Here is a 56,100-nt window from a genome sequence, read left to right on the forward strand (position 1 = left end):
CACGGGCAGCGTTGACATCTCGCGGAGGATGTCGCGCAGCGGCCGGTTCAGATCGAGTCGAACGGTCTGCGCCCCGTTTTCGATACGCTGAGAATCAGGAATAAACTTGTCCGGATTATGCTCCAGCTTCTCCAGCCAGATGCCGTGTTTGTTGATTTTGGCTTTGATGTTCCGGTCGGCGGAGCAGGAAAGCGCCATTGCGATAGGGCAGGAGCCGCCGTGCCGCGGCAGGCGAATCACGCGAATGTCGTGGGCGAAGTATTTGCCGCCAAACTGTGCGCCGATGCCGAACTCGCGGCTGGCTTTGAGCAGCGCTGCTTCCAGCGACGTATCGCGAAACGCCTGGCCCAGTTCGTTTCCGCTGGTGGGCAGATTGTCGTAATATTTTGTCGAAGCCAGCTTCGCCACCTTCAACGCCTGGTCCGCCGACAGGCCCCCCACGACAAAGGCGATGTGGTACGGCGGGCAGGCGGCGGTGCCCAGCGCCTTCATTTTTTCAATCAGAAAGGCGGTGAGTTTTTCCGGCTGCAGAATAGATTTTGTTTCCTGAAATAGCGCGGCTTTGTTCGCCGAGCCGCCGCCTTTATTAACGATGAGGAATCGGTATTCACTGCCCGGCACCGCGCTGATATCAATCTGCGCGGGCAGGTTGGTCTGGGTGTTGACCTCGGTATACATATCAAGGGGAGCATTTTGCGAATAGCGTAAATTGTTTTCCTGAAAGGTGGTGTAGATGCCCTGACTCAGAGCTTCCGCGTCGTTACCGCCGGTCCAGACGTTCTGGCCTTTGCTCGCGACGATGGTGGCGGTCCCGGTATCCTGGCAGTTTGGCAGCACGCCTTTTGCTGAGACTTCGGCGTTGCGCAGCAGCTGTAGCGCAACGTATTTATCGTTGCCGCTGGCCTGCGGGTCGTGCAGGATGCTGGCGATCTGCTTTAAATGCCCGGCGCGCAGGAAAAATGAAGCCTCATAAAATGCCTGCTGAGCCAGCAATGTTAACGCCTCCGGCGCAACCTTGATAACCTCTTCCCCATCTAACTCTGTCACTTTAACATGTTGATTCGTTAGTAATTCATATTCGGTATTATCGTTACTCTGAACAAAAAGTTCCTGCCAGACAAAGGGTTTCGACATTTTACTTCTCACTATTTCGCTATAAAGAGATTGGCCTGCGTCGCATGCGCGACATACTCGATGGTCTGCTGGGCGCGGACGCTGTTACCGGCTGCATCCAGCGGAGGGGAGTAGACGGCGATAGCGTATTGCCCGGGAACGACGGCGACCATTCCGCCGGCAACCCCCGATTTCGCCGGGATACCGACGGTGTAGAGCCATTTGCCGCTGCCGTCGTACAGTCCGGCAATCGCCATTTCCGCCAGCACTTGCGGGACGTAACGCTCATTAAGCAACTGCTTGCCGTTGAACGGCGATTTGCCCTTATTGGCGAGTACGACCCCCATTTTGGCGAGCTGCTCGACGGTGATATCCACTGAACACTGGCGGGTATAGATTTCAACGGCTTCCTGAGGGTCGCCATAAAAGCTGTGGTATGAATTCATCAGCATCGCCAGCGCCTGGTTATGCTGGTTGGTCTCCATTTCGGATTGAAATACCGGCTCATTAACGTGCAGCGAACTATCGGCCCAGGCGTTGAGGTTGTTGAGAATGTTGTTCCAGCGTTCGGTTTTGTCTTTCGCCGCAATCAGGCTCACGGTACTCATGGCGCCGGCGTTGACTAACGGGTTCTCTGGCGCGCCTTGCGTGAGCTCCACGGCTAAACCGGAGTTGAAGGGCAGGCCGGTGGCATTGGCGCCAAGTTTATCCAGCACCTCCTGCGGCCCGCGCTGTTCCATCGCCAGCGCCAGGGTGAAGACTTTGCTCAGGGATTCCATCGGAAAGGCTTTTTTCACGTCGCCGGTCTGGTAAATTTTGCCTTCGACCGTGGCGAGCGTAATGGCGAAATTATCCGGGCTATAGCTCGCCAGAGCAGGGATATAGTCGGCGACTTTACCATCGTGGTTGCTCTTATATTTCTGATGCGCCTGCTCGATAATACTGGCGTAGTCCGGCCCGCTTTGCGCCTGCGCGGCGGCGCCAAACAGCAAACTGGCGGTTAAGATGCAGGCACCGAAAAATTTTACGTTCATGGTGTGTCCTGTTGGGATGATTGGAGGGAACCGGGCCGGACGTATCCGGCCTGGGGCTCATAGCCATTTTGCTGTCAGGACATCGCCACTTCGGACGTTTCGCTGGCAGGGCGCTCCTGTTCCGGTTTTTTGACCGGGGCGGTACCGCGGCAGCCTTCACCGTAATGCTCGCCTTCCCAGCGGCCAACGATGGCGGCGCCCATGGCGTTACTCATTACGTTGGTGGCGGAGCGACCCATATCGAGGAACGGATCGACGCCCATCAGCAGAATCAGGCCCGCTTCCGGAATGTTGAACTGGTTCAGCGTCGCGGCGATAACCACCATTGACGCGCGCGGTACGCCTGCCATCCCTTTGGAGGTCAGCATCAGGATCAGCAGCATGGTGATCTGCTCGCCCATGCTGAGATGGACGTTGCAGGCCTGGGCGATAAATACCGTGGCGAACGAGCAGTAGGCCATGGAACCCACCAGGTTAAAGGAGTAACCGATGGGCAGGACGAAGCTGGCGATTTTTGAAGAGACGCCGAATTTTTCCAGCTTATCGAGGGTGCCAGGGAAAGCGGCTTCTGAGCTGGATGTGGTGAAAGCCAGCAGCGCGGGCTCGAGGATCGCTTTGGTCAGACGGCTGATGCACGGTCCGACAATCACCGTCGACAGGCCAATGAGGATCGCCCATAGCATGCCCAGCGTCAGGTAGAACTCGCCCATAAAGATCCCGGCGCTGACCATCACGCCCAGACCGCGTTCGGCAATCAGTCCGGAGATGGCGGCGAAAACGGTCAGCGGTGCGAACAGCATCACGTATCCCGTTAGCTTCAGCATCACGTGGACCAGCGAATCGAGCACCTTCACAATGGGCTCGGCTTTTTCGCCGATCGCCGCCAGGCTGCAGCCGAGGAAAATGGAGAACACCACGATTTGCAGAATTTCGTTGCGCGCCATGGCATCAACGATGCTGGTTGGCACCGCGTGCGAGATAAACACTTTCAGCGTGAAGGGTTCGGACTGAACGGCGGCCACGGCTCCGGCATCGTGGGGGACAAAGTTGATCCCCGCGCCTGGCTGGAACAGATTGACGATCACCAGGCCCAGCGCAATCGACAGCAGCGAGGCGCAAATAAACAGGAAAAAGGTTTTAGAGAATATACGCCCGAGCGTTTTCGCATCGCCCATTTTGGCGATGCCGACTACTAGCGTGGATATTACCAGCGGGGCGATAATCATTTTTACCAGGCGTAAAAATATAGTGGTAAAAATGGAGATATCCTGCGCATAGGATTTTGCTGTATCTACTGATGCCATATTATTAATGATCACCCCGGCAATCATGCCGAGTATCAGGCCTAATATGATCATTTTGGTTAAACTTATTTTTTTCATATTTACTCCATCGGAACAGGGTTAGTCGGTGAAGGGGTGTAGGGCGGCGTACGCCTGCGCCAGCTAACAGCGCAGACGTACGCCTGTGGTGACCAACCGCATAAATTGTCTGGAATACAGTGATACAGCGAAATCCTGTACCCCAATGGATGTTGTTGTATTTTTATATCCGTTGTCTTTCAAGCTGCATTTTTGTTGGCTGCTTTTGCTCATCCCAGTCACGTAAGGATGTACGCTCCTGGGGATGAATGAGGGACATCCATGTCCCTCACCGAAGGCAGCCTCCGGCTGTTCAAATTCGTTCCTGACGAATTTGTCTCTCAGTTGCCGCCTCAACTCAACTCGAAATCTATTGGATATAGAATTAGAAATCGAACTCAATACTTAATAGCGGCGCATGCTGCTGAGCGCCATAAACATCATTGTCTCCGACGTTGCCGGAAATAATATGCCGCGGCATGACAATTTTTACCGCGTTGGCCGGATCGAACCAGACAATACGATGAATAAAATCAGGCTTCACGTTGTATAAACCAGCAATGAGCTGCGGGGTTAATAGTTCAGAACGTTTTACCCGCTGATAATCCTCCCGGGTTTTAAATAAAATATCTAAAACCAGTTCGTACGGTCCGGCGTTTTTGGAACGGATCACCTGCGCCAGTGAGCATAGGGATTGTTTCATGCCTGAACTCCTTCTGGCGTCACCTGTTCGATATGGAAGTCAAAGCGCAGCGCGTCGCTGGCTTCAATCAGGTGATAAATTGAGAACTCATATACCGGGCCGCTCTGAATATCGGACGGCGAGAACGGGAAGGCGAGGTTGCCCGCGGTGGCAATGCGGTTTTCATAGCCGTAGTGCAGCAGGGTAGAGCGCACCAGCGAGCAGACGCTGTTGGCGATATCCTGGGTCGGCGCAACCACATCGAGCAAAATGCCCAGTTCATGCCCGGCGGTTTTCATCGGCTCGTGATTGCCCATCACGCCGTTTTTTCCATACAGATGGAAGGTCATGCGGATGCTGTCATCGTTCAGGGAGAGGTTGCGTGCGACGCTGGTCTGTACCTCTTCAAGAATATTATCGATTCCGGCAATCATGATCGGGTCGCGCGTTCCGGCAATGGTCAGGCAGCGGAAGCCGACCCGCCGCGCGCCTTCCAGCTTCAGCGCGTACGGTGTCGTTTCATGACGAGAACCGCTGACGTAAACCTCGCCCTCGTTGACGGCTTTAAAGGTGCATCCTTTCAGGTTCAGCACCCCGCCCGGACCGGGCAGGAAGTAGGGATCGGACTTCTCGTACAGCGTATGCGCCGCCGCGGACGTTTCGGTAAACTTACGCTTTGGATTGAACGCCTTCAGCGTAAAGCCGTTGTCGTCGATGATCCCCATCGCGCAGTCGGAGCCGGAGCCCGGCGTGGCGGCAATGGCCGCGCATTCGAGGATCTTGCCGCAGTGCAGAGCAAGTCCTTCATCAAAGCCCTGCATGATAGGCAGCGCCGCGAAGCAGGCCGGATCGTACGCCCGCCCGCCCAGTACCACCTGGGCGCCGGCCTTCAGCGCCCGCTGGAAGGGTTCGATCCCCATCTGGGCGACGATATAGGTGCTCTCTTCGATGGCCTCGTGGGTCAGCTCCGGCACAAAGTCCAGGGCGGTGATTTTGCCGTTATCCAGCGCCTGATGAACGATCGCTTTATCGACATCAGACGGGATCAGCGCCATGGAGAACGACAGATGTTCTTCCTGCGCAATCTCATGGATTATCTGCCGGCACCACTCCAGATGCGGCGCGGCGCCGGATCCTCCGGCGGTGCCGATCACCACCGGGATATTGTTTTTCACGCCGGCCACGATCATATAGCGCAGATCGCGTTTCACCCCGGCCCGGTCGGTAAAGGGTTTGCCTGCCCCCAGGTAGTGGGGGCCGGGATCGGATGAACCGGCGTCAACGGCAATCAGATCCGGCGACTCCTCCATGGCTTTACGAAAGCTCTCTTCCGGGAAGCCGTAGCCGAGGATTGCCGTCGGCGATAAGATTTTAAAGGTACGAGCCATCTCTTAATCCTTAGCCTGCAACAGCGCGATGGTGCGGTTCATTTCGTTAAACACGATGTTGAGACCTTCGTCGAAGCCCATCCCCGGCTTGATCAGCATGCGCATCGGACGCGCGGCCAGCGCGACGTGAACGCAGGTGCGGGCGCTGATCTCGGTTTCGTTACAGGTACCGCCCTGATAGGCTTCCATCGCGTGTTTGTTGCAGTACAGCACCGCGTCCACGATGTTATGAATGCCGCCGAGATCCGGAGTTTTGATCTGCACCATGTGGCAGCTGCCGGCATCGGTAAAGTCAACAATATCCTGGTAGGTGTTACACCACTCGTCGGCGACAATTTTTACGCCGGAACCGAGGCGGGTCAGCTCTTTGGTAATGGCGGTCAGCATGCGGATCTGGTCCGGTTTGTTACCCGCATCCACCGGGCCCTCTATATAGAGCGGCAGACCCTGCGCCTCTTTCTCCAGGCTGGCGATATAGTCGGCGCAGCGAACCGGGTCCATATCGAAAATCAGGCCGATGGTGCCGTATACGTCGATATGCAGCGTTGGGCGATAGCGGGGGCTGGCGCGCAGGCTCAGGATGCGATCGGACAGCCAGCGCACGTACTCACGCAGCTTTTCGCCTTTCAGGCCCAGCTTCTCTTCGACGTTGTTGATCAACGCATGCGGCAGGACGTCAACGCCCTTGAGGATCATTTTGTCCACGGCGATGTAGCGATCGTCGCCGCTCTGACCAAATAACGGAATCGCTTCCGGGATGCAGGGCAGCTGCCATTCGTCGCAAACCACCTCCGCCTTCAGGCGACCGCTGGCCAGCGCGGTCGCATCAAGCAGCGCCTGGGAAAGACCGTAGCGGACGGCGGTATGCAGCAGATGGCCGTCGATGCGCAGCTTGTCGAAGAAGCGGGCGTTCGGCAGGAACGTATCGACATCGCGACCTTCCAGCAGCGGTTTAATATGATCGTTGAGGAACGGGATAAAGTTCTCCGCCAGGAACAGCGGGTCGCGGCCGCCCGCGCCCGAGTACTGTACGGCGGCACAGTCGCCGACCGCCACCGCGCCGTTTTCCAGAATCAGCTGGACGGACACGCATTCACCCGCCTGGCGTACCGAGGTGAAGCCTGGCGTTACCGGAGCACCGGTATAAATGAATCCATCATGACCCGCGCCGTTTTTAATCGCCTGCTGATCGTCAAAATAGAATGAAGAGTAGCCAGCGGTGAAAAGGGCCTGTTTAATTTTCATTATGGTCTTCCTATTAATTTACTGTGGGATACCGCGTTAATGTCATCAACAACCATCTGGAATGAGGGTTTACGTCCTTCAAATTGCGCGCGCTCGGCGACGTAATCATGGTGCAGGGCGAGGATGTCTTTCGGCAGCGGTACCGCGCCGGCTTCAAGCACGCGGATAGCGCCGGAATTGTCGCGAACTGGCAGAATTTTGCCCGCGTTGCAGGAGGCCGGCGCGAAAGGCACGTCCAGAACGCCCGCCTCGAAGGCCAGCACCGTACCGCGGGCGATATCGCCGTTGCCCAGCTCGAATACTTTCTTCAGTACCGCGCGGACTTCGCTTTTAATCAGTTCCACTTCTTGATCAACGGCGGCGCAGGGCGGGAATTTCTGATCGCTGACCATATTGAGCATCTGGCGGGATGCCCTCAGCCCTTGCGCGTTGGCCGCCGCGGTGGGAATACCGAACGCTTCGTGCGGGCTCTTGGTGATCACTTTGGTGGCGCCGGACATCCCGGCCACCGCCGCGCCCCAGGAGATAATGGCGAATGCTTTCGATTCATCTTCCGGAAAGCCGCCCATCCACTGGTGGAAGACGGTACTCAGCTCATAATCGTCGAAACCGTAATTGCCGAAATACTCGTGGGAGAGCTCGCGAAGAGATCGAATGGCTGCGATGTCCTGGGTCAGGCTGCCGACCTGGCCGTAGCCGACGGTGATCGACTTGACGCCCTGTTCCAGCGCCAGCAGGCCTTCGATAATCGCCACCGCGTGGGACATAAACGGCGGGATCAGGGTTCCGGTCAGCGGGCCGAACGGTTCGCGGTTAATGCGGATACCGTGTTCTTCATACAGGCCCATCAGGCGGTCGCAGTACTGCCAGTCGCGAATCGACTTTTCCAGGGTGACGCGCTTGGCATAGGGAATGTTGTAGGAGATACCGCCGCCTTCGTAGCTGGTAAAGCCGCTGGCCATGGAGATTTCCGCCAGCAAACGCGCGTCCGGCGTACCGTGGCGTACCTGGACCGGTTTTTCCAGCGCTTCAGTCATCCGCCGGCAGGCCGCGACGCCGTGGTTAACCACCGGCAAACCGTTCAGTTTGGAGGTTCCCGCTTCGATAGATTTCTGGATCCCGACCGCCGCTTCTTCATAACGGTTGAGGCGGGTATAGGCATCGATGGTGCTCGGCAGCAGATCGCACTCTTCCTGCAGGGTTTTGAGCAGCGCAATGTGTTCATCCATCAGCGCCACGCCCGCGCGCGGCTGGCTCAGGGTTTTACCTTCCTGGTCGGCCTTCAGCAGAGCGTGAGAAAAGCGTTTTTTCTCAGGAATGGTTTGCTGGTACTTCACACCATCTTCGAAGTGCTCAACGTCCTTGCCGGTATGCCAGGTCTGTAATACCTGATGCCGCTCGGTCATGAATTCGTCATGGGTTAATTTTTTATTTCGAAGTTCCATTCGTAGCTGCCTTCATTTATAGGGTTAAACAGTGAATGCTGGTGCGAGCGGCGAGCTCGGGGTAGAGCCTGGCAACGTTTGCCAGCAGCGGAAGCAGGCCTTTTGCATCGCGGTAATAGTCAAACCGGGTCGGTAAGAGAATGCGTCGGCCGTCGTCATCCAGTTCGCGATATTTTAGCCAGCTCTGGATGTCGAAGCGGCTGGCGCGGGAGAGCCATCCGCCGGAACCCACGACTTTGCGCACCGTGGTCAGATCGCGGCCCATCTGTAAATCGACGTTGCCCACGCAGGTGCACACCTGCTTTTTGGTGCCCGCGTGGCGTTCGCTGGCGTAGCCAACGCACAGCCCGGCCAGCACGGTGTCGAAATATTTTTCTTCCTCGTTGGCCGGCAGGTAATCCGGCTGCGCGACCAGATGGCGTAAATAGCCGTAAAAGGCTTCCAGACGCTGGGGCTGGTGGGTAAACACCGCGTTCACCAGCTCCCGGGTACTTTCACCGACCACGACCGCCGAAACGCGCATGCCGAGATCGCCTTCCACCGTCCGTTTCACAAATGGTTCCGGCACCCCGTGCAGAACGGTATCCGGGGAGAGCGTGTTGGCGCAGGCTGAGTAGACGTCGGTGGTTGCCCCGCCCATGTCAATCAGCATGAACTCTTTCCACGCGCTGTCGTAATGGCTGATGGTTTTCACCAGCTCGTAGACGGTCCACGGCGTCGGCATCGGTTCTTCGCCGGTTTCAGCGACGATAACGTCCAGCCCTTTGCCTTTGACGATGCGGGATAAGAAGACATCGCAAATCGCCTTGCGGGCAGCGTACGGATTCGGGTGATCGAGGTCGGGCAGAATATTGTCTACCGTAGTCAAATCTTTGTGGCCGAGGATGGCCTGAACCTCGTCCTGAATATCGCGGTTTCCGGCATAGATAATGGCGCAGTCAAGCTTTGACTCCGCCAGCGCGTGGGCGTTGGCCAGGCCGTAGCTCTCCTCGCCGCCGTCGGTTCCGCCGGTAAACAGCAGGATATCCGGCGGTGTGGCTTCCAGCTCCTGGATATCATGACGGTTGAGTTTGTAGGCGTAGTATTGGGCTATTTTGGCCCCCGCTGAATGGGCGGTGACTTTCGCTGATTCCAGGGTAATAGACGGCACCAGCCCCATCGCCGCGACGGCAAGGCCGCCTTTTGCCGATGAAGAGTATTTCAGCGTCACGTCACCGCGGTTCAGCAGCAGGCGCGCATCGGCAACGTTAAGCACCTGGTTCAGGCTGGCAAAAAAACCTTCCGCCAGGTGATGGGTAGTGGTCGGGGTCAGAACGTGGTTTACCAGCGTCAGCTCATCCCCCTCCTGTGCGAAGAGGGCCGCTTTGGTCCACGTCGAGCCGATATCGACAGAGACGGTTTGCATCAGATAGCCTCTTCCAGACACTGCTGCTCAACGCCGTGGCGCAGGTTAATGTCGTTCGCCATCAGCTGGCAGACGTCTTCCAGATCGTGGCTTGGGGCAAAGACGCGATTGAAACCCATCTCTTTGAATTTGGCCTCGACGTCGGCAAAATCATGTTTACCCACCACCAGGTTGCCGCCAACGTACAGGAGGATGTCGCCGATACCGCGCTCGATGCAGCGTTCGCGCAGCCCCAGGCAGTCGATGTCGCCGTGGCCGTAAATAGACGACACGACGATGGCATCCGCACCGGTTTCGATAGCGGCATCAATATATTCATCCTGACTGACCATCACGCCCAGATTGATTACGCGAAAATCATGGGCAGTAAAAACGCGGTCCAGGACTTTGTTGCCTACTGCATGGCAGTCAGCACCAATGACGCCAATAACAAGTGTTGATTTCTTCATGGGTAATCCTCTGTAAGGCTGATGGTATAAAAATAAAAACGACTTTCTAATATTTGCAGCGTTGAAGATGGCCGCCTGTTAATAGGGCTGGAGTGTCTGTGGTTCGCCCAGGGGAAGCAATTGATCTATTTTCAGAATATCTTTCAAAAAACTCTCGTTTTTGATTTTTCTTGAAAAATTTCTTTTATATCAAATGGTTAATTTTTAATTCACTGTCTGGGTTTATTTCCGTTTGAATCCTGATAATAAATATATTGCGATGTTTGTGAGCAAGGTCTTATTTTATATTTCGCCTTGATTTTTCTTTCGCTAATAAGCGATGAATACACTTCTTTAAATTTTTCTGTGAGCGTAGTAACGGAATTTATGTGCTGGTTTTTATATGTGGCGCGGGCGATTTGTTAGATTAAAGATATAAAATAGTGATTTGTGCGTTTTATATTTCATTTTTGTTGAGGAAAGAGGGGCCGGCAAGCGCCTCATGGCGAGGGTAAAAGCGCGATGTAAGTGATGCCGCGAAACAGGAGGGCGCTTTGCATCACCAAAAGAAAAAAGAGGAGCAGCGCTGCATTTACTTGATAATGAGATAGTTGCGCAGTTGTGTTAATCGAAAGTAAACGCAATGATAAATCTAATAAGGAAAAAATTTATGACATTAACTTGATAAAAAAAATCTGTGAGCTACGCGGCATTATCGACTGATAGCCACATTTACGTGGTCAGCGTTAATCTCATTAAATTCCTCTTAGCGACGAAATAAATGGACTATCATTTTCAGTAACCGATGATACTGTTGAAAAACATGTTGTTAACCTAACGTTTACCTGTGAGGTACACGGTATACATAATTAACATTTAAAATGAAAATTGATTTAAATCAATGTTTAAAACTTGGAAAAGAACGCGAAAAGGAGTTAAATTGTCGCGGATCAAATTGACCGAAATCTGGTATTTTCGCTATAAATTGATCGCTGTCGAAAACTGCAAATTTATCACAATAAAAACCTATTTATTGTAAGGGTTTTGCAGCGTAATATAATCACGGGATCAATTTGGGTGTTTTGTTAACATGTTTGTAACTTTTCAGTGCTTCCGTTTTCTTGAAAGAGAACACGGGCGTAGCGAGAAGAAGCAAATAAATTTGTATTGGGGCATGCGTGTGACCCTTTCTAACGGGGTTCACTCTCGGAGTCTTCATGCGATGAGCAAGGAGTCATGATGTTAGATATAGTCGAACTGTCGCGCTTACAGTTTGCCTTGACCGCGATGTACCACTTCCTTTTTGTGCCACTGACGCTAGGTATGGCGTTCCTGCTGGCCATCATGGAAACGGTCTACGTCCTTTCCGGCAAACAGATTTATAAAGATATGACCAAGTTCTGGGGCAAGTTGTTTGGTATCAACTTTGCTCTGGGTGTGGCAACCGGTCTGACCATGGAGTTCCAGTTCGGGACTAACTGGTCTTACTACTCTCACTACGTGGGCGATATCTTCGGTGCGCCGCTGGCCATTGAAGGTTTGATGGCCTTCTTCCTCGAATCTACCTTTGTAGGTCTGTTCTTCTTCGGTTGGGATCGTCTGGGCAAAGTTCAGCACATGGCTGTCACCTGGCTGGTGGCGCTGGGCTCCAACCTGTCGGCGCTGTGGATCCTTGTCGCTAACGGCTGGATGCAGAACCCGATTGCGTCGGACTTCAACTTTGAAACCATGCGTATGGAGATGGTCAGCTTCTCCGAGCTGGTTCTGAACCCGGTCGCTCAGGTTAAGTTCGTTCATACCGTGGCGTCAGGCTACGTGACTGGCGCGATGTTCATTCTTGCCATCAGCTCCTGGTATATGCTCAAAGGCCGCGACTTCGCTTTTGCCAAGCGCTCCTTCGCTATCGCAGCCAGCTTCGGTATGGCGGCGATTCTCTCCGTTATCGTTCTCGGTGATGAATCCGGCTACGAAATGGGAGACGTCCAGAAGACCAAACTGGCGGCTATCGAAGCAGAATGGGAAACTCAGCCTGCTCCGGCGGCCTTTACCCTGTTTGGTATTCCTGACCAGAAGGCGCAGGAGAACCGCTTCGCGATTCAAATCCCTTACGCGCTGGGCATCATTGCGACCCGCTCCGTGGATAAACAGGTTACCGGCCTGAAAGACCTGATGGTTCAGCACGAAGAGCGTATCCGTAACGGGATGAAAGCGTACGCGCTGCTGGAGCAATTGCGTGCCGGTTCAACCGACCAGGCCGTGCGCGATCGGTTTAACGACGTGAAGAAAGATCTTGGCTACGGTCTGCTGCTCAAGCGCTATACCGACAACGTCTCTGACGCGACGGAAGAGCAGATTGCGTTGGCGACCAAGGATTCTATTCCTGCCGTTGCGCCGCTATATTTCGCCTTCCGTATCATGGTGGCGTGCGGCGTACTGATGCTGTTGATTATCGGTGCCTCCTTCTGGAGCGTGATTCGCAACCGCATTGGTGAGAAAAAATGGCTGCTGCGTGCCGCGTTTTATGGTCTGCCGCTGCCGTGGATTGCCGTTGAATCAGGCTGGTTTGTTGCCGAGTATGGTCGCCAGCCTTGGGCTATCGGTGAGGTGCTGCCAACGGCTGTCGCGAACTCGTCGCTGACCGCAGGCGACCTGATCTTCTCAATGGTGCTGATTTGTGGCCTGTACACGCTGTTCCTGGTGGCTGAATTGTTCCTCATGTTCAAGTTTGCCCGTAAAGGACCAAGCAGCCTGAAAACCGGTCGCTATCACTTTGAACAGTCCTCTGCGGCTATTCAGTCGGCACGCTAAGACAGGAGTCGTCAAATGATCGATTATGAAGTATTGCGTTTTATCTGGTGGCTGCTGATTGGCATTCTGCTCATTGGTTTTGCTGTCGCCGATGGCTTCGACATGGGGGTGGGGATGCTCACCCGTTTCCTCGGTCGTAACGACACCGAGCGTCGAATTATGATCAACGCCATTGCCCCGCACTGGGATGGAAACCAGGTGTGGCTGATTACCGCCGGCGGCGCGCTGTTTGCCGCCTGGCCGATGGTCTACGCCGCCGCGTTTTCCGGCTTCTATGTAGCCATGATCCTGGTGCTGGCGTCTTTATTCTTCCGCCCGGTGGGTTTCGACTACCGCTCGAAGATTGAGGACAACCGCTGGCGCAACATGTGGGACTGGGGCATCTTCGTCGGCAGCTTCGTGCCGCCGCTGGTGATTGGCGTGGCGTTCGGCAACCTGCTGCAGGGCGTTCCGTTCCACGTTGATGAATATCTCCGCCTGTACTACACCGGTAACTTCTTCCAGCTGCTGAATCCGTTTGGCCTGCTGGCCGGTATTGTCAGCGTGGCGATGATCCTGACGCAGGGCGCGACCTACCTGCAGATGCGTACCGTGGGTGAACTGCACCTGCGCACCCGCTCCGTTTCTACGGTAGCGGCGCTGGTGACGCTGGTCTGCTTCGCGCTGGCGGGCGTTTGGGTCTACTACGGCATCGACGGTTATGTGGTGAAATCGGTGATGGATCATACCGGCCCGTCTAACCCGCTGACCAAAGAAGTCGCGCGTGAAGCCGGTGCGTGGATGGTGAACTTTAATAACATGCCGGCGCTGTGGGCGATTCCTGCTCTGGGCGTGGCGCTGCCGCTGCTGACCGTCATCTCGACCAAAGCGGACAAAGGCGCGTGGGCGTTTCTGTTCTCCTCATTGACGCTGGCGTGCATCATTCTGACTGCCGGTATCGCCATGTTCCCGTTCATTATGCCGTCAAGCACGGCGATGAACGCGAGCCTGACCATGTGGGACGCGACCTCCAGTCAGCTGACGCTGAACGTGATGACTTACGTAGCGATTGTCTTCGTACCGATTATTCTGGCCTACACCACCTGGTGTTACTGGAAAATGTTCGGTCGCATTACGCGCGAAGACATCGAAAAGAACACCCATTCGCTGTACTAAGGTAAGGAGCTATATATGTGGTATTTCGCATGGATTTTGGGAACGCTTCTTGCCTGTGCCTTTGGGGTGATTACCGCGCTGGCGCTCGAACACGTGGAAGCGACCAAAGCAGGTAAAGAAGAACACTGATGAGTATTATCGTGATGCGATATACGAAATCATTCGGGTTGCATCGTGGCGGCAAGTCTGTGAATCCCCAGGAGCTTACGCAAGTAAGTGACTGGGGTAAGCAGGCGTAGCCAACAAAGAGGCGACGTGAATGATAAAGTATATGTATGCGATAATGGACAAGCGCCCGTTAAGGGCGCTTTCCTTATTGATGGCGCTGGCTTTGGCGGGCTGCATCTTCTGGGATCCGTCGCGCTTTGCGGCCAAAACCAGCGAGCTGGAAATTTGGCACGGTTTCCTGCTGATGTGGGCGGTTTGTACCGGCGTTATCCACGGCGTGGGCTTCCGTCCGCGCGCCATTCACTGGCAGGGAATTTTTTGTCCGCTTATCGCTGATATTGTGCTCGTTTTGGGCCTGTTCTTTTTCTTCTTTTGAATAAGAAATCTCTGTTAACCATATGGGCTTGCATAAGCCCATAAAAATTTACTCCTCGTTTACTTTCCCCCATTCCAAACCACGATTCCCGCGCGTATAGTAGCGAAGTTTGAAAGCACTAACCTTTTGTTGCATTACCGGGATGTAAAGTGAATACAACGCTGTTTCGATGGCCGGTTCGGGTCTATTATGAAGACACCGACGCCGGTGGTGTGGTTTACCACGCCAGCTACGTCGCTTTCTATGAAAGAGCACGCACAGAGATGCTGCGCCATCATCACTTCAGCCAACAGGTTTTGCTGGCTGAACGAGTTGCCTTTGTGGTTCGCAAAATGACTCTCGAGTATTTTGCGCCCGCCAGACTCGACGACATGCTCGAAATTCAGACGGAGATAACCGCAATGCGCGGTGCTACTCTGGTTTTCACGCAGCGAATCGTCAACGCCGAGAACGTCGTTTTGAATGAAGCCGAGGTTCTTATCGTGTGCGTTGATCCACTCTTAATGAAGCCTCGTGCGCTTCCCAAGTCTATTGTCGCGGAGTTTAAGCAGTGACTGAGATGAATATCCTTGATTTGTTCCTGAAGGCGAGCCTTCTGGTTAAACTTATCATGTTGATTTTAGTTTGTTTTTCCATCGCCTCCTGGGCCATCATTATTCAGAGAACGCGTATCCTTAACTCGGCGTCACGTGAAGCCGAAGCGTTTGAAGATAAGTTCTGGTCCGGTATCGAGCTTTCTCGCCTGTATCAGGAAAGCCAGGGCCGTCGCGATAATCTGACCGGTTCGGAACAAATTTTCTACAGCGGTTTCAAAGAGTTTGCCCGTTTGCATCGTGCGAACAGCCATGCGCCGGAAGCGATTGTCGAAGGGGCATCGCGCGCGATGCGTATTTCGATGAACCGCGAGCTGGAATCCCTGGAGACCCACATCCCGTTCCTCGGTACGGTCGGCTCTATCAGTCCGTATATTGGTCTGTTCGGCACCGTTTGGGGGATCATGCACGCCTTTATCGCGCTGGGCGCGGTAAAACAAGCGACGCTGCAAATGGTGGCGCCGGGTATCGCAGAAGCGCTTATCGCAACGGCAATTGGTCTTTTTGCCGCTATTCCGGCAGTTATGGCCTATAACCGTCTGAACCAGCGCGTGAACAAACTTGAGCTGAACTACGACAACTTTATGGAAGAGTTCACCGCTATTCTGCACCGTCAGGCGTTTACCAGCAGCGAAAGCAATAAGGGGTAAGCCATGGCCAGAGCACGTGGACGCGGGCGTCGCGAACTGAAGTCCGAGATCAACATCGTTCCGCTGCTGGATGTCCTGTTGGTGCTGCTGCTGATCTTTATGGCGACAGCGCCGATCATTACGCAGAGCGTAGAGGTCGATCTACCGGACGCAACGGAATCGCAGGCGGTGAAAAGCAATGATGAGCCGCCGGTGATCGTTGAAGTTTCCGGTGTCGGACAGTACAGCGTGAAAGTTGGCCCGGAAACGCTATCGCAGCTGCCGCCGGAACAGGTTATTGCGGAAGCCAGGCGTCGACTTGAGGCGAATGAGAAAACGGTGTTCCTGATCGGCGGCGCTAAAGAGGTGCCATACGATGAGATTATTAAAGCGCTTAACCTGTTGCATAGCGCAGGGGTTAAATCGGTTGGCTTGATGACCAAGCCGATCTAATCGCTCGCAATATGCACGCCCGCCAGCATGTCGGCTTTGGGACAACAGCGTCTCGTGGCCAACGTCATATAACGGGAACAGGCGAACAGTTTTTGGGAACCGATAGTGTCAAAGGCAACCGAACAAAACGACAAGCTTAAACGAGCGATCATAGTATCAGTCGCGCTGCACATCGTATTGATAGCGCTGCTGATCTGGAGTTCGTTTGACGAGCATCTGGATGCTTCTGCCGGTGGCGGCGGGGGGTCCTCTATTGATGCGGTAATGGTCGATCCGGGGGCGGTTGTGAAGAATTATGACCGCCAACAGCAGCAGCAGGCCAGCGCCCGACGCGCCGCCGAGCAGCGTGAAAAGCAGGCTCAGCAGCAGGCGGAAGAGCTACGTGAAAAACAGGCCGCCGAGCAGGAACGGCTGAAACAGCTGGAACAGGATCGTCTGCAGGCGCAGGAAGCGGCTAAAGAGGCGAAAGAGCAACAGAAACAGGCGGAAGAAGCCGCGGCGAAAGCTGCCGCAGCGGCCAAAGCCAAAGCGGACGCACAGGCGAAAGAGGCGCAGGAAGCTGCCGCCAAAGCTGCCGCTGACGCGAAAGCGAAGGCCGATGCTCAGGCGAAAGCAGCCGAAGCGGCCGCGGCGAAAGCAGCGGCGGATGCGAAGAAACAGGCAGAAGCGGAAGCCGCGAAAGCGGCCGCGGACGCGCAGAAGAAAGCCGAAGCCGATGCGGCGAAGAAAGCTCAGCAGGAAGCTGAGAAGAAAGCGCAGCAGCAGGCAGAGAAAAAAGCGCAGCAGGAAGCGGCGAAACAGGCTGCTGCTGAAAAAGCCGCCGCCGAAAAAGCGGCGGCAGCCAAAGCTGCAGCAGCAGAGAAAGCCGCCGCGCAGAAAGCTGCTGCTGAGAAAGCGGCAGCCGACAAAGCCGCTGCAGCGGAAAAAGCCGCCGCCGAGAAAGCCGCGGCAGCCAAAGCTGCAGCAGCAGAGAAAGCCGCTGCGGACAAAGCGGCGAAAGCCGCCGCCGCTAAGGCTGCCGCCGCGAAGAAAGCCGCTGCGGCCAAAGAGGCCAATGGCGTTGACGATCTGCTCGGCGACCTGAGCTCCGGTAAGAATGCGCCGAAAACCGGAAACCCATCAAAAGGGAGTGGTGCTAATTCAGGCAAATCCTCTTCCGCTGGGGCGGCAACCGGCGCAGAACTTAGTGGGTATGCAAACCAAATTACGGGGGCAATATCCAGGAATTTCCATGACTATAAGTCATATATCGGAAAGCAGTGTGTTCTTAGATTGAATCTAAATCCCGATGGATCGCTGATTGGTATCACATCCGAGGGGGGGGATGAGGCTCTATGTACAGCAGCTAAGACTGCGGCAAGATTAGCTAATTTACCTAAGCCTCCAAATGATGCGGTCTATAATGCAGTAAAAAATAATCAGCTTGTTGTGAAATTTATTCCGCAATAGAGCATGGTTTAACAAGTAGTTTTGTGTATTTGAGTTTGTTAACATTCTGCTAAATTATCGTGGGCTTTCCGCCTGGATAAGGGAGATATGATGAAGCAGGCATTACGAGTAGCATTTGGTTTTTTAATGCTGTGGGCGGCAGTGCTGCACGCAGAAGTACGTATCGAGATTACCCAAGGGGTCGACTCGGCACGCCCAATCGGCGTTGTGCCGTTCCAGTGGGCGGGGCAGGGGGCTGCGCCGGAAGATGTGGGCGGTATCGTGGCGGCTGACCTGCGCAACAGCGGCAAGTTTAACCCGCTCGATCGCTCGCGTCTGCCTCAGCAGCCAGGTAGCGCTCAGGAAGTGCAGCCGGCGGCATGGTCTGCGCTGGGCATTGACGCCGTCGTGGTGGGGCAGGTGACGCAAAACCCTGACGGCTCCTACAACGTGGCTTACCAGCTGGTTGATACCGGCGGCGCGCCGGGCACCGTGCTGGCGCAGAACTCATTTAAAGTCACAAAACAGTATCTGCGCTATGCCGCGCATGCTGCCAGCGACGCCGTATTTGAGAAGCTGACCGGCATCAAGGGTGCCTTCCGTACCCGTATCGCCTATGTGGTACAGACCAACGGCGGCCAGTTCCCGTACGAACTGCGCGTATCTGACTACGATGGCTACAACCAGTTCCTCGTTCACCGTTCCACCCAGCCGCTGATGTCTCCGGCCTGGTCTCCGGATGGCGCGAAGCTGGCCTACGTGACCTTCGAAAGCGGTCGTTCTGCGCTGGTTGTGCAGACGCTGGCTAACGGCTCCGTTCGTCAGATTGCTTCGTTCCCGCAGCACAACGGCGCGCCGGCGTTCTCGCCGGACGGCAGCAAACTGGCCTTCGCTCTGTCGAAAACCGGTAGCCTGAACCTGTACGTGATGGATCTGGGCTCTGGTCAGATTCGTCAGGTGACCAACGGTCGTAGCAACAACACCGAACCAAGCTGGTTCCCGGATAGCCAGAACCTGGCCTTTACTTCCGACCAGGCGGGTCGTCCGCAGGTGTACAAAGTCAATATTAACGGCGGCACGCCGCAGCGTATTACCTGGGAAGGTTCACAAAACCAGGATGCTGACGTGAGCGCTGATGGTAAAACTATGGTAATGGTAAGCTCGGCCGGTGGTCAGCAGCACATTGCCAAACAAGATCTGGAAGCGGGTGGTGTGCAGGTTCTGTCATCAACGTTTTTAGATGAAACGCCAAGTCTGGCACCTAACGGCACTATGGTAATCTACAGCTCTTCTCAGGGGATGGGATCCGTGCTGAATCTGGTTTCTACAGATGGGCGTTTCAAAGCGCGTCTTCCGGCAACTGATGGACAGGTAAAATCACCTGCCTGGTCGCCGTATCTGTGATAATAAATAATTGATTATTAAAGGAATCAAAGAAATGCAACTGAACAAAGTGCTGAAAGGGCTGTTGATCGCTCTGCCGGTTATGGCAATCGCGGCGTGTTCTTCTAACAAGAACGCCAGCAACGACCAGAGCGGTGAAGGCATGCTGGGTGCCGGCACTGGTATGGACGGTAACGCTAACGGCGGCAACATGTCTTCCGAAGAGCAGGCTCGTCTGCAGATGCAACAGCTGCAGCAGAACAATATCGTTTACTTCGATCTGGACAAATACGATATCCGTTCTGACTTCGCTGCAATGCTGGACGCGCACGCAAACTTCCTGCGTAGCAACCCGTCTTACAAAGTGACCGTAGAAGGTCATGCGGATGAGCGTGGTACGCCGGAATACAACATCGCTCTGGGCGAGCGTCGTGCTAACGCCGTTAAGATGTATCTGCAGGGCAAAGGTGTTTCTGCTGACCAGATCTCCATCGTTTCTTACGGTAAAGAAAAACCTGCAGTACTGGGCCACGACGAAGCGGCTTATGCCAAAAACCGTCGCGCCGTACTGGTTTACTAAGAGAATTGCATGAGCAGTAACTTCAGACATCATCTGTTGAGTCTGTCGTTACTGGTTGGCATAGCGGCCCCCTGGGCCGCTTTTGCTCAGGCGCCAATCAGTAGTGTCGGCTCAGGCTCGGTCGAAGACCGCGTCACTCAACTCGAGCGTATTTCCAATGCGCACAGCCAGCTTTTAACCCAACTCCAGCAACAACTCTCCGATAATCAGTCCGATATTGATTCCCTGCGCGGTCAAATTCAGGAAAGCCAGTATCAGCTGAATCAGGTTGTTGAGCGCCAGAAGCAGATCCTGCTGCAGATCGATGGTTTGAGCAGCGGCGGCGCAACGGGAGCGCAAACCCAGACGTCAACGGGCGATCAGGGGGCTGCGGCTAGCGCGCCAGCGGCTTCGTCAGGCGCTCCGGCGTCAACCGGCGACGCCAACACCGATTACAACGCGGCTATCGCGCTGGTGAAGGATCCTGCCCGCCAGGACGACGCCATGGCGGCTTTCCAGAACTTCGTCAAAAAGTATCCTGATTCAACCTACCAGCCGAACGCCAACTACTGGCTCGGTCAGTTGAATTACAACAAGGGTAAAAAAGACGATGCGGCGTACTATTTCGCTTCCGTGGTGAAAAACTACCCTAAATCCCCGAAGGCGCCCGATGCGATGTTTAAAGTCGGCGTTATCATGCAGGACAAAGGCGATACCGCAAAAGCGAAGGCGGTTTACCAGCAGGTGGTCAGTAAATTTCCTGGCACTGATGGGGCCAAACAAGCGCAAAAACGCCTTAACGCACTCGGATGATTATGGCATGACCAGAAATCGCATCATTTCTGGTCTTGTCGCATGAATCCTAAGCAGTTAAGCGATCTTTATCTAAATTGTTGTTGCGCTGAATTCTGAAATCAGTAATATATGCCGCCGTTGCCAAGGGATATCGAACAAGCCCAAAGCGGCGAAAATAGCGGGTCGTTAGCTCAGTTGGTAGAGCAGTTGACTTTTAATCAATTGGTCGCAGGTTCGAATCCTGCACGACCCACCAATCGTTCTGGTGGAACGCGATAGTAAAACGTGAAGGATAACGTTGCGTCAGCAACGGCCGTAGGGCGAGGCGAAGCCGAGTCATCCTGCACGACCCACCGCGAAAAGATGTATCCAGCGCAGTATCGGGTGATTAGCTCAGCTGGGAGAGCACCTCCCTTACAAGGAGGGGGTCGGCGGTTCGATCCCGTCATCACCCACCACTCGGGTCGTTAGCTCAGTTGGTAGAGCAGTTGACTTTTAATCAATTGGTCGCAGGTTCGAATCCTGCACGACCCACCAATTTAACATCGAACTCAGATGTTAAGCGTGAAGGATAACGTTGCGTCAGCAACGGCCCGTAGGGCGAGCGAAAGCGAGTCATCCTGCACGACCCACCAATTATGAATTGGTGACGAGTAAAGAATATTCAGGAAGTACCCGAGCGGGTCGTTAGCTCAGTTGGTAGAGCAGTTGACTTTTAATCAATTGGTCGCAGGTTCGAATCCTGCACGACCCACCAATGCTTAGGTGAGCACTGGTAGCAAGCGTAAAGGATAACGTTGCGACAGCAACGGCCCGCAGGGCGAGGCGAAGCCGAGTCATCCTGCACGACCCACCATCCTGAATCGTTCCAGTTAGCAGTAAACCCGCAAGGGGTCGTTAGCTCAGTTGGTAGAGCAGTTGACTTTTAATCAATTGGTCGCAGGTTCGAATCCTGCACGACCCACCAATGTAAAAAAGCGCCCTAAAGGCGCTTTTTTACTATCTGCGATATACAAGATTCGAACCTGCCGCAGGTTTGAGTCGAACGAAAAGAGACAACGGAGCCGCCTGCGGCGACGGCCCGAAGGGCGAGCGAAGCGAGTCATCCTGCACGACCCACCAATGTAAAAAAGCGCCCTAAAGGCGCTTTTTTACTATCTGCGATATACAAGATTCGAACCTGCCGCAGGTTTGAGTCGAACGAAGAGAGACAACGGAGCCGCCTGCGGCGACGGCCCGAAGGGCGAGCGAAGCGAGTCATCCTGCACGACCCACCAATGTAAAAAAGCGCCCTAAAGGCGCTTTTTTGCTATCCAGCCTTTGCTTAAATTATTACAACCATCCCAAGCTGCGCCATTTCACTTAATCGTTGTACGCACCGTAGGCGCCGCTAGCATGGGCCGGTAGCCCGGATAGATGCGCAGCATCGCCTCCGGGAAATGCTCCCTGAGGGGCAAAATTCCTCACGACATTTTCCCCACAATCGGCTATCTTGTTTAGCATATAAAACACCATGGCCGACTAATACCTCTCTACAGGCATTATCACGGTCTGAAAGTTAAGCCAGCGAAACGAGACTGCAAGATGAGCGTAATGTTTGACCCGGAAGCGGCGATTTATCCTTTTCCTCCGAAGCCAATGCCGTTAAACCGCGATGAGAAACACTTTTACCGCGAAAAAATTAAACGCCTGCTGCGCGAGCGCGATGCGGTGATGGTGGCTCATTACTACACCGACCCCGAAATCCAGCAGCTGGCCGAAGAGACCGGCGGTTGTATCTCCGATTCCCTGGAGATGGCGCGCTTCGGCGCCCGACATTCCGCCTCAACGCTGCTGGTTGCCGGCGTGCGCTTTATGGGAGAAACGGCAAAAATCCTCAGCCCGGAAAAAACCATCCTGATGCCTACGTTGCATGCGGAGTGTTCGCTCGATCTGGGCTGTCCGATCGAGGCGTTTAGCGCTTTCTGCGATGCTCATCCGGATCGTACAGTCGTGGTCTATGCCAATACTTCAGCGGCGGTTAAGGCGCGCGCCGACTGGGTTGTGACGTCGAGCATCGCCGTGGAACTCATTGAGCATCTTGATAGCTTAGGTGAAAAAATCATCTGGGCGCCTGACCGTCATTTAGGCAGCTATGTGCAAAAACAGACCGGCGCCGATGTGCTGTGCTGGCAGGGCGCCTGTATAGTTCATGATGAATTCAAAACTCAAGCGCTGGCAAGAATGAAGGCGCTTTATCCCCAGGCCGCGGTGCTGGTTCACCCGGAATCACCGCAGGCGATTGTTAATATGGCTGACGCTGTGGGGTCGACCAGCCAGTTGATCAATGCTGCAAAAACGCTGCCGCACAAGCAGCTCATCGTCGCCACCGACCGCGGCATTTTCTACAAAATGCAGCAGGCGGTACCGGAAAAAGAGCTACTGGAAGCGCCCACGGCAGGCGAAGGAGCAACCTGCCGGAGCTGCGCGCACTGTCCGTGGATGGCGATGAACGGCCTGCAGGCGATTGCTGAAGGGCTGGAGAAAGGGGGAGTTCAACATGAAATTCACGTTGATGAGCAGTTGCGGACCGGGGCGCTGGTTCCGCTAAACAGAATGCTCGATTTTGCGGCTACACTTCGGGGATAGATCATTACTGCGTCACAGAACGCGCTGGAGATAAGATGGATTTTTTTAGTACGCAGAACATATTAGTGCATATACCTATCGGCGCCGGGGGATATGACCTGTCGTGGATTGAAGCGGTCGGCACCGTCGCTGGCCTGCTGTGCATCTGGCTGGCGAGCCTGGAGAAGATCGCTAACTATGCCTTCGGGCTGATCAACGTCACGCTGTTTGCCATTATCTTTTTTCAGATCCAGCTCTATGCCAGCCTTCTGCTACAGATCTTTTTCTTCGCGGCCAACGTCTACGGCTGGTACGCCTGGTCGCGGCAAACCAGTGATAACCAGGCGGAACTGCAAATCCGCTGGCTGCCGCTGCCGAAAGCGTTAGGCTGGCTGGCGGCCTGCGTGGTGGCGATTGGCCTGATGACGATATTTATTAACCCGGTGTTCGCGTTTCTGACACGGATTGCCGTGGCGCTGATGCAAATTCTGGGCCTGCAGGTCGCTATGCCGGAGCTGCAGCCGGACGCATTCCCGTTCTGGGACTCCTGCATGATGGTGCTCTCCGTTGTGGCGATGATCCTGATGACGCGCAAATACGTCGAAAACTGGCTGCTGTGGGTGATGATTAACGTCATTAGCGTGGTGATTTTCGCCCTGCAGGGCGTTTATGCGATGTCACTCGAATACCTGTTGCTGACATTTATCGCGCTCAACGGCAGCCGCATGTGGATTAACAGCGCGCGTGAGCGCGGTTCTCACGCGTTTTCCCGTTAATGGTGGTGATGATGTCCATGCCCGGCGTGCGTCATGTTCAGACGGCACTCCGGGCCTCTACAGGGCTGATACTCCATCTGTACCGTAATATGTTCAATCTCATACTTATGCTCCAGGAAGTTCAGGATCCGGTCCAGAAGACCGTCGTGATCGTGCGGCGGTACCACCTGCACGTGTAGCGTCATCATCGTTTTTTCTCCTACCAGCCAGGCATGAACGTGGTGTACGTCGCGAACTTCCGGTATCGAGCGGCGCAAATCGCGTTTTAATGCGTCGACGTTAAGCGAACGCGGCGCGCCCTCCAGCAGTTCATTGACGCTCTCCTGCAGCAGACGCCAGGCGCTGCGTAGAACCAGGCACGACACCAGCACGGACAGAATAGGATCGATAGGCGTCCAGCCGGTGGTGAGGATCACTATCGCGGCAATAATGGCGCCAACCGAACCGAGCAAATCCCCCAGCACATGCAGGGCGGCGGCGCGCACGTTGAGGTTGCGCTCCTCACTGCCGCGATGCAGGATCCAGAAGGCCAGAATATTGGCCAGCAGCCCGGCAACCGCAATAACCATCATCGTTTTACCGGCAACAGGCTGCGGATGATGAAAGCGCTGAATGGCCTCCCAGACAATGAGGATCGTAATGACCACCAGAGCAATGGCATTGAGAAATGCCGCCAGCGTGGTTAGCCGAAGCCAGCCAAAGGTATGTTGCGCATTTGGCGGCCGACTGGCGAAACGCACTGCCAGAAAGGCGAACAGCAGCGCTGCCGCGTCCGTCAACATATGTCCGGCATCGGCCAGCAGCGCCAGTGAACCTGAAATGAGTCCGCCTGCTACCTCAACCAACATGAACCCGGCAGTGACGCAAAACGCCAGCAGTAGCCGACGGGCATTTTTATCTTCAGTGGGTTGCGCAGAATTATGCGAGTGTGGTTGCCCCATGGTGCCTTCCCTACATTATTATTTTGATGATTACTTTATGACATGATTCCCTTTTTGGGGTGAATAAAATGAAAAAAGGAGAGCCTTAGCTCTCCTCCCTGGTGTTCGGCACTCAGCTTACTGGGTCGTACCGTCGGTTTTCGTCGCGTCGTCCTGACCGACCTTTTTATCAGTATCCGGACAGCGGCCATCTTTGCACATTGAGTTTTTGTGCACTTCATCGCTCGACATGCCGTCATGATTCATGGTCGAGCCGTCAGGGTGGAGCATGGTGCCGCCGGTATCGGTGGAACCAGAGTTGATTTTACCGTTGTCGACGTTGTTTGGTGCCACGTTTTCACGCGCATCTGGGGCGACCTGGCCGGCGTCAGCTGCTGCATTCGCTTGCCCGTTATTCGACTGTGCCCCGGTATCGGCGGCCAGTGCCGCGCCGCTGGCCAGACCCAGGGTTGCTGCGAGGAGAAGACTGGTTAGCTTGTTCATTTTCATTGGATGCTCCTGTTATATCGATTTATCGGATTACCTCTTCCAATAGTGCATTTGCCGGAGGTTCCACTCGTTGTGGTTAAAGCTTCGGTATTAGCGAACGGCATTAATATATAATGCTGAATGCTAAAGAAAATTAAGTTCTAACAGTTAAAAATTATAGCTCGTGGCCATTATTCCGCGACTTTATGGTGTTTTTTAGCCTATTTCCAGGAATATTCTGCCGCTACTGTAAAATCACGTTTACACTTTTTGAGCGAAGAGATAGATTGGAGGGATTGCAATTAACTAGATAAGTATGGCAACGCTGGAAATAAGATGAATTATCAGAACGACGATTTACGCATTAAAGAGATCAACGAATTATTACCTCCCGTTGCGCTCCTGGAAAAATTCCCTGCTACCGAAAATGCCGCCAATACCGTTGCGCATGCGCGCAAAGCGATCCACCAGATCCTGAAAGGTAACGACGATCGGCTGCTGGTCGTGATTGGCCCGTGCTCCATCCACGATCCGGCGGCGGCGAAAGAGTACGCCGAACGCCTGCTCAAGCTTCGCGAGGAGCTTAAAGGGGAGCTGGAAATCGTGATGCGCGTTTATTTTGAAAAACCGCGCACCACCGTGGGCTGGAAAGGGCTGATTAACGATCCGCATATGGATAACAGCTTCCGCATCAACGATGGCCTGCGGATCGCGCGCAAGCTGCTGCTGGATATTAACGACAGCGGTCTGCCCGCTGCCGGGGAGTTCCTCGATATGATCACCCCGCAGTATCTTGCCGACCTGATGAGCTGGGGCGCGATTGGGGCGCGTACCACTGAGTCACAGGTGCATCGCGAGCTCTCTTCAGGCCTCTCCTGTCCGGTAGGCTTTAAAAACGGCACTGATGGCACCATCAAAGTCGCGATTGACGCTATCAACGCCGCCGGCGCGCCGCACTGTTTCCTGTCGGTGACCAAATGGGGGCATTCGGCGATTGTAAATACCAGCGGTAATAGCGATTGCCATATTATCCTGCGCGGCGGTAAAGAGCCGAACTACAGCGCCCAGCACGTGGCCGAAGTGAAGGTCGGTCTGGCGAAAGCAGGCCTGCCCGCTCAGATCATGATCGATTTCAGCCACGCCAACTCCAGCAAGCAGTTTAAAAAGCAGATGGAGGTCGGCGCAGACGTATGCCAGCAGGTTGCCGGCGGTGAGCGGTCGATTATGGGCGTGATGATCGAAAGCCATCTGGTGGAAGGCAATCAGAGTCTCGACAGCGGCGAGCCGTTGGTCTACGGCAAAAGCATTACCGATGCCTGCATCGGTTGGGAAGATACCGATACGCTTCTTCGTCAGCTGGCGAATGCGGTAAAAGCGCGTCGCGGTTAAGCTTTACGCCAAGTGTCAAAATAAAAAAGCGTGGATATCTCCACGCTTTTTTTACATCCGGCGAAAATTACTTCGCTTTACCCTGGTTCGCAACGGCAGCGGCTTTCGCAGCGATTTCGTCGGCATTACCCAGATAGTAATGTTTGATAGGCTTGAAGTTCTCGTCGAACTCATACACCAGCGGTACGCCGGTCGGGATGTTCAGTTCGAGGATCTCTGCTTCCCCCATATTGTCGAGGTATTTCACCAGCGCGCGCAGGGAGTTGCCGTGAGCGGCGATAATCACGCGCTCACCGCTTTTCAGACGCGGCAGAATCGTTTCATTCCAGTACGGTACGACGCGGTCGATGGTCAGCGCCAGGCTCTCGGTCGTCGGCAGTTCAGCGTCGGTCAGTTTTGCGTAGCGCGGATCGTGGCCCGGATAGCGCTCGTCGTCTTTAGTCAACTCCGGCGGCGTTACCGCGAAGCCGCGACGCCACTGCTTAACCTGCTCATCACCGTATTTTTCAGCGGTTTCAGCTTTGTTCAGACCCTGCAGCGCACCGTAGTGACGCTCGTTCAGTTTCCAGGATTTCTCAACCGGCAGCCAGGCCTGATCCAGTTCGTCCAGCACGTTCCACAGGGTGTGGATGGCGCGTTTCAGCACAGAGGTATAAGCAAAGTCGAAGCTGAAGCCTTCTTCTTTCAGCAGCTTACCGGCCGCTTTTGCTTCACCCACGCCTTTTTCAGACAGGTCAACGTCATACCAACCGGTGAAACGGTTTTCGTTGTTCCATTGGCTTTCGCCGTGACGAACGAGTACCAGCTTAGTTACAGCCATACACTTACTCCTCAATACACGTCATCCTTCGCGCCGCTTCATCGTTGGCTACGTTTACTCACCCTGACGACATAGTTGACTATGCTCTCAGGATTCGCTCCAGTGCCGCCTTGATGCGACCCGAATGCGGTAGTGTATATATTTATTGATTGATAACTATTCTCATTATATTGCCGTGATTTACCTCACGGCAATGCTTATCCCTAACCATAGCGAAAATAGTCGCTCAGTGTAAGGTGCTTGTAAAACAGAGGTTATATTTTTGTCTGTAAGTGGCGTAATTTTCAGCGAAAGGATAAAAAAAGCCCTCCATCGGGAGGGCGGGGGGGTTATAGCGCAATAAACTGATATTCCGTCAGGCTGACGTACTCTTCGCCGGGGCGTAGCACGCAATCCGGCTGCGGCCATTCCGGATGGTTTGGCGAATCCGGCAGGAACTCGCTCTCCAGGGCCAGGCCTTGCCAGTCGTCGTACGGCTGCGCCGTGCGCGACGGCGTACCGGCGAGATAGTTGCCGGAGTAGAACTGCAGGGCCGGCGCGGAGGTATAAACCGTCATCTGCAGCTTTTCATCCTGCGACCAGACGTGAGCCGCCGGTCTGCCGGCATCGCCCAGCGCCTGGAGCAGAAAGGCGTGGTCGTAACCTTTCACTTTCTGCTGGTCTTCATCGCGCAGGAAATCGTCCGCCAGCACCTTCGGCGTGCGGAAATCGAAGCTGGTCAGGGTGACGTTTTGCAGATCGCCTCCCGGAATGCCATCGCTCTCGACGGGCAGGTAAACATCGGCCAGGATTTGCAGCTTATGATTACGCACGTCGCTCTGCACGCCATCCAGGTTAAAATAGACGTGGTTGGTCAGGTTCACCGGGCACGGTTGGTCAACGGTGGCGCGATACTCGATGGCGATCCGGTTATCGTCGGTCAGGCGGTAGTCTGCCGTTGCCGTCAGATTGCCGGGAAACCCCTGATCGCCATCGCGGGATGAGAGTGAAAACAGCGCGTGACGATCGTCGGCGCTGACAATCTGCCAGCGGCGCTTGTCAAACCCTTCCGGACCGCCGTGCAGCTGATGCCCCGCCTCGTTGGAAGGCGTCAGATTGACGGTGTGGCCATCAAGGGTAAAGCGGCTGTTGGCAATACGGTTAGCGTAACGGCCGACGGAGGCGCCGAGATAGGCGGCCTGTCGGGTATAGTCGCCAGGGTTCGCGCAGCCGAGCAGCGCTTCGCGTACGCTGCCGTCAGCCAGCGTCACGCGCGCGGAGAGCAGCGTCGCGCCCCAGTCCATCACCGTGACCGTCATGCCTGCGTCGTTACGCAGGGTAAGAAGATTCCACGGCTGGCCGTCCGGCGCCAGCTCCGTTGTTGGGTTTAGCATTGTCCAGCTCCCTGAGACGGTTTGCAGACGTAGAAGGTCTCTTTGATACCGGTTTTCGCTTCATACTCTTTGGCAACGGCCTGCTGTACGGTATCGACCAAATCTTCCGGCACCAGCGCGACGATACAGCCGCCGAAACCGCCGCCGGTCATGCGTACGCCGCCTTTATCGCCGATGGTCACCTTGACGATGTCCACCAGGGTATCAATCTGCGGGACGGTGATTTCAAAATCATCGCGCATGGAAGCGTGAGATTCCGCCATCAGTTCGCCCATCCGCTGCAGGTCGCCTTGCTCCAGCGCCACGGCGGCTTCTACGGTGCGCGCATTCTCGGTCAGCACGTGGCGAACGCGTTTGGCGACCACCGGGTCAAGCTCGTGGGCGACGGCATTGAATTCTTGCAGAGTCACATCGCGCAGGGCGGGTTGCTGGAAGAAACGCGCGCCGGTCTCACACTGCTCGCGGCGGGTGTTGTACTCGCTGCCGACCAGGGTGCGCTTAAAGTTACTGTTGATAATCACTACCGCCACGCCTTTCGGCATCGACACCGCTTTCGTTCCTAAGGTGCGGCAGTCGATCAGCAGGGCATGATCTTTTTTACCGAGCGCGGAGATCAGCTGGTCCATAATGCCGCAGTTGCAGCCGACGAACTGGTTTTCCGCTTCCTGGCCGTTCAGCGCGATCTGCGCACCGTCGAGCGGCAGATGGTACAGCTGCTGGAACACGGTGCCGACGGCGACTTCCAGCGAAGCCGAGGAGCTTAACCCTGCGCCCTGCGGCACGTTGCCGCTGATGACCAGATCCGCGCCGCCGAAAGCGTTATTCCGCTGCTGCAGGTGCTTGACCACGCCGCGAACGTAGTTCGACCACTGCTGGGTGTCGTGGCTGGTAATCGGCGAGTCGAGAGAGAATTCATCGGTCTGATTGGCGTAATCGGCGGCAATCACCCGGACGGTACGATCGTCGCGCGGCGCACAGGCGATGACCGTCTGATAATCAATGGCGCAGGGCAGTACGAACCCGTCGTTATAGTCGGTATGCTCGCCGATCAGGTTAACGCGGCCTGGGGCCTGGATAACATGACTGGCCGGATAGCCAAATTTCTCAGCAAACAGGGCTTGGGTGTTCTCTTTCAGACTCATGGTTATACTCCGGATTCGCGAAAATGGACGTCGCTCACAGCGCGCAGACGTTCGGCAGCCTGCTCGGCCGTCAGGTCACGCTGGGTTTCGGCCAGCATTTCATAGCCGACCATAAATTTGCGCACCGTCGCGGAGCGCAGCAGCGGCGGATAAAAATGCGCGTGCAGCTGCCAGTGATTATTCTCTTCATCGTTAAACGGCGCGCCGTGCCAGCCCATCGAGTAGGGGAATGAGCACTGGAACAGGTTGTCGTAACGGCTGGTCAGCTTTTTCAGCGCCAGCGCGAGGTCGCTGCGCTGGTCGTCGGTTAAATCAGTCAGGCGCTGTACGTGCGCTTTCGGCAGCAGCAGCGTCTCAAAGGGCCACGCTGCCCAGTAAGGGACCACCGCGAGCCAGTGTTCGGTCTCGACGACGGTGCGGCTACCGTCGGCTAATTCGCGCTGGGCGTAATCCACCAGCATCGGCGCGCCGTGCTCGGTGAAGTACGCTTTTTGCAGACGATCTTCGCGTTCCGCCTCGTTAGGCAGAAAGCTGTTTGCCCACACCTGGCCATGCGGGTGCGGGTTGGAGCAGCCCATCGCCGCGCCTTTATTTTCAAAAACCTGCACCCACGGGTAGGTTTTTCCAAGATCGGCGGTCTGCTCCTGCCACGTTTTAACCACGCCTTCCAGCGCCTCAACGCTCAGTTCTGGCAGCGTTTTGCTGTGATCTGGCGAGAAGCAGATGACCCGGCTGGTGCCGCGGGCGCTCTGACAGCGCATCAGCGGGTCGTCGCTTTCCGGGGCGTCTGGGGTATCGGTCATCAAAGCCGCAAAGTCATTGGTAAAAACAAACGTACCGGTGTAGTTCGGGTTTTTGTCGCCAGTGACGCGGGTATTACCCGGGCACAGGAAACAGTCCGGATCGTGCGCGGGCAAACTCTGTTTTGCCGGCGTTTCCTGCGCCCCTTGCCAGGGGCGCTTGGCGCGATGTGGAGAAACCAGAATCCACTGCCCGGTTAACGGGTTATAACGACGATGTGGATGGTCGACGGGGTTAAATACGCTCATGAAGGTTCCTTAGTCTGGATAACCCTGCGGATGACGGGACTGCCAGTGCCAGGTATCCTGCGCCATTTCGTCAAGGTTGCGCGTCACGCGCCAGTTCAGCTCGCGATCGGCCTTTTCAGCGTCCGCCCAGTAGGCCGGGAGGTCGCCTTCGCGGCGCGGCGCGAAGTGGTAGTTAATCGGTTTGCCGCAGGCTTTGCTAAAAGCGTTGACCACGTCGAGCACGCTGCTGCCGACGCCTGCGCCAAGGTTATAGATATGCACGCCGGCTTTATCAGCCAGTTTTTCCATCGCCGCGACGTGGCCGTCGGCCAGGTCCATGACGTGAATGTAGTCGCGCACGCCGGTGCCATCTTCGGTTGGGTAGTCGTTGCCGAATACCGCCAGCGATTCACGACGGCCGACTGCGACCTGCGCGATATACGGCATCAGGTTGTTCGGGATGCCCTGCGGATCTTCACCCATATCGCCCGACGGATGCGCGCCGACCGGGTTGAAGTAGCGCAGCAGCGCGATGCTCCAGTCCGGCTGCGCTTTTTGCAGGTCAGTCAGGATCTGCTCGACCATCAGCTTGCTTTTACCGTACGGGCTCTGCGGAGTCCCGGTCGGGAAGCTTTCGACATAAGGGATTTTTGGCTGGTCGCCATACACGGTGGCGGAGGAGCTGAAAATAAAGTTTTTTACGCCCGCGGCGCGCATGGCGGAAACGAGTTTCAGTGTGCCGGTTACGTTGTTGTCGTAGTATTCCAGCGGCTTGGCGACGGATTCGCCGACGGCTTTCAGGCCGGCGAAATGGATCACCGCTTCAATAGCGTGATCGTGAAGAATTTCCGTCATCAGCGCTTCATTACGAATGTCGCCTTCGACAAAGGTGGCGCTTTTCCCGCCGAGACGTTCAATGATCGGCAATACGCTGCGTTTACTGTTGCAGAGATTGTCGAGAATAATCACTTCGTGTCCCTGCAATAGCAGTTGAACGCAGGTGTGACTTCCAATGTAACCGCTACCACCTGTAACCAGTACTTTCATGATTCGCTCCAATAGGCTTATCGTGTGAGAAGAAGATAGCATACCAAAGAAGCCAAAAGTGTGACACAGGCCAAATTGGTGGAATCGTTTACACTAAAACTTTCAATCCGGCCGTTTTGGTTTTTTCATTGTAAAAACAGGGTGATGGTGTGAGTGATAGCTATTATTCTGAAAAAATCAGGGATCCGCAGACCCCTGTACAGGCTTAAATTTGCAGCGGCCCCTGCTGGTAAGTGTAACCGTCTCCACTCCTCACAAAGGCCAGACGGTGGGTAATGCAGTCCGGGGCGTCTTCGGCGTGGTGGGAGACAAACAGCAACTGCGTCGCCCCTTCGCTAATCAGCACATCGACAAAGCGACGCACCAGCTGACGGTTGAGCGGGTCGAGCCCCTGCAGCGGTTCATCGAGAATCAGCAGGGTCGGGTGTTTGACCAGGGCGCGGACGATCAGCGCCAGCCTCTGCTGCCCCCAGGAGAGGCTGTGGAACGGCGCGTCGGCGGTGCGTTTGTCGATACCCAGAATATCCAGCCAGTTTTGCACCAGCTTGTGCTGCTTATCGGAAACGGCCTGGTAGATGCCAATCGAGTCGAAGTAGCCCGAGAGAATCACGTTACGCACGTTGGTGCTGACGCGGTATTCAAGGTGCAGGCTGCTGCTGACGTAACCAATATGTTTTTTGATATCCCAGATGGTTTCACCGCTGCCGCGGCGGCGGCCGAACAGGGTCAGATCGTTACTGTATCCCTGGGGATGGTCGCCGGCGATCAGGCTGAGCAGCGTCGATTTACCGGCGCCGTTGGGGCCGACGATCTGCCAGTGTTCGCCGGGATTGACCGTCCAACTGAGGCGATTGATGATCGGGCGGTCGTTGTATGAAACCAGACCGTCGTTCAGCACGATGAGCGGCGCTTTGCTGTCCAGCGCAAGGCGCGCAGCCGGGGCGTCGGGTTCCGGCAGCGTCATGCCGTCAAGCTTTTCGCTATGCGCGAGCTGGGCAATCAGCGCTTGCTGTAGCAGGGTCTGCTTTTCGCCGGTTTCGCTCAGCACGCAGTCCGCCAGTACCCCGGCATACTGCACGAACGCCGGGATCTCGTCGAAACGATTGAGCACCAGAACAAGGGCGATACCTTCTTCGTTCAGCGTGGCCAACATCTCGGCGAGCTGCTGGCGCGAGGCGACATCGAGGCCGTCGAACGGCTCATCGAGGATAAGCAGGTCGGGATCGCCCATCAGCGCCTGGCACAGCAAGGTCTTGCGCGTTTCACCGGTAGAGAGGTATTTAAAGCGGCGCTCGAGCAGGTGGCTAATCGCAAACTGTTCAGCAAGGCGAGCGCAGCGGAAGGGGTCTTTAAACTCATCCTGGATAATTTCCGCCGTCGTGCGCCCGGTATCTTCTTCTCCTGGGCTGAGCAGATCGGTGTTGTTACGTTGCCACTCATCACTGACCAGCTTTTGCAGCTGCTCAAAAGAGAGACGGGTGATGCGCGAGAAGGTGCACTCGCGCTGCCCGCTTAGCAGGGTCAACTCGCCGGATAGCGCCCGCGCAAGCGCCGACTTCCCGCTACCGTTGCTGCCGACGAAAGCCCAGCTCTCGCCAGCCCGCACGCTGAGGTGTTCAATATTTAACGTTTTGGTATCGCTAAGACGAAACGTGCCTTGCGAAATTTGCAACAATGACATTGTGTATCCCACTTTTTGCAGCGATGTACTTCAGGGATACGTCTTCGCGAGCGCAATGTCAATGGCGTTAGCACAACGTGGCAAGAATGATGCGATCGGCGTTAAAATATGCTATCGCCTGCGCCCCTTCCGCCAGATCGCGCGTCTGTTCCAGCGGCAGGGTGGCGCAAAGGCTCTGCCCATCCGGGAGCGCCATGAGCACTTCGCACTGCTCCGCCCCGCGTTCGATGTGGGTGATACGTCCGGCCAGCTGGTTGTCCGCCTGTTTCGCCAGGGCTGCATCCTGGGTCATGCCGACCCACGGCGCTTTGAGCAGCACTAATACTTCCTGGCCTTCCGCAAGGCCCAGACGATCGGCGCTTTGGGCGGTAATGGCGACTTTAAAGCGGGTTTGCCCATCGGCCAGCAGGACTTCAACGTGCTGCTGGACCTGCTGATGGTCGCGGCCGGTAATAGTGCCGAACCACTGGTTGCGCGCGCTGGTCTGTAGAGAGAATCGCGAAATAGCGGCCAGCAGGCTGTCGAGGGGAAGGGCATCATCATCGCTCAGGACATCGAACGCTTTCTGCTGAATCTGCGCCAGCAAGTCGTAAAGCTGAATCAGCCGCTGCCCGTAGCGGGTGAGGACCGCGCCGCCGCCGCCTTTGCCGCCGGTCACACGGTCAACCAGGGTCTGCTCGCTGAGCTGATTCATCTCATTTATCGCATCCCATGCGCTTTTATAGCTGATGCCCGCGTTTTTTGCCCCCTGGCTAATCGAGCCGGTCTGGTCAATCTGTTTCAGCAGGGCGATACGGCGGGGATCGGCAAACAGGCGCTGCTGTAATTTGAGGGTAAGAAGGATTTCAGCCTGCATAATCATATCCTGATGAAAAAGAGTATTGTGACCGATAGCGGTCATCTTGCAAGGTGCATCTCTCACGGTGTCCAGTGAGGCACCGCACAAATGGGGCGTGTTTTTCCGGCTGAATTAGTTACAATAAACTATTCGTACTTTCTGGAGCCAACCATGTTAGAGCTATTGAAAAGTCTGGTTTTTGCCGTAGTCATGGTCCCTGTGGTAATGGCGGTCATCCTGGGGCTGATTTATGGGCTGGGCGAAGTGTTTAACCTCTTCTCTGGAGCCGGTCATAAAGACAGCAGACCGCAAAACCACTGATTTTCCCCCGCGCCCGGTTCTCCCGGGCGTTTTTATCTGTCCCCCCTCAATTGAGCCGTTACTGATTACCCCTAATTTTCGCTGGGAAAATCTTAGCGCTATCGTTATATTGTCTTCTACATAACGAACCGACGGGAGTTTCTGATGACAGGTCAATGGTTTCGCTTTATTGCTGGAGCAACGTTAACGCTTTCCGTTGCGGGCCACGCGCTGGCGGAAGAGGGCAAGGTGACGGTTTTTGCCGCGGCATCGCTCACCAACGCCATGCAGGATATCGCTAAAGAGTATAAGAAAGAGAAGAACGTCGAGGTTGTCTCTTCGTTTGCGTCTTCATCGACCCTGGCGCGACAGATTGAAGCGGGCGCGCCGGCGGATCTGTTTATCTCCGCCGACCAGAAATGGATGGATTACGCGGTGGAGAAAAAAAGCATTGATACCGCATCCCGCGCGACGCTGCTCGGCAACAGCCTGGTGGTCGTGGCGCCGAAGGCCAGCGCTCAGGGCGATATCAGCATTAATGATAAAACCGACTGGACCAGCCTGCTGAAAGGCGGTCGTCTGGCCGTTGGCGACCCGGCGCACGTGCCAGCCGGCATCTATGCGAAAGAAGCGTTGCAAAAACTGGGGGCCTGGGAGACGCTGTCGCCGAAGCTGGCTCCTGCGGAAGACGTGCGCGGCGCGCTGGCCCTGGTTGAGCGCAGCGAAGCGCCGTTGGGGATCGTGTACGGCTCTGATGCGGTCGCCAGCAAGGGCGTAAAAGTTGTCGGTACCTTCCCGGAAGATTCGCATAAGAAAGTTGAATATCCTCTGGCAATCGTCGACGGGCATAAAAATGCCGCGGTCAGCGCGTTTTATGACTATCTAAAAGGGCCGGAAGCTTCCGCCATCTTTAAACGTTACGGATTTACTACCCACTAATGTTCTTAAGCGATCCTGAATGGCAGGCGGTACTGCTGAGCCTGAAAGTCTCCTCCCTGGCGGTGGTACTGAGCTTGCCTTTTGGCATCTTTTTTTCCTGGCTGCTGGTTCGCCGGGATTTTCCCGGTAAAGCGCTGCTCGATAGCATCCTCCACCTGCCGCTGGTATTACCGCCGGTGGTGGTGGGGTATCTCTTGCTGATCGCGATGGGAAGACGGGGTTTTATCGGCAGTTGGCTGTATGACTGGTTTGGTCTGAGCTTTGCGTTTAGCTGGCGCGGCGCGGTACTGGCGGCGGCGGTGATGTCCTTTCCGTTGATGGTGCGTGCCATTCGTCTTGCGCTGGAAGGGGTCGACATCAAACTTGAGCAGGCGGCGCGTACCCTGGGCGCTGGGCGCTGGCGGGTATTTTTCACTATTACGCTACCGTTGACGCTACCCGGTATTATCGTCGGCACCGTGCTGGCCTTCGCCCGTTCTTTGGGCGAGTTTGGCGCCACCATCACTTTTGTCTCCAACATTCCAGGCGAAACGCGCACGATTCCTTCGGCAATGTATACCCTGATTCAGACTCCCGGTGGGGAAGGCGCGGCCGCGCGTTTATGCCTGATTTCGATTGCGCTGGCGCTGGTATCGCTGCTGATTTCCGAATGGCTGGCCCGCCTTAGCCGTCAGCGGATGGGGAAATAATCATGCTCGAACTCGATTTTAGCCAGACGTTGGGCACCCACCGCCTGCAAATTCGCGAGACGCTTCCCGCCAGCGGCATCACCGCGGTTTTCGGCGTTTCAGGCGCGGGTAAAACCTCGCTGATTAACGCCATTAGCGGCCTGACGCGCCCGCAGCAGGGGCGCATCGTTCTTAACGGCAGAGTGCTCAATGATGTTGAAAAACGTATCTGCCTGGCGCCTGAAAAACGCCGCATTGGCTACGTTTTTCAGGACGCTCGCCTGTTCCCGCATTATAAGGTGCGCGGCAATCTGCAATATGGCATGGCGAAGAATATGGCGGCGCAGTTTGACAAGCTGGTGGCGCTGCTCGGCATTGCGCCCCTGCTTGACCGCCTGCCGGGCGGTCTCTCCGGCGGAGAAAAACAGCGGGTGGCGATTGGCCGGGCGCTGCTTACCGCCCCGGAACTGCTGCTTCTGGATGAGCCGCTGGCGTCGCTGGATATCCCGCGCAAGCGTGAACTATTGCCCTATCTGCAGCGTCTGGCGCGCGAAATCAATATCCCGATGCTGTACGTCAGCCACTCTCTGGATGAGATTCAGCATTTGGCGGATAACGTCCTGGTGCTGGAAGCGGGGAAAGTCAAAGCCTTTGGTTGCCTGGAAGAGGTGTGGAGCAGCAGCGTAATGCATCCCTGGCTTCCCCAGGATCAGCAAAGCACTATCCTGAACGTAACCGTCGCCGCTCAGCATCCGCGGTATGCCATGACCGCGCTGGCGCTGGGCGATCGGCAGATATGGGTCAACCGGCTCGACAGGCCGCAGGGCGAAAGCGCGCGGATCCGCATTCAGGCCTCGGACGTTTCTTTGGTGCTGCAGCCCGCTCAGCAAACCAGTATCCGCAACATTTTGCCCGCGCAGGTCATGCAGTGTATTGAAAGCCATGGCCAGGTTGAGGTCAGGCTGGAGATTAGCGGCCGTACGCTATGGGCGCGCATCAGCCCCTGGGCTCGCGATGAGCTGGGGGTTGTCCCAGGCCAGCGGCTGTATGCGCAGATAAAAAGCGTGTCGATAGCCGCCTGATTACAACAGGTGGCGATAGATGTAGTCGGCGATGCTGGTGGTCTCGTTTTCGCCGATCACGACGTTGGCGCGCGCTTTGACGTCCTCCACCGCGTTGCCCATCGCCACGCCGATACCGGCGGCTTCCAGCATACTGAGGTCGTTATAGTTGTCGCCGAAAGCGATAACATCCTGCATCGACAGCCCCTGCGACGCGACCCACTGGGCCAGGCGTTTACCTTTGCTATTGCCTTCCCGGGCAATATCCACCTGATCGTGCCACGACCATTCGCACTCCAGACCCAGCGTCTGGCCAACATGTTGGGCAAAGCGCTGCAGTTTTGCGGTGTCTTCATCAGTCAGGGCGAATTTCCACACGGCCTTGACTTCACGGGCCGCCTGCGCCAGAGAATCGACCTGAGTGAACACCGGACGCTGCTCGACGGGCAGCGACTGCGCCCAGTTGGCGGTGCGAATCACGTGCCCGGTCGGCTGCTCATAAAGCATGGCGTCATCGACGTACATCAGGCCGTGAATCGCGTGCTCGTTCAGCATTTCCGTCAGGCTCAGGGCTTTGTCAACCGGCATAGGATCGGACTCCAGAACCTTTTTTGCATGATAATCATACAAATAAGTGCCATTACAGCAAATTGCAGGTGTATCCAGAGCCAGCGCCTGATAAAAAGGATGGATAGCGACGTGATGTCGACCGGTGACGACGATGATTTGATATCCCGCGTCTTTGGCGCGTGCCAGCGCGTCGAGTGAGGCGGGGAGAATGGTTTTTTTGCCGGTGAGTAGGGTGCCGTCTAAGTCCAGGGCAATCACGCGTGAGGTCATGTGTTGTTTCCGGTTAATGATGAAAAGTTAGCAGGCTATGATGGTACACCGCTGCGCCATTCGGGCAAACTTTTCAGCATCTACCGCTAAAGAGCCGATACACTTGATCTTTCAGGCTGCGAGGAGGCAACCTGAATAGCATGGTGTATGCATATTGTATTTTTCAGGGTGCCATTAATCTGAAAAATGAAATTTCCACGTGCAGTGAGGAAGGAGTATTCATGAAACAAACCGTTTATACCGCCAGCCCGGAAAGCCAGCAGATTCACGTCTGGGATCTGGATCTTGAGGGGAAACTGACCCTGGTGCAGGTTGTTGATGCCCCGGGCCAGGTACAGCCGATGGTGGTGAGCCCGAACAAAGAGTTTCTCTACGTCGGCGTGCGTCCGGAGTTTCGCGTACTGGCCTACCGCATTGCGCCCGATAATGGCGCCCTGACTTTCGCTGGCGAAGCTCCGCTGTCGGGTAGCCCAACGCATATTTCTACCGATCATCAGGGGCGTTTTGTGTTCAGCGCTTCCTATAACGCGGGCTGCGTGAGCGTTACGCCGCTGGTGGACGGCCTGCCGCGAGAAGCGGTGGCGGTGGTTGAAGGTCTGGAAGGCTGCCACTCGGCAAATATCTCTCCGAATAATCGCACCCTATGGGTACCGGCGCTGAAGCAGGATCGTATCTGCCTGTTTACCCTGAGCGACGACGGTTTCCTCGCAGAGCAGGAGCCGGCTGAAGTGACCACCGTTGAAGGCGCAGGCCCGCGTCATATGGTGTTCCATCCGAATCAGCAATACGGCTACTGCATAAACGAACTGAATAGCTCCGTTGACGTCTGGGAGCTGAAAGATCCGCACGGCAAAATCGAGTGCGTGCAGACCCTGGACATCATGCCGCCTGATTTTGCCGGCGTGCGCTGGGCGGCGGATATCCATCTGACCCCGGATGGCCGTCACCTCTACGCCTGCGATCGTACCGCCAGCATTATCACCATCTTCAGCGTCTCGGAAGACGGCAGCGTGCTGTCCATCGAAGGTTATCAGAATACCGAGACCCAGCCACGCGGCTTTAACCTCGATCATAGCGGCAAATATCTGATCGCTGCCGGTCAGAAGTCCCATCATATCGCGGTGTATGAAATCGAAGGCGAGCAGGGGCTGCTCCAGGAAAAAGGGCGCTATGCCGTAGGCCAGGGCCCAATGTGGGTGGTGGTAAACGCTTACTAAGCCGGCGTGTTTGACAAAAACCTCGCCGCGGCGAGGTTTTTTTACGCCTGACGAAAGGGCTACTTCACCCGCATACGATACTCAATCATGCCGCTTTTTTCCGCAACCCAGTTATACAGACGCTGGCCCCGAAGGTTGGTCTCATGCGTATGCCAGTACAGGCTGGCGGAGTGGCGTTTTCGCGCCTGCCGTTGAACATACTCAATTAATTGTTTACCGATATGCTGACCCCGGACGTCCGGATCAACGAATAAATCTTCCAGATAGCAATAGTCGCTTTCGGCCCAGGTGGAGCGGTGGAAGAGATAATGAACGAATCCAACTATCTTCCCCTCACGTTTTGCTACGGCGCAAAACATCGGTTCGACCGGATTTAAAAACCGACTCCAGGTTAGGCGCGTCACCTCCTCCGGAATGTCGACGCGATAAAACGTCTGGTAGCTTTTCCACAGCGGCAGCCACTGGGCAAAGTCGTTATCAGCTGCGGGGAGGAGGGTGATTTGCCCGTGATTAATGTCGCTATTTTGGCTATTCATGGCGGTTCCTTACTTTTATAAACCGGGATGGTCTTTACATGCCGCTATGGTAGGCGCTCTTATGGTTCCTAAAAAGTGACACTTTATGTATATTCATAGGATCCACTTTTAGCTTACCGATCGCCATTACCGCTATGCCAAAACCTATTGCACCGCTGTTTCAGGAATTGTTGCTCCCGCGCGGCGTTATCAAAGATCAGCTGTATCACGCCCTGCGTAACGCGATTCTGGATGGGCGCTTAACGGCGGGTTCAAAGATCCCCTCCAGCCGGGCGCTGGCTGAGATGATGGCGATCTCGCGAAACTCGGTTATTGCCGGTTTTGACCGCCTGGTGGATGAGGGCTATCTGGTCACGCGCAAGGGGGCGGGCACCTTTGTTTGCGAGCATATTCCGGATAGCGTCATTAGCGAGTATGAATCGTCGCCACAGCCGGAAACGGCAATGGCCGCCGTTGGCCCGCTTAATCCTGACGTTGCCGCATTGTTGCCATCATGGTCTGAAAGAGAAGGGAGTGGTGAAATGCGTCAGGTTTTTGCCGTCGGTATCGGCTGTACCGATCTCTTCCCGCATGCGTTATGGGGGCGGCTGCTGGGGCGCGTCTGGCGGCAATCGCGCCGTGAGTTGGGGGCGCACGCCACGGCTTATGGATATCTACCTTTACGACAGGCGATTAGCCACTATATTCAGGCCACGCGCGGCGTAAATTGCCATGAAGATCGGGTTATTATTGTCAATGGTATTCAACAGGCGCTGGCCATTGCCGCTCAGGTTTTACTGGAAAAGGGCGATGAAGTCTGGCTCGATGATCCCGGCTATAACGGCGCGCGCGGCGCATTCGCCGCCCGGGGAGCGATGGTCCGGCCCGTTCGCGTTGACGGTGAAGGCATGGATATTCAGGATGGAATACGCCATTACCCGCAAGCTAAGCTGGTCTATACCGCGCCGTCGCATCAATTCCCGCTCAGTGGAACCCTTAGCCTGCCAAGAAGGCTTGCTTTGCTGGAATGGGCGCAAGCCAATCGGGCCTGGATATTTGAAGATGATTACAACAGCGAATTCCGCTATGCCGCCCGCTCTTTACAGGCATTGCAAGGGTTAGATAAACATCAGAGGGTTATCTATTCCGGCACCTTTTCTAAGATGATGTACCCCGAGTTTCGTCTGGGTTTTTTAGTGGTCCCTGAGCATTTGCGCGAACAGTTCGCCATAACGAAATATTACACCGATCTCTGTAGCGGATATCTGGAACAGGCCGTTCTGGCGCGTTTTATCCACGAGGGACACTATGCCAGCCATGTTCGTCGTATCCGTAAAGCCTGTTTTGAGCGAAAAAGCGCGCTGGAGGCGGCGATTGAACGCTATTTTGCCGGGCGTATGCGGGTGCATCCAACGGATTCGGGAGTGCATATCGTCTGCTGGTTAGCAGATGGTCTGAAAGCAAAAGAGGTCGTCGCTAAGGCGCGCCAGATCGGCTTAGGCGTGCAGACTTTTGCGCGATATTGCCAGCGGCCGATGTCGCGCGAGGGGGTTTTATTCGGTTTTGCCAACCATCCGCCAGAGGTGCTGCTCGACGGCGTTCGCCGCCTGGCCGGGGTGCTGTAGCGCAGTGATATCGGCGGTCTTTTCCACGGAATGAATAACGTTGATTACCGGGCTAGCATACTTATGTTGATTTAAAACTCGCCCCATCCAGATAATTCATCTGATGTCAGGTGGCGAGTTTTAAAAAAATGACACCGCGCGAGGATTTAACATATACCCACCGCTTTGGTAAAAAATAATCCTTCGATTCGCGTTATGCGACTTCCCTGTTTAATGCGGAGCGGTTAATAAATTAGATATCATCCATTGTATAGCTTACGACGATTTCCAGCGTTTTGCGAATGACGTCCGCGGTTACCACGTCGCTGGTGGTCTCGAGAGCGGTAATCAACCAAAGAATAATTGCCTTGTTGCTGAGATGTCCCTCAGACTCAAGAATACTGCTAATAGCCAGCGACATAACCGCGGATTCATCAATCAGCCTATCGCCTGCATTGCGGAAATATTCAGAGAGTGCGTTATCGTTCAGGCCAGCGTAAATATCCGGTTGTTGATGTATAGTTTGTCTCATCATATTCTCTACTGTGTTAGTTAAACGATTGACCGCGAAGGGTCAGTGAATTTTATTTGTACCAGGCCGCGAGGGAGAACCTAATAAAGTCGTTTGTTCTGCCCAATTATTTTTAGCGTCTGAAGTACCCAGAGTTATTTTCTTACCACGGCGAGATACCCTATTACTGATTTCCTCGATAATATGCCCAAGGGTGTTCCGCCGCTTTGTATCGACTTCTCCCGCCTGCATGGCCTGGAGTTTATCGATCAGCGCTTGTTGACTTATAGGTCCCTTACTTTTGAGTAGGGATAAGACCGCTTCTCCAATCAGTAAATCTATTAATGGATCATAATCATCGTTGTTCATAACTGTATCTCTGATCATCGTCATCTCCATGACTGGGAATTTAGTCGCAAGCCGGTAATCGGTGTCAGATTCTGGCCCATCCCTTATATTTCCTCATTCAGTAACGACTCAAATCACCAGATAGCCGGAGGAACTTTTATCACTGGTTCTCGAACAGGAGGCCGATCAGCGTTTGATAATGGATCTCTTCTTCAAACCCAGAAGCGACTTCGAGGCGAGCCAACAGTTTTGTACACAGGGATTTGCGATTAAGGTTCCGTCCTTCATTGAGGATATCCATCACTATCTGCCCTAACGTTTCCTGCTGCGAAGGCAGTGAAGCTTTATTAAAGTAGTGGGCAATAGCGTTAGCCGTGTCAGGAATGTAACCGTTCTGCTGCATATGTGCTCCTGTCAGTTCAATCATCAGTAAACTTGCGATTAAAGTTATACAATGATTGCTAACTTGTACATAAAAAATGAAGAAAAAATGTTATTTTTTTTAATGTTTTTTATAACAATTTGATTTTAAATGTTTTTTTTATCTTTTTTGTTGTGAGGGGAGCGCCAGCGTAAGATGTACGTCTTGTACAGGTGTGCCGTCAGGTAAGAATCGCAGTGAAATGAGTCGGTTAATGCAAAATATTTGTTAGGAAGACCGGTTGTTTTACAGGATTTATTGCAGTGGAACTGCTACTGTAATATCTCATTAGTTTTATCTCTTCTGTCGGAAATTTCATGCTCACTACCATCATTTATCGCAGCCATATCTGCGACAACGTGTCAATTAAATCGCTTGATAGCATGGTTGCTGAAGCAAATGTAAAAAATGGCCAGGAAGACGTGTCGGGGATTTTGCTTTTTAACGGCACCCATTTTTTTCAATTATTAGAAGGGCCTGAAGAGAAGGTTGAAGGAATTTATCGCCGTATCTGCACAGACCCGCGGCACCATAATCTTGTTGAACTGCTCAGGGATCATGGTCCGACGCGGCGCTTCGGCAAAATAGGTATGGAACTCTTTGATTTACGAGAGTATGACCGCGATGAAGTGCTGCAAGTTGTGCTGGATAAAGGCACAACGAAATATCAACTCACCTATGACGACAGAGCGCTCCATTTTTTCCGTACCTTCGTGGAAGCAACGGAAAAGGAGAACTATTACGAGATTCCTGCGGCCGAAAGCTGGGATTTTGTGACGGAAGGGGAAGCCTCGTATCCTGATACTCCGCTGGCGCGGGCCGAGTGCAGTTTCGCGTTCCAGCCGGTTATCGACCCGTTTGCGAAAGAGATCGTCTCCGTGGAAGCGCTGCTGCGTACCCCTTCTGGCGAATCGCCGGCAGTCTATTTTGATGGGCTGTCACGAGAGGAAATGTACTCAACGGACCTCCTTAGCAAGCGTATTGCATTTGCCATGGCGGGCCGTCTGCGCCTGCATGGACGCACTCTGTCGATTAACCTGCTACCGATGACGTTGGTAAATATTTCCGGGGCCGTCGAATTTCTGCTGGCGGAAATTGAATCCAATGGTTTGATTCCAGAACAAATTATCGTCGAGTTCACCGAGAGTGAAGCCATTTCCCGCATTGATGAATTCACCGATTCCGTGCGAAAGCTTAAGTCCGCAGGAATTCGCGTAGCGATCGATCACTTTGGCGCCGGATTTGCCGGGCTTTTGCTGTTGGCCCAGTTTCAGCCGGACCGCATTAAGATTAATCGCCAATTGGTTAAGGATATTCATAAGCACGGCCCAAAACAGGCCATCGTGCAGGCCATCATTAAATGCTGTAATTCGCTGGAAATCGCCATTTCAGCGGTGGGCATTGAGCAGCCGGAGGAGTGGATGTGGCTGGAGTCCGCGGGTATTATCCATTTCCAGGGAAATTTATTTGCCAGGCCGTGTCTGGGGGGAATTCCTGCGGTAGCATGGCCTGAGAAAAAAACAGCGTGGGAGCTGCTATAAATTTTTTTCTGCGGCGGAGTGCATGTTTACGTAAAAAAAACGTAGCGAAGGGTAAAATAATCATTCTTTTTTGACCTGTACATTGGCGTCCGACCTGTTTATTTTAACTGTACAAGAAAAGTTAATTGTACAATCCGGCTAAATTAGTTAATTTAGTCGGGAAAGTATTTTCAGGTAGAGGGCGCTAATGGCACATTACAGCATCGGCGAAGTTGCCGAACGTTGCGGAATCAACCCTGTGACTTTGCGTGCATGGCAGCGGAGATATGGTTTGCTCAAGCCGCAGAGAAGTGAGGGTGGACACCGCCAGTTTGACGAGGAGGACGTTCAGCGCATTGAGGAAATCAAACGCTGGATCGATCGGGGGGTTTCGGTTGGCAAGGTTAAGGCGCTACTGGAAGGCCAGCACCCTGAATCGCACGACGCAGGCGTTCTGCTCCAGGAAGAAATGATGTCTCTTCTGCGCCTTGTACAGCCTGCGAAATTACGTACCCGCATCATGTCACTCAGCCATGAATATCCCGTAGATAAACTTATTGACCAGCTTTTCATCCCGGTGCGCAGCAAGCTCAATCTCGATCAGAACACTTCCCTGGCCATCATAAGCATGCTGGACGGTATCCTGATTGATTGCGTGGCGCTTATTCTTGCGGAGTCGCGTAAAAAGGTGGGTAAAGAGACCCTGCTGGTAGGCTGGGGAAATGAAGATCGTACCCGGGTGTGGCTGGAAGCGTGGCGTTTATCGCAGCGCGCCTGGCATGTCAACGTGCTGGCAGAGCCGCTTGACTCTCCCCGCCCCGAGTTATTCCCCGGTCAGCATATTTTTGTCTGGACCGGCCGCGCGCTGACCCCTTTGCAGGCAGAATTACTGAGCCACTGGCAAAGCCAGGGCTACACTATCGAGTTTCACGGAGAGTAAGCGTAAGAGAGGGTTAGCAGCGGAACATTTTTAGAGATGTTATTCCGCCGCTTGTCTTCCCGAACCAACACCTGCCTGGCCGTTCGGTAACTGTCAGAAATTGAGCTGTGTCCAGGCTTTAAATGTTTCGCTGCGGCTAATATTAAAAAAATCTGTCCGGCCCGAGCAGCCAAGTTTTTTAATTAAGGTGAGGCGAATTTGATAAATTGTTTTAATATGTAAATTCAGGGACTTCCCTATATTCACCATCGCCTCGCCATTGTTCATCAGACGAATCACTTCTTTTTCACGGCTGGTGAAAATAATATTTTCTGATTCTCTGTCAGGCTTCTTGCCGAACAAGGTAGGGCGGAGAATAAAAGATTTTATCTCAGCCGGCGTTGCGCGTGCAGGAATTCTGTACATCGGCAGCTCGCTTAGAAAGTTTAAATCATTGCCATCGGTGAGCAGGACAAAACGAACTCTTTTGCGATCATAATGATGATTGAGCACCGCATAATAGTTATCGCTGGTGAAAAAGACATATTTTCCATGGAAACAGCCTGGTGATAACGAATCCAGTATCAGCTGTAATCCTTGACGAAGAAGGTTATTGTTAATCCAAAGATCGTAATGATTAAAAAAGTGACCTTGCTTGTCGTTGTTCATTTGTCCTCCGAGGCAGAAATGTTAATGCAGGCTTGATTTAACAAATCATATATCACGCTTAATGATGACTTTTGGCACGAAGCATATGCAGCGTTTGGATATATAAGTCGGCGAGAATTTCATTTTTTTCGATATTCAGGCGATGCTGCACTTCAACGATTAAACGATCGTGGCTAACGGTTTCATTCTCCGTCTGGGCCTGCACCATATGTTCGATATTTTTCAGCAAAGCAGAGTTCGCAATAAACTCTGCGGGAATTGTGTTTTTAGTCTGCATAGTATATCTCGAGTCATATTAGGCAATTAATCACCAAACAAAGATGTGGCTAGCCATCATCTTTGCGATACGGTTCTTCACCATCCCCAAGGAAATGGTGGGCATTTTTTTAAATCATAAGAATGCTGTAATGCAGGATTTTAAACTTACGTAATAACTATAGTCACGATTTTCAGGATGTACAATTTTTACGAATTAATTTTGTACATTTAGTTTATTTTTTTTAAATAATTCTTTAATTTATTGTTTTATATGAATATTTTATTGTAAAGATAATGCAGAAAACTTGTACAGAACGGCGTATGTGCAGGAATAACCTTCATGATGAGGGGATAGTGGTGAAGAAGAAGGAAGGGTACAGCGGGAAGAGAAAGAGACAAAGGGGGAAGGGCTCCCCCTTTCGGTTTGAGCGTTATTGCTTCGGTTCTGCGACGACAAAGCTTCCCACGCCGCGGTTGTTGTATTCCCACATGCGGTTGAAGTTCGTGTCGTTCAGGTTCCGCTGCGTGTTGCCTTTGGCATCCGCGGTACCAGTGTTGCCGCTAAACGGACGGTTTGAACCGACGGCATCAGCCCACGGTTTGGCAACATTAAAGCCTTCATTAATGACGCTATCGCGAATCACGACCTGCCCGTTGGTGTTGCCGTCAACGTCCAGAGAACGACCCAACTGCGCGACGTTATCGCCGGAAGCGGTAAAGCGGCTGTTCACTGCGAGGAAGCCGTAGGTCACGCTCTTCAGGGTCGCCGGAGCAAAGACGTAACCCTCTTTCTGGGTGCGTGAGTTGACCACGCGGAAGTCGGTATTATCGAACACCACCGCCCCACGGCCGGAAACGATGTCGACATCGCCTTCTATATAGCTGTTGCTGACCAGCGTACGGGTCTGACGGTTATCCTGCAGGCGGTTTTGTACGCCGCTGTTGGTCACGAAAAAGGTGTTCTGGCGGCCAAGAATGTTCACGTGGTTAATCTGCACCCGATCGCCATCGCTACGCAGCGCCACGGCCTGGTGGGTACCCGCGTCAACGCTGTCGCCGAGGTTGTTGGCGATAGTCAGGTTCTGCAACTGGAGATCGTTGTTCTGCGACCAGAAAACCGCTGAGCACATCACGCCAACGGTAGCGGTACGTTTGTTCTGGCAGCTGTCGTACATATACCAGGCCGGTTTACCCGGCATATATTTACCGCCCGGGTTGACCTGGTGACGCCAGGAGACCGGATCCATTTCTGAGTCAATTGCGGCGCTGATTTTAACGTCAATCGGCTTCTCGCCGGTGCCGTACAGGGTCAGCGCGCCGGGTGCCGCCGGCACGTATACGGTGCCGGCATATTCGCCCGGCATAATGGCGATAAACTGGCGACGATTAGAATGGCGGGTAATCGCTGCATCCACCGCGGCCTGAATGGTGGTGTGGGTTACCCCTTGGGTACCCGCAGGCCCAACGACAAAATCCGGCTGCGCCGGAAGGCTGATGGCGGACGGCGTCCACGCAGCAGCGTTCGGATCGAGAGACTGGAAATAGCTCGCCGGTAAAAAGTTCTTCGCCTCATCGGCGGTTAAAACAGGACGAGAGGCCGTGCCCGGCGCAGTCTGCGTGGAGGGTTGTTGATCGGCAGGCGTCGAACTACAGGCGGACAACGTCACGCCAAAGGCCAGCGCCAGCGCCAGGCGGGAAACGGAATATGTGTTCATATTGCTCCGGGCAAGAATAAATTAAGGGGATAAGTCCTTTAAAGCCTGCTGTTTTATACCAACTTAAGCGAAACGGGAAGATGTAGCGAAAAAAAGTTGCTTCCTTTACATAGCGAGCGGCTGGAATGGATCGCTTTTGATCACAAATAAATAACATTCGCCGCTGTCGGGTTGACATTTTTCGCGGAATCAAAATAAATGTCTATACAACCCATGACAAGTTGACGGCTATGACACACCTACCTTCCGAACGCGTAATCTGGCGAAACGTCCGCCTGGCCACGCTCGATCCTCGTTCCTCTCAGCCTTACGGGCTGCTGGATTATCATGCGCTGCTGGTACGCAACGGACGTATCGAAGCCATTGTGCCAGAAGGCCAGGCGCCCGCAGGGCAGAGTATTGACCTTGGCGGCAGACTGCTTACGCCGGGGCTAATAGATTGCCATACGCACCTGGTCTTTGGCGGCAGCCGGGCGCAAGAGTGGGAGCAGCGCCTCAACGGCGTCTCCTACCAGACCATTAACGCCAACGGCGGCGGTATTAACGCGACCGTGCGGGCTACCCGCGACAGCAGCGAAGCCGAACTGCTGGCGCTGGCCCGACAGCGGCTGGCTCGTCTGCTGCGCGAAGGGGTCACTACTCTCGAGATCAAGTCCGGCTACGGGCTGGATCTCGCAAACGAACGTAAAATGCTGCGGGTTGTACAACAGCTTGCCGCGGCGCATAGCGTTGAGATTTCCCCCACGCTGCTCTCCGCCCACGCCACGCCGCCGGAATATAAAGGCGACCCGGACGGTTATATTAATCTGGTATGTGAAACCATTCTTCCCACGCTGTGGGAAGAGGGGCTATTTGAAAGCGTTGATGCCTTCTGCGAAAACGTTGGCTTTAGTCCGGCGCAAACGGAAAGGGTTTACAGCACGGCCCAGGCTTTGGGTATTCCGGTAAAAGGGCACGTCGAGCAGCTCTCTTCGCTGGGCGGCGCTGAATTGGTGAGCCGCTATCACGGTCTTTCCGCCGACCATATCGAATACCTGACGCCAGAAGGCGTGTCGGCGATGAGTCGCAGCGGCACCGTGGCGGTGCTCCTGCCCGGCGCGTTCTATTTCCTTAACGAAACCCGCAGGCCGCCGGTTGAACTGCTGCGTGAATATCAGGTCCCGATGGCGGTGGCGACGGACTACAATCCCGGCACCAGCCCCTTTGCCAGCCTGCATCTGGCGATGAATATGGCCTGTGTGAAATTTGGCTTAACGCCGGAGGAGGCGTGGGCAGGCGTGACGCGTCATGCGGCGCAGGCGCTGGGCCGCAAGGCGAGCCATGGCCAGCTGGCGCCGGGCTTTGTTGCCGATTTCGCTATCTGGGATGCGGAGCATCCGGTGGAGATGGTTTATGAGCCCGGGCGCAGTCCGCTCTGGCAGCGGGTCGTTCGTGGAGAAATCGTATGAAGCTATGGCAACCTACCCCCGCCGCGCTTTGGCAGGGACGCGACGACAGCGCGGAGGCGGCCAACGCACTGCGCCTGTTTCAGACTATCGTCCGGGCCGAGCGTTTTGAGCCGGAGAAGCTGGCTGGCGAGATTGCCCTGCTTGGATTCGCCTGTGATGAAGGGGTTCGGCGCAATAAAGGGCGCACCGGCGCTGAAATGGGGCCGGAAACCCTGCGCCGGGCACTGGCAAATATGGCCAGCCATGATGGACACGACCGCTGCGTGGATATGGGGACTATCCATGTGGTGGACGACGCGCTGGAGGCGGCACAGCAGGCGCTGCGCGAAGCGGTAACCGCCTGCCAACGCGCGGGCAAGCGTACGCTGGTCCTCGGCGGCGGGCACGAGACGGCCTTCGGCCACGGCGCCGGGGTTCTGGACGCGTTCCCGGGGGAGGAGGTCGGCATTATTAATCTTGATGCGCATCTGGATTTACGTATCGCCGACCGGGCCAGCTCCGGTACGCCGTTCCGTCAGCTGGCGCTGGCCTGCGAAGCGCAGCGGCGCGCTTTTCATTACGCCTGCATCGGCGTGAGCCGCGCCGCCAATACCCAGGCGCTGCTGGACGAGGCCGCCCGCCGCGAGGTGACGATTATTGAAGATCTCGATGTGCTTACCGCTTTCGAGGCGCGAGCGATCCCGGAGATCGCGCGAAATATCGCCCGCTACGATCGTCTGTATCTGACTATCGATCTCGACGTGCTGCCCGCCAGTGAAATGCCCGCCGTCTCCGCGCCTGCCGCGCTCGGCATCCCGATGGCCATGCTGCTGCGCATCGTCGAGCCGCTGTGCCGCAGCGGTAAGCTCCAGGCGGTGGATTTGGTGGAGTTTAATCCGCAGTACGATATTGATAGCCGTGGAGCCCGCACGGCAGCCCGCCTGGCGTGGCAAATCGCCCATTGGTGGCGGTAGCGATTCGGTATATTCTGGACGTTTCGCCGCCCATTTGCACAAGGAAGCCCGGCCATGTTCTCACCGCAACCTCGTTCCGCGCCTGCGCCATTCTATGAAAAGGTGAAGCAGGCTATCAGCGAAAAGATCCACAGCGGCGTCTGGCGTCCGCACGATCGCATTCCTTCGGAGGCGGAACTGGTGGCGCAGTTTGGCTTTAGCCGCATGACCATCAATCGGGCGCTGCGTGAACTGACCGATGAAGGCCTGCTGGTGCGATTACAGGGGGTAGGGACGTTTGTCGCGGAGCCGAAAGGGCAGTCGGCGCTGTTTGAAGTGCGCAGCATCGCCGAAGAAATTGCTTCGCGCCGCCATCAGCACCGCTGTGAAGTGCTGCTGCTGGAGGAAACGCAGGCCGACTTGATTCAGGCCGCGGCGCTGAACGTGGCCGCCGGTACGCGGATTTTCCATTCGCTAATGGTACATTTTGAAAATGACGTCCCGGTACAGATTGAGGACCGCTGCGTCAACGCCGCCGTGGTGCCGGACTATCTGCGTCAGGACTATACCGCCACCACGCCCCACGACTATCTGTCGCTGATCGCCCCGCTGACCGAAGGGGAGCACATTGTCGAGGCGGTGCAGGCAACGGCTGAGGAGTGCGCGCTGCTGCATATTCACCCGCACGACCCCTGTCTGCTGATCCGCCGCCGCACCTGGTCCACTACCCATATCGTCTCCCACGCGCGCCTGCTTTTCCCCGGCAGCCGCTACCGTCTGCAGGGCCATTTTGCGTCCTGATCTCCCTGCGCGTCAGCAAAACGTGATTGCTGACGCAATATAACAAAAATGTATCATTTGTGTTAAATCCTGGCTTGCGCATGCTTGTATAGACAAGTATATGTATCTACGTACACAACGTTAATTGTCAGGAGAACCCCCCCCGATGTCGCAAAGCAAATACCGCCAGCAGGACGTCCGTGCACCGCGTGGCACGACGCTAAATGCGAAGAGCTGGCTGACCGAAGCTCCGCTGCGTATGCTCATGAATAACCTTGACCCGGATGTCGCCGAAAACCCGCATGAGCTGGTGGTGTACGGCGGTATCGGGCGCGCGGCGCGCAACTGGGAATGCTACGACGCCATCGTGAAGGCGCTGAAAAACCTGGAGAGCGATGAAACCCTGCTGGTGCAGTCCGGTAAGCCGGTGGGCGTATTCAAAACCCATGAAAATTCGCCGCGGGTGCTGATCGCCAACTCCAACCTGGTGCCGCACTGGGCAACCTGGGAACACTTTAACGAGCTGGATGCCAAAGGGTTGGCGATGTACGGTCAGATGACCGCCGGCAGCTGGATCTATATCGGCAGCCAGGGCATCGTGCAGGGCACCTATGAAACCTTCGTTGAAGCCGGCCGCCAGCACTACCAGGGCAGCCTGAAAGGACGCTGGGTCTTGACCGCCGGTCTGGGCGGCATGGGCGGCGCGCAGCCGCTGGCCGCGACCTTAGCGGGCGCCTGCTCGCTGAATATTGAATGCCAGCAAAGCCGTATCGATTTCCGTCTGCGTACCCGCTACGTTGACGAACAGGCGACGTCGCTGGATGACGCCCTGGCGCGCATCAAAAAATACACCGCCGAAGGCCGGGCGATCTCTATCGCCCTGTGCGGAAACGCGGCCGACATCGTGCCGGAAATGGTCAAGCGCGGCGTGCGCCCGGATATGGTGACCGATCAGACCAGCGCCCACGACCCGCTGCACGGCTATTTGCCGAAAGGCTGGAGCTGGGAAGAGTACCAGGCGAAAGCCGAGTCAGACCCGCAGGGCACTATCCTGGCGGCGAAGCGCTCAATGGCCGACCACGTGCAGGCGATGCTGGCATTCCACGAAATGGGCGTGCCGACGTTTGACTACGGTAATAACATTCGCCAGATGGCCCAGGAGATGGGCGTTGACAACGCGTTTGCTTTCCCCGGTTTTGTACCCGCCTATATCCGCCCGCTGTTTTGCCGCGGCATCGGCCCGTTCCGCTGGGTTGCCCTGTCCGGTGACCCGCAGGACATCTATAAAACCGACGCCAAAGTAAAAGAGATCGTTAAAGACGATAAGCACCTGCACCACTGGCTGGATATGGCCCGCGAGCGTATCAGTTTCCAGGGACTGCCGGCACGTATCTGCTGGGTAGGTCTCGAATGGCGGCAGAAGCTGGGGCTGGCGTTTAACGAAATGGTGCGCAGCGGTGAAGTCTCCGCACCGATCGTCATTGGCCGCGACCACCTTGACTCCGGCTCCGTCGCCAGCCCGAACCGCGAAACGGAAGCGATGCGCGATGGTTCCGACGCCGTTTCCGACTGGCCGCTGCTCAACGCCTTACTGAATACCGCCAGCGGTGCGACCTGGGTGTCGCTGCACCACGGCGGCGGCGTCGGGATGGGCTTTTCGCAGCACTCCGGTATGGTTATCGTCTGCGATGGTACTGATGAGGCGGCCGCGCGCATCGCCCGCGTCCTGCACAACGATCCGGCGACCGGCGTGATGCGTCATGCCGATGCAGGTTACGATATCGCGATTGAGTGCGCGACAGAACAAGGTTTGAATCTTCCGATGGTGGCAGCAACGCAGGGGCACGCTAAATGAACGCTTTAACACTGATTCCGGGTCAACTCAGCCTGTCGCAGCTGCGCGACGTCTACAGCCAGCCGCTAAAGCTCGCCCTCGACGAAAGCGCGTTCGCGGCGATTGATGACAGCGTCGCCTGCGTTAACGCCATTCTGGCGGAAGGTCGCACCGCCTACGGTATCAACACCGGTTTTGGCCTGCTGGCGCAAACCCGCATCTCTACCGAAGACCTGGAAAACCTGCAGCGCTCGCTGGTGCTGTCGCACGCGGCGGGAGTAGGCGAACCGCTGGATGACGACCTCGCGCGTCTGATTATGGTGCTGAAAATTAACAGCCTGTCGCGCGGCTTTTCCGGGATTCGCCTGAGCGTGATCCAGGCGCTGATTGGCCTGGTCAACGCGGGTGTGACGCCGTGGATCCCGGCGAAGGGATCGGTCGGCGCTTCCGGCGACCTCGCGCCGCTGGCGCATATGTCTTTAACCCTGCTTGGCGAGGGGAAAGCGCGGGTGCGCGGCGGGGAGTGGCTGCCGGCGACGGAAGCGCTGCGTAAAGCCGGGCTGGAGCCGATTACTCTGGCGGCGAAAGAGGGACTGGCGCTGCTCAACGGCACGCAGGCCTCGACGGCATTTGCCCTGCGCGGCCTGTTCGAAGCCGAAGATCTGTTCTCTTCTGCGGTGGTCTGCGGGGCGTTAACCACCGAGGCGGCGCTTGGATCGCGCCGGCCGTTTGACCCGCGCATTCATGAAGCGCGCGGCCAGCGCGGGCAGATTGACGCCGCGGCGCTCTATCGCCATCTGCTGACCGACGACAGCGCCATTTCCCAGTCGCATCATAACTGTACCAAGGTGCAGGATCCGTACTCTCTGCGCTGTCAGCCGCAGGTGATGGGGGCCTGCCTGACCCAGCTTCGCCAGGCGGCGGAGGTGCTGCTGGTGGAAGCCAACGCGGTATCCGACAACCCGCTGGTATTTGCCAGCGAGAACGACGTGATTTCCGGCGGTAACTTCCACGCCGAACCGGTGGCGATGGCGGCGGATAATATCGCGCTGGCGATTGCCGAAATTGGCTCGCTGTCGGAGCGCCGCATCGCCCTGATGATGGACAGCCATATGTCGCAGCTGCCGCCGTTCCTTGTGAAAAACGGCGGCGTCAACTCCGGCTTTATGATTGCCCAGGTGACGGCGGCGGCGCTGGCCAGTGAGAACAAAGCGCTGTCGCATCCGCACAGCGTGGACAGTCTGCCGACCTCAGCCAACCAGGAGGACCACGTTTCCATGGCGCCGGCCGCCGGGCGTCGCCTGTGGGCGATGGCGGAAAATACCCGCGGCGTGCTGGCCGTTGAGTGGCTGGCTTCCGTACAGGGGTTGGATATGCGCGAAGGCCTGACCAGTAGCCCGCTGCTGGAAGAGGCGCGACACCTGCTACGCGAACGGGTAACCCATTACACCGAGGATCGTTTCTTCGCCCCGGATATCGAAAACGCCATTGCGCTTCTGGCGGCGCGTCATTTGACGCGGCTGCTGCCCGCCGTGCTCTAAATCATCGCTGTTCTCTGTACCCGCGCCGGGGGGATCGCTTCTTCCCGGCCACCCTACACGCATATTTGTCGTCGTATAAAAACTATCAGGACACTTGCATATGCAACAACAAAACAAGCCACACCTGCTGCGCGGGCTGAACGCCCGGCACATTCGTTTTATCGCCCTCGGCTCCGCCATCGGTACCGGGCTGTTTTACGGCTCGGCATCGGCGATCAAAGCCGCGGGCCCGGCGGTACTGCTGGCCTATCTGATCGGCGGCGCGGCGGTGTTTATCGTGATGCGCGCGCTGGGGGAAATGGCGGTACGCAACCCTGTTTCCGGCTCCTTCAGCAGCTACGCGCGCCAGTATCTTGGTCCGCTGGCGGGGTTTATCACCGGCTGGACCTACACTTTTGAAATGGTGATCGTCGCCCTCGCGGACGTTACCGCTTTCGGCATCTATATGGGACTGTGGTATCCCGATGTTCCGCGCTGGATTTGGGTGCTAAGCATTATCTTTTTTATCGGCGCCATGAACCTGTGCAGCGTGCGCGTTTTTGGCGAGATGGAGTTCTGGCTGTCGCTGATCAAAGTGGTGGCGATTATCGCCATGATTGTGGCGGGCGGCAGCATTATTTTCTTCGGGTTCGGTAATGCTTTCCCGGCAACCGGGCTGGAGAACCTATGGAGCCACGGCGGCTTTGCCCCTAACGGCTGGGAGGGGATTATTGCCTCGCTCGGTATCGTGATGTTTGCCTTTGGCGGCGTCGAGATTATCGGCGTGACCGCGGCGGAAGCGAAGAATCCGCAGAAGGTGATCCCGCAGGCGATCAACACTATCCCGCTGCGTATCGTGCTGTTCTATGTCTGCACCCTGGCCATTCTGATGGCGATATTCCCGTGGAATAGCTTCGGCGAGCGGGGCAGTCCTTTCGTGCTGATTTTTGAGGGTCTGGGTATTCCTGCGGCGGCCACCATTCTGAATATCATCGTCATCAGCGCCAGTATTTCGGCGATCAACAGCGATATTTTCGGCGCGGGGCGCATGATGTACGGTATGGCGAAAGAGGGGCTGGCGCCGAAGAGCTTCCAGCGTATCGCCAGCAACGGCGTGCCGTGGATGACGGTGGTGGTGATGGGCGTGGCGCTGCTGGCGGCGGTGGTGTTGAACTACCTGATGCCGGAGCAGGTGTTTGTGCTGATCGCTTCGCTGGCGGCCTTCGCGACGGTGTGGGTCTGGGTGATGATCCTGCTCGCCCACTTTGCGATGCGTCGCGGCCTGTCCGCGGAAGAGCGCGGCAATATCGCGTTCCCGGTGCCGTTCTGGCCGGTTGCGCCGCTGCTGACGCTGCTGTTTATGGGGCTGGTAATTGCGGTGCTCGGAATGGTGGAAGAGACGCGGATTGCGCTGATCGCCGGTCTGGTGTGGCTCGGACTGCTGACGGCAGTGTGGTTTGCGCGGGTGCGCAAAAACGCCGTGCTGGCGATGACGGAGTCGTGATTGTTTTGGTTTTCCCGGG

The 56,100-nt window shown here is 55.4% G+C and carries 54 protein-coding genes, 5 tRNA genes and 2 other RNA genes (1 of these 61 cut by a window edge); 35 read left to right on the top strand and 26 right to left on the bottom strand.

Annotation, left to right across the window (positions count from 1 at the left end; translation table 11 throughout):
* From IYV58_RS08135 to glmS, 9 genes are all read right to left on the bottom strand, one after another.
* Positions 1–1,134 carry the 5' portion of a class I fumarate hydratase gene (locus IYV58_RS08135; protein ID WP_195729522.1) on the bottom strand. The gene continues 519 nt to the left of window position 1, outside the view, so 1,134 of the gene's 1,653 nt are visible here — the first part of the coding sequence; it begins with the start codon at positions 1,132–1,134; its stop codon lies beyond the left edge, outside the window.
* Positions 1,135–1,145: 11 nt separating this feature from the next.
* Positions 1,146–2,147 (bottom strand): glutaminase A, encoded by a 1,002-nt coding sequence (glsA, locus tag IYV58_RS08140; protein WP_004130558.1) that lies wholly within the window; start codon positions 2,145–2,147, stop codon positions 1,146–1,148.
* Between the two features lie 74 nt (positions 2,148–2,221).
* Positions 2,222–3,529, bottom strand: coding sequence for a dicarboxylate/amino acid:cation symporter (locus IYV58_RS08145; protein ID WP_004130560.1), 1,308 nt, complete (start codon positions 3,527–3,529; stop codon positions 2,222–2,224).
* A 364-nt stretch (positions 3,530–3,893) separates the two neighbouring features.
* Complete coding sequence (locus IYV58_RS08150) at positions 3,894–4,211, bottom strand: DUF4387 domain-containing protein (protein WP_049115911.1); 318 nt, start codon at positions 4,209–4,211, stop codon at positions 3,894–3,896.
* Positions 4,208–5,578 (bottom strand): acyclic terpene utilization AtuA family protein, encoded by a 1,371-nt coding sequence (locus tag IYV58_RS08155; protein WP_004130564.1) that lies wholly within the window; start codon positions 5,576–5,578, stop codon positions 4,208–4,210. The genes IYV58_RS08150 and IYV58_RS08155 overlap by 4 nt, the downstream gene beginning before the upstream one ends.
* 3 nt (positions 5,579–5,581) lie before the next feature.
* Positions 5,582–6,823 (bottom strand): methylaspartate ammonia-lyase, encoded by a 1,242-nt coding sequence (locus IYV58_RS08160; RefSeq protein WP_004130566.1) that lies wholly within the window; start codon positions 6,821–6,823, stop codon positions 5,582–5,584.
* Positions 6,823–8,268: a methylaspartate mutase subunit E gene (locus IYV58_RS08165; protein WP_004130568.1), complete on the bottom strand. Its 1,446-nt coding sequence runs from the start codon at positions 8,266–8,268 to the stop codon at positions 6,823–6,825. Before IYV58_RS08165 ends, IYV58_RS08160 begins: the two co-directional genes overlap by 1 nt.
* Positions 8,269–8,284: 16 nt before the next feature.
* Entirely contained in the window at positions 8,285–9,673 is a 1,389-nt protein-coding gene (glmL, locus tag IYV58_RS08170) for a methylaspartate mutase accessory protein GlmL (RefSeq protein ID WP_004130570.1), read from the bottom strand.
* Positions 9,673–10,122 carry a methylaspartate mutase subunit S gene (gene glmS, locus IYV58_RS08175; RefSeq protein WP_004130572.1) on the bottom strand — a complete coding sequence of 150 codons (450 nt, stop codon included), beginning with the start codon at positions 10,120–10,122 and terminating at the stop codon, positions 9,673–9,675. Before glmS ends, glmL begins: the two co-directional genes overlap by 1 nt.
* 1,218 nt (positions 10,123–11,340) lie before the next feature.
* Here glmS and cydA point away from each other — a divergent pair.
* The 20 genes from cydA to pnuC all read left to right on the top strand — a co-directional run bounded on the left by cydA (position 11,341) and on the right by pnuC (position 23,831).
* A complete protein-coding gene (cydA, locus tag IYV58_RS08180) occupies positions 11,341–12,909 on the top strand; it encodes a cytochrome ubiquinol oxidase subunit I (protein ID WP_004130574.1) in 1,569 nt (522 codons plus the stop codon).
* 15 nt (positions 12,910–12,924) lie between these two features.
* A complete protein-coding gene (gene cydB / locus IYV58_RS08185) occupies positions 12,925–14,064 on the top strand; it encodes a cytochrome d ubiquinol oxidase subunit II (RefSeq protein ID WP_004130575.1) in 1,140 nt (379 codons plus the stop codon).
* 15 nt (positions 14,065–14,079) lie between these two features.
* Positions 14,080–14,193 carry a cytochrome bd-I oxidase subunit CydX gene (gene cydX, locus IYV58_RS08190; RefSeq protein WP_004100325.1) on the top strand — a complete coding sequence of 38 codons (114 nt, stop codon included), beginning with the start codon at positions 14,080–14,082 and terminating at the stop codon, positions 14,191–14,193.
* A 130-nt stretch (positions 14,194–14,323) separates the two neighbouring features.
* Positions 14,324–14,608: a cyd operon protein YbgE gene (gene ybgE, locus IYV58_RS08195; RefSeq protein ID WP_004130577.1), complete on the top strand. Its 285-nt coding sequence runs from the start codon at positions 14,324–14,326 to the stop codon at positions 14,606–14,608.
* A gap of 149 nt (positions 14,609–14,757) precedes the next feature.
* A complete protein-coding gene (ybgC, locus tag IYV58_RS08200; RefSeq protein WP_004130578.1) occupies positions 14,758–15,162 on the top strand; it encodes a tol-pal system-associated acyl-CoA thioesterase in 405 nt (134 codons plus the stop codon).
* The gene (tolQ, locus tag IYV58_RS08205; protein WP_004100332.1) at positions 15,159–15,851 is read left to right on the top strand and encodes a Tol-Pal system protein TolQ; all 693 of its coding nucleotides are present in this window, start codon (positions 15,159–15,161) and stop codon (positions 15,849–15,851) included. Before ybgC ends, tolQ begins: the two co-directional genes overlap by 4 nt.
* Positions 15,852–15,854: 3 nt before the next feature.
* Entirely contained in the window at positions 15,855–16,283 is a 429-nt protein-coding gene (gene tolR / locus IYV58_RS08210) for a colicin uptake protein TolR (protein WP_004130580.1), read from the top strand.
* Between the two features lie 105 nt (positions 16,284–16,388).
* Entirely contained in the window at positions 16,389–17,732 is a 1,344-nt protein-coding gene (gene tolA, locus IYV58_RS08215; protein WP_049123202.1) for a cell envelope integrity protein TolA, read from the top strand.
* Between the two features lie 90 nt (positions 17,733–17,822).
* Positions 17,823–19,115: a Tol-Pal system beta propeller repeat protein TolB gene (gene tolB / locus IYV58_RS08220; protein WP_004130584.1), complete on the top strand. Its 1,293-nt coding sequence runs from the start codon at positions 17,823–17,825 to the stop codon at positions 19,113–19,115.
* 34 nt (positions 19,116–19,149) lie between these two features.
* A complete protein-coding gene (gene pal, locus IYV58_RS08225) occupies positions 19,150–19,674 on the top strand; it encodes a peptidoglycan-associated lipoprotein Pal (RefSeq protein ID WP_004100337.1) in 525 nt (174 codons plus the stop codon).
* A gap of 9 nt (positions 19,675–19,683) precedes the next feature.
* A complete protein-coding gene (cpoB, locus tag IYV58_RS08230) occupies positions 19,684–20,466 on the top strand; it encodes a cell division protein CpoB (protein WP_004130587.1) in 783 nt (260 codons plus the stop codon).
* 162 nt (positions 20,467–20,628) lie between these two features.
* Positions 20,629–20,704: transfer RNA gene (locus IYV58_RS08235), tRNA-Lys, on the top strand.
* Positions 20,705–20,830: 126 nt separating this feature from the next.
* Positions 20,831–20,906: transfer RNA gene (locus tag IYV58_RS08240), tRNA-Val, on the top strand.
* A 3-nt stretch (positions 20,907–20,909) separates the two neighbouring features.
* A tRNA-Lys gene (locus IYV58_RS08245) sits at positions 20,910–20,985 on the top strand.
* A 144-nt stretch (positions 20,986–21,129) separates the two neighbouring features.
* A tRNA-Lys gene (locus tag IYV58_RS08250) sits at positions 21,130–21,205 on the top strand.
* A gap of 134 nt (positions 21,206–21,339) precedes the next feature.
* Positions 21,340–21,415, top strand: a tRNA-Lys gene (locus IYV58_RS08255).
* Positions 21,416–21,444: 29 nt separating this feature from the next.
* Positions 21,445–21,570, top strand: a non-coding RNA gene (locus IYV58_RS08260) — RtT sRNA.
* Between the two features lie 29 nt (positions 21,571–21,599).
* A non-coding RNA gene (locus IYV58_RS08265) (RtT sRNA) lies at positions 21,600–21,725 on the top strand.
* 307 nt (positions 21,726–22,032) lie between these two features.
* The gene (gene nadA, locus IYV58_RS08270; RefSeq protein WP_004130589.1) at positions 22,033–23,076 is read left to right on the top strand and encodes a quinolinate synthase NadA; all 1,044 of its coding nucleotides are present in this window, start codon (positions 22,033–22,035) and stop codon (positions 23,074–23,076) included.
* Between the two features lie 35 nt (positions 23,077–23,111).
* Entirely contained in the window at positions 23,112–23,831 is a 720-nt protein-coding gene (pnuC, locus tag IYV58_RS08275; RefSeq protein ID WP_004130591.1) for a nicotinamide riboside transporter PnuC, read from the top strand.
* Here the strand turns inward: pnuC and zitB are convergent.
* Together zitB and IYV58_RS08285 are read right to left on the bottom strand one after the other, a co-directional pair.
* The gene (gene zitB / locus IYV58_RS08280; RefSeq protein ID WP_112165413.1) at positions 23,828–24,772 is read right to left on the bottom strand and encodes a CDF family zinc transporter ZitB; all 945 of its coding nucleotides are present in this window, start codon (positions 24,770–24,772) and stop codon (positions 23,828–23,830) included. The two genes, pnuC and zitB, sit on opposite strands and share 4 nt — an antisense overlap.
* 117 nt (positions 24,773–24,889) lie before the next feature.
* Entirely contained in the window at positions 24,890–25,261 is a 372-nt protein-coding gene (locus IYV58_RS08285) for a YbgS-like family protein (RefSeq protein ID WP_004130594.1), read from the bottom strand.
* Positions 25,262–25,576: 315 nt separating this feature from the next.
* Here IYV58_RS08285 and aroG point away from each other — a divergent pair, with 315 nt between their 5' ends.
* Complete coding sequence (gene aroG / locus IYV58_RS08290) at positions 25,577–26,629, top strand: 3-deoxy-7-phosphoheptulonate synthase AroG (protein ID WP_004130596.1); 1,053 nt, start codon at positions 25,577–25,579, stop codon at positions 26,627–26,629.
* Positions 26,630–26,696: 67 nt separating this feature from the next.
* Here the strand turns inward: aroG and gpmA are convergent, their stop codons facing one another.
* The 7 genes from gpmA to modE form a co-directional block, all read right to left on the bottom strand.
* The gene (gene gpmA / locus IYV58_RS08295; protein WP_004100351.1) at positions 26,697–27,449 is read right to left on the bottom strand and encodes a 2,3-diphosphoglycerate-dependent phosphoglycerate mutase; all 753 of its coding nucleotides are present in this window, start codon (positions 27,447–27,449) and stop codon (positions 26,697–26,699) included.
* 329 nt (positions 27,450–27,778) lie between these two features.
* Positions 27,779–28,822, bottom strand: a complete 1,044-nt coding sequence (gene galM / locus IYV58_RS08300) for a galactose-1-epimerase (RefSeq protein ID WP_004130598.1) — start codon at positions 28,820–28,822, stop codon at positions 27,779–27,781.
* A complete protein-coding gene (gene galK, locus IYV58_RS08305; RefSeq protein ID WP_004130599.1) occupies positions 28,816–29,964 on the bottom strand; it encodes a galactokinase in 1,149 nt (382 codons plus the stop codon). Before galK ends, galM begins: the two co-directional genes overlap by 7 nt.
* A 2-nt stretch (positions 29,965–29,966) precedes the next feature.
* Complete coding sequence (galT, locus tag IYV58_RS08310) at positions 29,967–31,013, bottom strand: galactose-1-phosphate uridylyltransferase (RefSeq protein WP_004130601.1); 1,047 nt, start codon at positions 31,011–31,013, stop codon at positions 29,967–29,969.
* 9 nt (positions 31,014–31,022) lie between these two features.
* Positions 31,023–32,039 (bottom strand): UDP-glucose 4-epimerase GalE, encoded by a 1,017-nt coding sequence (gene galE, locus IYV58_RS08315; RefSeq protein WP_004130603.1) that lies wholly within the window; start codon positions 32,037–32,039, stop codon positions 31,023–31,025.
* Positions 32,040–32,244: 205 nt separating this feature from the next.
* Positions 32,245–33,720 carry a molybdate ABC transporter ATP-binding protein ModF gene (modF, locus tag IYV58_RS08320; protein WP_049116000.1) on the bottom strand — a complete coding sequence of 492 codons (1,476 nt, stop codon included), beginning with the start codon at positions 33,718–33,720 and terminating at the stop codon, positions 32,245–32,247.
* A gap of 67 nt (positions 33,721–33,787) precedes the next feature.
* On the bottom strand, positions 33,788–34,576 hold the full coding sequence (modE, locus tag IYV58_RS08325) for a molybdenum-dependent transcriptional regulator (protein ID WP_195729523.1): 789 nt from the start codon (positions 34,574–34,576) through the stop codon (positions 33,788–33,790).
* A gap of 153 nt (positions 34,577–34,729) precedes the next feature.
* Here modE and IYV58_RS08330 point away from each other — a divergent pair, with 153 nt between their 5' ends.
* The 4 genes from IYV58_RS08330 to modC all read left to right on the top strand — a co-directional run bounded on the left by IYV58_RS08330 (position 34,730) and on the right by modC (position 37,547).
* Positions 34,730–34,879, top strand: coding sequence for an AcrZ family multidrug efflux pump-associated protein (locus tag IYV58_RS08330; protein ID WP_004848993.1), 150 nt, complete (start codon positions 34,730–34,732; stop codon positions 34,877–34,879).
* Between the two features lie 144 nt (positions 34,880–35,023).
* Positions 35,024–35,797 carry a molybdate ABC transporter substrate-binding protein gene (gene modA, locus IYV58_RS08335; RefSeq protein WP_004130612.1) on the top strand — a complete coding sequence of 258 codons (774 nt, stop codon included), beginning with the start codon at positions 35,024–35,026 and terminating at the stop codon, positions 35,795–35,797.
* Positions 35,797–36,486 carry a molybdate ABC transporter permease subunit gene (gene modB, locus IYV58_RS08340; protein ID WP_004848997.1) on the top strand — a complete coding sequence of 230 codons (690 nt, stop codon included), beginning with the start codon at positions 35,797–35,799 and terminating at the stop codon, positions 36,484–36,486. The genes modA and modB overlap by 1 nt, the downstream gene beginning before the upstream one ends.
* Positions 36,487–36,488: 2 nt before the next feature.
* Positions 36,489–37,547 carry a molybdenum ABC transporter ATP-binding protein ModC gene (gene modC, locus IYV58_RS08345; RefSeq protein WP_049115998.1) on the top strand — a complete coding sequence of 353 codons (1,059 nt, stop codon included), beginning with the start codon at positions 36,489–36,491 and terminating at the stop codon, positions 37,545–37,547.
* Here modC and IYV58_RS08350 read toward each other — a convergent pair whose 3' ends face one another.
* Entirely contained in the window at positions 37,548–38,366 is an 819-nt protein-coding gene (locus IYV58_RS08350; protein WP_004130617.1) for a pyridoxal phosphatase, read from the bottom strand. It lies immediately after the preceding gene.
* 221 nt (positions 38,367–38,587) lie between these two features.
* On the opposite strand from IYV58_RS08350, the gene pgl reads away from it, so the two are divergent.
* Entirely contained in the window at positions 38,588–39,583 is a 996-nt protein-coding gene (pgl, locus tag IYV58_RS08355) for a 6-phosphogluconolactonase (RefSeq protein WP_142444900.1), read from the top strand.
* 59 nt (positions 39,584–39,642) lie between these two features.
* On the opposite strand, the gene IYV58_RS08360 is transcribed toward pgl, so the two are convergent.
* Positions 39,643–40,119: a GNAT family N-acetyltransferase gene (locus IYV58_RS08360; RefSeq protein ID WP_004130619.1), complete on the bottom strand. Its 477-nt coding sequence runs from the start codon at positions 40,117–40,119 to the stop codon at positions 39,643–39,645.
* 134 nt (positions 40,120–40,253) lie between these two features.
* On the opposite strand from IYV58_RS08360, the gene IYV58_RS08365 reads away from it, so the two are divergent.
* A complete protein-coding gene (locus IYV58_RS08365) occupies positions 40,254–41,723 on the top strand; it encodes a MocR-like pyridoxine biosynthesis transcription factor PdxR (RefSeq protein WP_004130620.1) in 1,470 nt (489 codons plus the stop codon).
* A gap of 232 nt (positions 41,724–41,955) precedes the next feature.
* On the opposite strand, the gene IYV58_RS08370 is transcribed toward IYV58_RS08365, so the two are convergent.
* The 3 genes from IYV58_RS08370 to ycgZ all read right to left on the bottom strand — a co-directional run bounded on the left by IYV58_RS08370 (position 41,956) and on the right by ycgZ (position 42,964).
* Positions 41,956–42,222: a biofilm development regulator YmgB/AriR family protein gene (locus IYV58_RS08370; protein ID WP_032742286.1), complete on the bottom strand. Its 267-nt coding sequence runs from the start codon at positions 42,220–42,222 to the stop codon at positions 41,956–41,958.
* A gap of 54 nt (positions 42,223–42,276) precedes the next feature.
* Positions 42,277–42,600, bottom strand: coding sequence for a hypothetical protein (locus IYV58_RS08375; RefSeq protein ID WP_032742080.1), 324 nt, complete (start codon positions 42,598–42,600; stop codon positions 42,277–42,279).
* Positions 42,601–42,721: 121 nt separating this feature from the next.
* Positions 42,722–42,964, bottom strand: coding sequence for a regulatory protein YcgZ (gene ycgZ / locus IYV58_RS08380; RefSeq protein ID WP_004130623.1), 243 nt, complete (start codon positions 42,962–42,964; stop codon positions 42,722–42,724).
* 335 nt (positions 42,965–43,299) lie between these two features.
* On the opposite strand from ycgZ, the gene IYV58_RS08385 reads away from it, so the two are divergent.
* Complete coding sequence (locus tag IYV58_RS08385) at positions 43,300–44,523, top strand: diguanylate phosphodiesterase (RefSeq protein WP_004130625.1); 1,224 nt, start codon at positions 43,300–43,302, stop codon at positions 44,521–44,523.
* A 187-nt stretch (positions 44,524–44,710) separates the two neighbouring features.
* Positions 44,711–45,442 carry a MerR family transcriptional regulator gene (locus IYV58_RS08390; protein ID WP_004130627.1) on the top strand — a complete coding sequence of 244 codons (732 nt, stop codon included), beginning with the start codon at positions 44,711–44,713 and terminating at the stop codon, positions 45,440–45,442.
* Positions 45,443–45,535: 93 nt separating this feature from the next.
* On the opposite strand, the gene IYV58_RS08395 is transcribed toward IYV58_RS08390, so the two are convergent.
* The 3 genes from IYV58_RS08395 to IYV58_RS08405 all read right to left on the bottom strand — a co-directional run bounded on the left by IYV58_RS08395 (position 45,536) and on the right by IYV58_RS08405 (position 48,063).
* The gene (locus IYV58_RS08395; RefSeq protein ID WP_004130629.1) at positions 45,536–46,090 is read right to left on the bottom strand and encodes a LuxR C-terminal-related transcriptional regulator; all 555 of its coding nucleotides are present in this window, start codon (positions 46,088–46,090) and stop codon (positions 45,536–45,538) included.
* Between the two features lie 58 nt (positions 46,091–46,148).
* Positions 46,149–46,367: a hypothetical protein gene (locus tag IYV58_RS08400; RefSeq protein WP_004130630.1), complete on the bottom strand. Its 219-nt coding sequence runs from the start codon at positions 46,365–46,367 to the stop codon at positions 46,149–46,151.
* 412 nt (positions 46,368–46,779) lie between these two features.
* Positions 46,780–48,063, bottom strand: coding sequence for a putative acyl-CoA thioester hydrolase (locus tag IYV58_RS08405; protein WP_004130632.1), 1,284 nt, complete (start codon positions 48,061–48,063; stop codon positions 46,780–46,782).
* Positions 48,064–48,293: 230 nt separating this feature from the next.
* On the opposite strand from IYV58_RS08405, the gene hutI reads away from it, so the two are divergent.
* The 6 genes from hutI (at position 48,294) to IYV58_RS08440 (ending at position 56,081) form a co-directional block, all read left to right on the top strand.
* Entirely contained in the window at positions 48,294–49,511 is a 1,218-nt protein-coding gene (gene hutI, locus IYV58_RS08410) for an imidazolonepropionase (protein WP_142444902.1), read from the top strand.
* Positions 49,508–50,464, top strand: coding sequence for a formimidoylglutamase (gene hutG / locus IYV58_RS08415; protein ID WP_004130636.1), 957 nt, complete (start codon positions 49,508–49,510; stop codon positions 50,462–50,464). The genes hutI and hutG overlap by 4 nt, the downstream gene beginning before the upstream one ends.
* A gap of 54 nt (positions 50,465–50,518) precedes the next feature.
* The gene (locus IYV58_RS08420) at positions 50,519–51,244 is read left to right on the top strand and encodes a histidine utilization repressor (RefSeq protein ID WP_004130638.1); all 726 of its coding nucleotides are present in this window, start codon (positions 50,519–50,521) and stop codon (positions 51,242–51,244) included.
* A gap of 145 nt (positions 51,245–51,389) precedes the next feature.
* The gene (gene hutU / locus IYV58_RS28275) at positions 51,390–53,078 is read left to right on the top strand and encodes a urocanate hydratase (RefSeq protein ID WP_004130640.1); all 1,689 of its coding nucleotides are present in this window, start codon (positions 51,390–51,392) and stop codon (positions 53,076–53,078) included.
* On the top strand, positions 53,075–54,598 hold the full coding sequence (gene hutH / locus IYV58_RS08435) for a histidine ammonia-lyase (RefSeq protein ID WP_004130641.1): 1,524 nt from the start codon (positions 53,075–53,077) through the stop codon (positions 54,596–54,598). The genes hutU and hutH overlap by 4 nt, the downstream gene beginning before the upstream one ends.
* Before the next feature lie 100 nt (positions 54,599–54,698).
* Entirely contained in the window at positions 54,699–56,081 is a 1,383-nt protein-coding gene (locus IYV58_RS08440) for an amino acid permease (protein WP_004130642.1), read from the top strand.
* Positions 56,082–56,100 lie beyond the last annotated feature (19 nt).

It is taken from the genome of Klebsiella sp. BDA134-6 (assembly GCF_015601345.1).
In the GTDB taxonomy this organism is placed as follows: Bacteria; Pseudomonadota; Gammaproteobacteria; order Enterobacterales; family Enterobacteriaceae; genus Klebsiella; species Klebsiella grimontii.

What these genes read in the sequence shown, in the direction of transcription:
- modE (WP_195729523.1), bottom strand. Translation starts at nt 34,576, where the DNA reads ATGCAGGCTGAAATCCTTCTTACCCTCAAATTACAGCAGCGCCTGTTT.
- IYV58_RS08330 (WP_004848993.1), top strand. Translation starts at nt 34,730, where the DNA reads ATGTTAGAGCTATTGAAAAGTCTGGTTTTTGCCGTAGTCATGGTCCCT.
- IYV58_RS08285 (WP_004130594.1), bottom strand. Translation starts at nt 25,261, where the DNA reads ATGAAAATGAACAAGCTAACCAGTCTTCTCCTCGCAGCAACCCTGGGT.
- IYV58_RS08420 (WP_004130638.1), top strand. Translation starts at nt 50,519, where the DNA reads ATGTTCTCACCGCAACCTCGTTCCGCGCCTGCGCCATTCTATGAAAAG.
- IYV58_RS08395 (WP_004130629.1), bottom strand. Translation starts at nt 46,090, where the DNA reads ATGAACAACGACAAGCAAGGTCACTTTTTTAATCATTACGATCTTTGG.
- IYV58_RS08440 (WP_004130642.1), top strand. Translation starts at nt 54,699, where the DNA reads ATGCAACAACAAAACAAGCCACACCTGCTGCGCGGGCTGAACGCCCGG.
- IYV58_RS08405 (WP_004130632.1), bottom strand. Translation starts at nt 48,063, where the DNA reads ATGAACACATATTCCGTTTCCCGCCTGGCGCTGGCGCTGGCCTTTGGC.
- modB (WP_004848997.1), top strand. Translation starts at nt 35,797, where the DNA reads ATGTTCTTAAGCGATCCTGAATGGCAGGCGGTACTGCTGAGCCTGAAA.
- aroG (WP_004130596.1), top strand. Translation starts at nt 25,577, where the DNA reads ATGAATTATCAGAACGACGATTTACGCATTAAAGAGATCAACGAATTA.
- IYV58_RS08350 (WP_004130617.1), bottom strand. Translation starts at nt 38,366, where the DNA reads ATGACCTCACGCGTGATTGCCCTGGACTTAGACGGCACCCTACTCACC.
- nadA (WP_004130589.1), top strand. Translation starts at nt 22,033, where the DNA reads ATGAGCGTAATGTTTGACCCGGAAGCGGCGATTTATCCTTTTCCTCCG.
- glmS (WP_004130572.1), bottom strand. Translation starts at nt 10,122, where the DNA reads ATGAAGAAATCAACACTTGTTATTGGCGTCATTGGTGCTGACTGCCAT.
- IYV58_RS08360 (WP_004130619.1), bottom strand. Translation starts at nt 40,119, where the DNA reads ATGAATAGCCAAAATAGCGACATTAATCACGGGCAAATCACCCTCCTC.
- pnuC (WP_004130591.1), top strand. Translation starts at nt 23,112, where the DNA reads ATGGATTTTTTTAGTACGCAGAACATATTAGTGCATATACCTATCGGC.
- IYV58_RS08390 (WP_004130627.1), top strand. Translation starts at nt 44,711, where the DNA reads ATGGCACATTACAGCATCGGCGAAGTTGCCGAACGTTGCGGAATCAAC.
- IYV58_RS08385 (WP_004130625.1), top strand. Translation starts at nt 43,300, where the DNA reads ATGCTCACTACCATCATTTATCGCAGCCATATCTGCGACAACGTGTCA.
- cydX (WP_004100325.1), top strand. Translation starts at nt 14,080, where the DNA reads ATGTGGTATTTCGCATGGATTTTGGGAACGCTTCTTGCCTGTGCCTTT.
- hutU (WP_004130640.1), top strand. Translation starts at nt 51,390, where the DNA reads ATGTCGCAAAGCAAATACCGCCAGCAGGACGTCCGTGCACCGCGTGGC.
- cydB (WP_004130575.1), top strand. Translation starts at nt 12,925, where the DNA reads ATGATCGATTATGAAGTATTGCGTTTTATCTGGTGGCTGCTGATTGGC.
- galT (WP_004130601.1), bottom strand. Translation starts at nt 31,013, where the DNA reads ATGAGCGTATTTAACCCCGTCGACCATCCACATCGTCGTTATAACCCG.
- IYV58_RS08375 (WP_032742080.1), bottom strand. Translation starts at nt 42,600, where the DNA reads ATGATCAGAGATACAGTTATGAACAACGATGATTATGATCCATTAATA.
- glsA (WP_004130558.1), bottom strand. Translation starts at nt 2,147, where the DNA reads ATGAACGTAAAATTTTTCGGTGCCTGCATCTTAACCGCCAGTTTGCTG.
- ybgE (WP_004130577.1), top strand. Translation starts at nt 14,324, where the DNA reads ATGATAAAGTATATGTATGCGATAATGGACAAGCGCCCGTTAAGGGCG.
- hutH (WP_004130641.1), top strand. Translation starts at nt 53,075, where the DNA reads ATGAACGCTTTAACACTGATTCCGGGTCAACTCAGCCTGTCGCAGCTG.
- pal (WP_004100337.1), top strand. Translation starts at nt 19,150, where the DNA reads ATGCAACTGAACAAAGTGCTGAAAGGGCTGTTGATCGCTCTGCCGGTT.
- galE (WP_004130603.1), bottom strand. Translation starts at nt 32,039, where the DNA reads ATGAAAGTACTGGTTACAGGTGGTAGCGGTTACATTGGAAGTCACACC.
- IYV58_RS08155 (WP_004130564.1), bottom strand. Translation starts at nt 5,578, where the DNA reads ATGGCTCGTACCTTTAAAATCTTATCGCCGACGGCAATCCTCGGCTAC.
- pgl (WP_142444900.1), top strand. Translation starts at nt 38,588, where the DNA reads ATGAAACAAACCGTTTATACCGCCAGCCCGGAAAGCCAGCAGATTCAC.
- IYV58_RS08400 (WP_004130630.1), bottom strand. Translation starts at nt 46,367, where the DNA reads ATGCAGACTAAAAACACAATTCCCGCAGAGTTTATTGCGAACTCTGCT.
- modF (WP_049116000.1), bottom strand. Translation starts at nt 33,720, where the DNA reads ATGTCATTGTTGCAAATTTCGCAAGGCACGTTTCGTCTTAGCGATACC.
- hutG (WP_004130636.1), top strand. Translation starts at nt 49,508, where the DNA reads ATGAAGCTATGGCAACCTACCCCCGCCGCGCTTTGGCAGGGACGCGAC.
- galM (WP_004130598.1), bottom strand. Translation starts at nt 28,822, where the DNA reads ATGCTAAACCCAACAACGGAGCTGGCGCCGGACGGCCAGCCGTGGAAT.
- cydA (WP_004130574.1), top strand. Translation starts at nt 11,341, where the DNA reads ATGTTAGATATAGTCGAACTGTCGCGCTTACAGTTTGCCTTGACCGCG.
- hutI (WP_142444902.1), top strand. Translation starts at nt 48,294, where the DNA reads ATGACACACCTACCTTCCGAACGCGTAATCTGGCGAAACGTCCGCCTG.
- modA (WP_004130612.1), top strand. Translation starts at nt 35,024, where the DNA reads ATGACAGGTCAATGGTTTCGCTTTATTGCTGGAGCAACGTTAACGCTT.
- modC (WP_049115998.1), top strand. Translation starts at nt 36,489, where the DNA reads ATGCTCGAACTCGATTTTAGCCAGACGTTGGGCACCCACCGCCTGCAA.
- tolB (WP_004130584.1), top strand. Translation starts at nt 17,823, where the DNA reads ATGAAGCAGGCATTACGAGTAGCATTTGGTTTTTTAATGCTGTGGGCG.
- galK (WP_004130599.1), bottom strand. Translation starts at nt 29,964, where the DNA reads ATGAGTCTGAAAGAGAACACCCAAGCCCTGTTTGCTGAGAAATTTGGC.
- cpoB (WP_004130587.1), top strand. Translation starts at nt 19,684, where the DNA reads ATGAGCAGTAACTTCAGACATCATCTGTTGAGTCTGTCGTTACTGGTT.
- zitB (WP_112165413.1), bottom strand. Translation starts at nt 24,772, where the DNA reads ATGGGGCAACCACACTCGCATAATTCTGCGCAACCCACTGAAGATAAA.
- tolR (WP_004130580.1), top strand. Translation starts at nt 15,855, where the DNA reads ATGGCCAGAGCACGTGGACGCGGGCGTCGCGAACTGAAGTCCGAGATC.
- glmL (WP_004130570.1), bottom strand. Translation starts at nt 9,673, where the DNA reads ATGCAAACCGTCTCTGTCGATATCGGCTCGACGTGGACCAAAGCGGCC.
- IYV58_RS08365 (WP_004130620.1), top strand. Translation starts at nt 40,254, where the DNA reads ATGCCAAAACCTATTGCACCGCTGTTTCAGGAATTGTTGCTCCCGCGC.
- IYV58_RS08145 (WP_004130560.1), bottom strand. Translation starts at nt 3,529, where the DNA reads ATGAAAAAAATAAGTTTAACCAAAATGATCATATTAGGCCTGATACTC.
- IYV58_RS08165 (WP_004130568.1), bottom strand. Translation starts at nt 8,268, where the DNA reads ATGGAACTTCGAAATAAAAAATTAACCCATGACGAATTCATGACCGAG.
- IYV58_RS08160 (WP_004130566.1), bottom strand. Translation starts at nt 6,823, where the DNA reads ATGAAAATTAAACAGGCCCTTTTCACCGCTGGCTACTCTTCATTCTAT.
- gpmA (WP_004100351.1), bottom strand. Translation starts at nt 27,449, where the DNA reads ATGGCTGTAACTAAGCTGGTACTCGTTCGTCACGGCGAAAGCCAATGG.
- ycgZ (WP_004130623.1), bottom strand. Translation starts at nt 42,964, where the DNA reads ATGCAGCAGAACGGTTACATTCCTGACACGGCTAACGCTATTGCCCAC.
- IYV58_RS08150 (WP_049115911.1), bottom strand. Translation starts at nt 4,211, where the DNA reads ATGAAACAATCCCTATGCTCACTGGCGCAGGTGATCCGTTCCAAAAAC.